This window comes from Acetobacter fabarum, from assembly GCF_011516925.1.
In the GTDB taxonomy this organism is placed as follows: Bacteria; Pseudomonadota; Alphaproteobacteria; order Acetobacterales; family Acetobacteraceae; genus Acetobacter; species Acetobacter fabarum.
Genome location: NZ_WOTG01000001.1, coordinates 564,737 through 620,943, shown reverse-complemented (window position 1 = coordinate 620,943; position 56,207 = coordinate 564,737). Strand labels below are relative to the sequence as shown.

The window sequence follows — 56,207 nt, the reverse complement described above, 5'->3', positions numbered from 1 at the left end:
GGTAACAGGGGTTATGGGCACGTTACAGGCAACGCAGGCGCTCAAGCAGATACTGGGCTTAGGCAATACTGGTGCCGGGGAACTGCTGATGTGGGATGCCCTGCGCATGAAGTTTACAACCATGACCCTGAGCGCGGACCCGGCCTGCACCGTCTGTGGCGGAGGGCACGCCCATGGTTGAGGCGCATACTCCCCCCTGCGATCTGGCCTTGTTGGTTGTGGAGTCCCGGTACGAGCGTATTCATGCGGCTTACATGCTGGCGGCCACGGCTGCGGCCATGGGGCAGACTGTTCTGCTGTTTGGCATGGGGGCCGGGGTTTGCGCCTTTTGCCGGGAATGGAATGGGCTTGATGCTGCCGAAGGCGCGCGTATGCGCGAGCAGGCAGGTGTTGCCGGGTTGGATGACCTGCGTGATGCGGTCGTGGATATGGGGGCAACCCTTATGGTGTGCGACTCCGGCGTAAAAACACTGGGCTTAAATGCGCAGGACCTGCTGGCAGGGGTTGAAACCGTAGGGCTGCCGAGTTTTTTTGACCGCGCAGGCCGTGCCAGACAACTCGTGTTTTAAAGGGCGAGCGCGCATGCAAAGGCCGGTTTGAACAGGGTTGTGGCGCAAGTCTGTTCTGCTGTGAAACGTAAAGTCATGCGCGAAGTGTGTGCGGCCTCTTGCCCCCGCGTCACTCTCTTGGCAGGGATGCAGCCATGATGTGCACTCGTTCCTCTTTCCGGTTTCGTCTGCTTGCCTGCGTGGCGGGCTGCATGGCAGCTTTTTCTGGCATCACGGCGTCTGCCGGTGTTGCGGCCGATGGTGTGGCACCCCCGCTCCACAAGCACCACAAACATGCCCTGACGGCCCCACAGGCCACAGCCGCGCACAAGGCCGGGAGCGGTAAGGCCAAAACCAAAGGCAAGCATGAGGCCGCTGCTACGCGGAGCAGCAAAAAAGGCGCGCATCACAAAAAACATGAGATCGCTACCGCGCAGGCCAAGCCCGCACACCATGCTCCTGCGCACCATCATGTTGCCGCTGCTGCCGCGGGTGCGGCGGTTGCAACGGCTGCGGCAGGTGCCGCTGTGGCCGCGCCTGCTCCCGGCACGCCCGACATGGGTGCACCCGATGCAGGTGTGCAGAACGACCCTGCAAAGGGGAGTGTAACCGGCCTGCCGCTGCCACGTTATGCTGCCCTGCGTTCGGATGAAGTGAACATGCGGGCAGGGCCGGGGCAGCGTTTTCCCATTCTGTGGGTCTATCACCGCCGGGGTATGCCGGTGCGGGTGGAACGGGAATTTGATGTCTGGCGTCTGGTGGAAGACCCCAGCGGGCAAAAAGGCTGGATGCAGCAGGCCACATTGGCTGGCGGACGCGATTTTCTGATCCCCGGTGAACCTCCGGGGGATGAAACACCCTTGCCCGCGCAGGCCAGCAAGGAAGGCGAGAAGGCCTTGCCACCGGGGCATATGGATGCTCGGGTTATTGCCAGTGTTGGCACGGCGCAGGATGCGGCAAAAATGCCCGGTGTGGTGTTCATGCGCGCCGGTGCCAGCGAAGATGCCGCCATAGTGGCCGTGTTGCGGCCGGGTACGGTTGGCTCGGTCCGGGAGTGTGCAGCAGGCTCGGCCTGGTGCAAGGTCTCGGTCAAGCAATATAACGGATGGGTGCCCCGCCGGGCCATCTGGGGTGTGGATGCTGAGGACGTGATCAGCCCCTCCTGAATTTTTCCGGCGGATTGTTAAGGAGAAGCTGCTTTATGTCTCTTGTCACAACGCCGGATAGCAAAAAAACAGAGGCAGTGGCCTGTCGCACCAAAATTGTTGCAACACTTGGCCCTGCTTCATCCGATTATGCAACCATCCGTGACCTTGCTCTGGCAGGGGCGGATGTGTTCCGCTTCAACTTCTCCCATGGTACACATGCCGACCATGCCAGCCGCCACGCGTTTGTAAGGCAGGTTGAGGCCGAACTGGGCCGCCCGATTGGTATTCTGGCTGACATGCAGGGGCCAAAGCTGCGGGTCGGGCGTTTTAAGGATGGTAAGGTCGAACTGGTGCCGGGTGCGCCTTTCAGGTTTGACCTGTCCGACACACTGGGGGACGCCACGCGCGTGCAGCTCCCCCACCCCGAAATTATCAAGGTGGCCACACCGGGCAGCCGTCTGTTGATGGATGATGGCAAACTGGCTGTAGTGGTGGAGCAGGCCGGGCCGGACTGGCTGGCAACGCGGGTGGAAATTGGCGGCCCGCTCTCCGACCATAAAGGGGTGAATGTGCCCGATGTGGCGCTGCCCATTCCGGCCCTGACGGAAAAGGACAAGGTGGATCTGGCCTACGCGCTGGAGCTGGGGGTGGATTATGTGGCCCTCTCCTTTGTGCAGCGGCCTGAAGATCTGGAGCAGGCCCGCAGTCTTGTGGGTGAGCGGGCTGCATTGCTGGCCAAGCTGGAAAAACCTCAGGCAGTAGAAAACCTGTCTGCCATTCTGGCCCTGAGCGATGCGGTTATGGTGGCACGTGGGGATCTGGGGGTGGAACTGCCGCCAGAGAGTGTGCCCCTTATTCAAAAACGGATTATCCGCGAGGCCCGCAGGCTGGGCAAACCGGTGGTGGTGGCCACCCAGATGCTGGAAAGCATGATAACCGCGCCAACCCCCACACGGGCCGAGGCATCGGACGTGGCCGCTGCGGTGTTTGATGGGGCCGATGCAGTCATGCTCTCGGCAGAATCGGCCGCAGGGCAATACCCGCGTGAGGCGGTGCGGATCATGAACCGTATTTTGTGGCGGGTGGAGCAGGATGCCGGTTGGCAGGCCCACATGGCCGCAGCCCGCCTTGCCCCGGAAGACTATGTGGCCGACGCCATAGCCAGTGCTACCCAGCAGGTTGCGGCTACTCTGCGCTCTCCCGCCATTGTGGCGTACACGCACAGGGGGGCTACGGCCCTGCGTATTGCGCGTGAACGCCCGACCTGCCCGGTGCTGGGGGTTACGCCCACGGCGCAGGCCGCACGGCGGCTGGCGCTTGTGTGGGGCGTGCGGGCGTTTGTCAGCCCACCGCATACGGCATCCACCACGGTAGAACGCATGGTGGAAGAGGCTCTGGCTGTTGTGGCCCGTGCACAGGTTGGCGCTCCGGGGGATTCGGTCGTGATCGCTGCGGGTGTGCCCTTTGGCGTGAGTGGTTCCACCAACCTGCTCAGGGTTGCCAGAATCCCCTGAGCGCTATGCGCTATGCTGGAACCTGCTGGTGGTGACAGCCCCCCCGTTGCAGGGTATGTGCGGGAAAGCGGGGCCAGGCGTGGGCCGTATGGGCGGCCTGCTGGCAGGGTAAGGCGCAGGGGACTTGGATGGTAACCTCAGTACGGAACAGGCTGGTCAGGCGCAATGTGCTCAGGGGGTTGTCCGGCCTGTCTGCCGGTCTGCTGCTGCCACGCCTGAGCATGCCCCAGAAAGCTCTGGCCGCCAGTGCAGGTGCCGCTGCGACTGCTTTCCCGCCAGATGTAACCACCCAGCCACCCCGGCAATGGGGGCCGGAAGCGCCTCCTTCCTACGCGCCAGACCCTGATGTGGTGGTTATTGACCGTTCTTTCCGCGATCTGGTCAGCGGTAATGCGACCATCCACCGTGTGTGGAATGGCGGGACGTGGATAGAAGGGCCGGCATGGTCCTCCGAAGGGCGATACCTGCTGTTTAGCGATACGGTAACAAGCCGACAGTACCGCTATTTGTGGGAGACAGGCGAGGTTACGGTTTTTCGCCCGGAATCCTACCATTCCAACGGCAATACGTTTGATTATCAGGGCCGCCAGATTTCCTGCGAGCATTTTTTACGCCGCGTTGTGCGCTGGGAGCATGATGGGTCGGTGCATGTGGTGGCTGACCATTTTGAGGGCAAGCCCCTGAGTTCCCCCAATGATGTGATTGCCCACCCCGATGGCAGTATCTGGTTTACGGACCCGGGGTACGGAGACAGCGTTGCAGAAGGCCACGCTGATGCTGCCGGGGGGGAGGCCAACCCCGATGGGCGTATTCGCTGGCGGGTGGGGGAAGAACTGATCGGCGCTGTGGGCGGCATGCACAAACAGCCCGACCACACGTTCCGGGTTGATCCTTCGGGGCGGATTGATGTCGTGTTAACGCAGGATCAGTTGCCCAACCCCAACGGGTTGTGTTTTTCGCCCGATTTTTCGCACCTGTACGTTATTTCCACAGGGCGGCAGAGTGGGGCCGGCGGGCATGATGGGGACCTGGCCGTGCATGAGTTTGACCTGCACAGGCAGGAACTCCCCCTTTCCAATCCAAGGCTGTTTACCAATATGCGCTTTGAAGGGGTCCAGATGATTCCCGACGGGCTCAAGGCCGATATTTATGGCAATCTCTGGTGTGGCGTAAGCGGGCTACTTGGCCTGTGCGGGGTGTTCATCTTCAACCCCGAAGGGCATTTGATCGGGCGCATCCGCCTGCCACATGGTGTGTCCAACCTGACCTTTGGCGGCCCCAAGCGGGACTGGCTGTTCATGTGCGCAGGGGGGGCTCTTTACAGCCTTCAGGTGAATACCCAAGGCGCTGGCCCGGCCTGAGCACTCCTCTGTTTTTTAAAGCCAGTAAATAGGGCTTTGCGGCAGGATAAGCTGCGGCACGGCGGGTTGGGAGCGTATTACACGCTCTTTTTCAAAATCAGGGGCAGCAGGGCAAACAGCCCGCACAAAGTGGCGGCAAAAAGGGCAAGCCCGTGGGGGCTGGCCTGCATGGCTGCCGCACTTATGGCCGGGCCGGTAAAGCTGCCCAGCCCCCATGCCAGCGAGCACAGGGCGTATATGGCAATCAGGTCTCCATCGCGGTAGCGGTTGCCTGCGGCGGCCATGGCAACGGAATACAGGCTGGCAAATGCTCCATCCCACACAAACATAAGCGGGTAGGCAAAAGCAGGCTGGTGCATGGCCAAAGGCCAGAGCAACGCGCCACCACAGGCCAGCAATGCCAGAATGATCTGTAGGGACCGCCGGTTGGTTCTGTCTCCAATCCAGCCAATGGGCACCTGCATGACCGTTGCCCCCAGCAGCATCACGCTCAGCAGCAGGGTGGCTGCCCGCTCGCTCCAGCCGGACTGGATGGCATAAAGTGCCAGAAAGGAGGTGGCTGCGGCATCCAGCATGGCAATCAGCAATGTTGCGGTAATGGCAATGGGGGCCAGCCACAGGTAACGCCAGAGCCGGTGCCGCGTCGGCGCCGCAGGAGGTGGGGCCACCATCCATGGGGCCTGTGTTACGGCAGCTCCCAGCAGCAGGAGGGCCGCAGTGGCAAAAAATGGCAGGTTCCCCTGTCGGCCGGTCAGGCTGAGCAGGGCCGGGCCTATGGCAATGCCAATAAAAAGCAGTGTGTTGTAAAGCCCCATCACCCGGCCGCGTGCATGGTTGTCTGTTATCTGGTTCAGCCAGCTTTCAGAGAGAACCAGAATGACCTCGCAAAAGGCCCCGAGCAGCACACGCAGCGGAAACCACGGCCAGATGGAATGGCTTAGCGGAAAAAGCAGAAGTGTAATCCCAGCCCCCATAAGGGCCAGAAAAATGGCACGCCGCGGCCCAAGGCGTCTGGCCAGACGGGGCATGAAGGGCGCAATGCCCAGCGCGCCCAATGCATGCATCATGCTGTTGGCCGCCACCATGCCCGTGCTGTACCCCAGATCTGTCAGGTCGAGCGTAAAAAGGGGAGCGCCCAACCCCATGACCAGCCCAAAAACAAGGCCCATAAACGTCAGTGTGGCCGTAGGCCAGAACTGGATGCGCGGATTTAAAGGGGGGGTGTGGCCCGGCATGCGGTCCTTCCGGGTTGTTGGCGGGTGCGGCGTAAAACAAAAAAGACCAGCGGAGTCGCACAGGGGGGAACCCGTTGGAGCGGGCTATCGGGCCTGTGCCGTGGCGCTCTGGTTCTGACGCACACAGGGCTCAGGTCAACCCCCATGTGGGGCAGACATAAGAATTTTACGTGCATTCTGGTGCGGGGAGGGCTATCTGTGCGCCACGCAAACACCACAGCGATCGCTGACCGCCCTTTCAAGCACGGAGGAGGCGGTAAGGCGCGCAGGAGCAATCAGGCCGACTTCATGGATATCCGCAATATCGCCATCATTGCACACGTCGATCATGGCAAGACCACTCTCGTTGACGAACTGCTGAAACAGTCTGGCTCTTTCCACGAGCATCAGCACGTTGCTGAACGCGCCATGGACAGCAATGATCTGGAACGTGAGCGTGGTATTACCATTCTGGCGAAATGCACGTCTGTTGTGTGGAAAGATACCCGCATCAACATTATTGACACCCCCGGACACGCCGACTTTGGCGGGGAAGTGGAACGTATTCTGAGCATGGTGGACGGCGCGGTTGTGCTGGTCGACTCTGCAGAAGGCGCTCTGCCCCAGACCAAGTTCGTTGTGGGCAAGGCTCTGGCCCGTGGGCTCAAGCCGATCGTGGTCGTGAACAAGATCGACCGTGGCGATGCCCGCCCCGACGAAGTTCATAACGAAGTGTTTGACCTGTTCGCAGCCCTTGGCGCGAATGACGAACAGCTCGACTTCCCCATGCTGTACGCCTCTGGCCGTCAGGGCTGGGCCGATCTGGAACTGGAAGGGGCCCGCAAGGACCTCAGCCCCATGTTCGACCTGATCCTCAAGCATGTGCCCGCCCCCGTGCTGGACAAGGAAAAGCCGTTCGCCATGACGGCCACAATCCTTGAAAACGACAACTTCCTCGGGCGCGTGCTCACCGGTCGTGTCGAACAGGGCCGTGCCCGTGTGAACATGCCCGTCAAGGTGCTGCGCGCAGATGGCTCCGTGGTTGAAACGGGCCGCCTGACCAAGCTGCTCTCCTTCCGTGGCCTTGAACGCGTTGCGGTTGAAGAAGTGGAAGCAGGGGACATCGTGGCCGTGGCCGGTCTGTCCGAAGCCACCATTCCGGATACGATTGCAGCACCTGAAATTGTGGAACCGCTGCACGCCATTCCGGTTGACCCGCCGACCCTGTCCATGACCTTCCGCCTGAACGATGGCCCTCTGGGTGGCCGTGAAGGCAAAAAGGTAACGTCCCGCCAGATTCGTGACCGTCTGTTCAAGGAAACCGAAAGCAATATTGCTATTCGCGTGACCGACAGCCCCGAAAGCGAAGCGTTTGAAGTGGCTGGCCGTGGTGAACTTCAGCTTGGTGTGCTGATCGAAACCATGCGCCGTGAAGGGTTTGAACTGACCATCGGCCGTCCGCGCGTGCTGTTCCGTACGAACGAAGAAACCGGTGAACGCGAAGAACCGTACGAAGAAGTCACCATTGACGTGGACGAGCCCTATTCCGGCGTGGTCGTGGAGAAGATGTCTCTGCGTAAAGGCCAGATGCAGGACATGCGCCCCTCCGGTGGGGACAAGGTACGCCTGACCTTCATCATCCCTTCACGCGGGCTGATCGGCTACCACGGCGAATTCCTGACCGACACGCGCGGCACAGGTATCATGAACCGTCTGTTCCATGGCTATCAGTCTTATGCTGGCAGCATTGAAGGACGCCGCAATGGTTCGCTGATCTCGGCTGAAGATGGCAACACCACAACGTACTCCCTGTTCTCCCTGCAAGAACGTGGCACGCTGTTTGTGGATGCTGGCGAAAAAGTTTACGTCGGCATGATCATTGGCGAGCATTCGCGTGAAAACGATCTGGAAGTTAACCCGGTTCGTGAAAAGAAGCTGACCAACATGCGCGCATCCGGCAAGGACGACGCTCTGATGCTGACCCCGCCGCGCCGCATGTCTCTGGAACAGGCGATTGCTTACATTGAAGACGATGAACTGGTGGAGGTGACCCCTTCGGCCATTCGTCTGCGTAAGCGTTACCTGGACCCGAACGAGCGTAAAAAGCGGTCCAAAAGCCGCGAAGGCTGATTGACCCAAGGGCCACGCGTAAGCGTGGCCCTTGTTTTTTGTGGGCACGGGCGAACTAAGGTTACTCTGTGGCAAGAATCACTTTTTTCGGGTGCATTACAGACCTGAAAACTGGGTGCTTCTTCATCAAACCAAGGAAAACCGCCATTTTTGTGCGGTTTTTTTGTTGGGGACTCCCACAATAAGGCAAAAATGTGGCGCGAGTGCGTTAAACTCATAATAAGTGAAAATGTTGCGCAAATTTTAAACGCAGACGGCCTGTTTATGCCGTGTTATGCATGTAGTCAGAAACCGGCTGATGTTTTTTGCACGGGATGGTGCAGTAAAACTCAAGGAATTCTGGCCGGTTGTATTGGAGATTTAAGAAATGATTTCTCGTCGTCTGCTCGCAGCTCTTTCCACAGTCGCTCTGATGGGCGCTGCCGCTCCTTCCTTCGCACAGGAAGTCGCAGCACCTGCAGCGCCTGCTGCTCCCTCCGCACCGGCTGTTGCAGCTCCTGCCGCTCCTGAAGCCGCAGCTCCCGCAGCAGCAGCTGAAGAAGGCAAGAAGGCTGAAAAGCACGCAAAGCATGCCAAGCATGGCAGCAAGCACCACGCCAAAAAAGGCGCCAAGAAGGCTGCTGAAGGTGAAGCTGCTCCGGCTGCTGAATCCGCTCAGTAAGTCTGCCATATCCAGCGGTGGGGTGGCATAAGCCAGCCCACTGGTGATGTGGAGGCATAAGAGCCTTAAAGTAAAAGGGCCGGGGAAGAAATTCTCCGGCCCTTTTCTTGTGTCTGCTGGCTGGTGGCTGCCGTTTAACCGTAGCGGGTTAAAGCCAGATCCAACGCAGGAATATCGGTTTTGCGGCCATCAATCATGTCTGCAATCAGGCGGCCGGAGCCGCAGGCCATGGTCCAGCCTAATGTGCCGTGGCCTGTGTTGAGCCACAGGTTCCCAAAGGGCGTGGCCGGGCCAATAATGGGTGTGCCATCGGGTGTGCAGGGGCGCAGGCCGGTCCAGTATGTGGCCGCACTCAGGTCGCCCCCGCCATAGAGTTCGGAAAAAGAGAGTTCCAGTGTTTCCCGCCGGTCGGGGCTGAGCTTGAGGTTATACCCGGTCAGTTCCGCCGTGCCGCCCACCCGTATCCGGTTGCCCAGCCGTGTGATGGATACTTTGTAGAACGCATCATTCACCGTAGAAACCGGGGCATGGCTCTCATCTGTTAAGGGGAGAGTCAGGGAATAGCCTTTAACGGGGTATATCGGCAGATGTAGCCCAAGTGGGCGTAGCAGGCGGGCGCTGTAGCTGCCCAGCGCCATAACATAGGCATCTGCGCTCAGGTGCCCGGCACTGGTCCTGACGGAAACAACCGTGCCTGCCGTGGCATCCAGCCCCTTGATGGTGGTGTTGTAAAGAAAGCGCACCCCTTTGGCTTCGGCCATGCGGGCCAGCCTTTGGGTAAAGATATGCGCATCCCCCGACTGGTCATTGGGGAGGAACAGCCCCCCTTTGAGCAGATGGGCTGAATGGCGTAGCCCCGGTTCTTGGTCCAGAATGTCGTCCACGCCAAGTAACTGGTGGGGTATGCCGCTTTCGGCCAGCAGGCGCATGTCGCGCTGGCTTTTGCTGATTTGTTGGTCCGTCCGGAAAAGCTGGATCAGCCCTTGCTGCCGGTCATCATAGGTCATGCCGGTTTCCTCGCGCAGGGCGTCAAGGCAATCGCGGCTATATTCGGCCACGCGGAGCATGCGGGCCTTGTTGAGTGCGTAAGACTGCGCGTTGCAGTTTTTCAACAGTTGCCGCAACCAGCGCAGCATGGCCAGATCCAGCCGTTTGCGAATGACCAGCGGGCTGTGGCGGGGGTGCAGCATCCATGTCATGGCCTGCCAGGGCAGGCCGGGTGCTGCCCAGGGGGAGGAATAGCCGGGTGAAACCTGACCCGCATTGGCAAAAGATGTTTCCAGGGCAGGGGCGGGCTGGCGGTCTATAACAGTTACGTCATGCCCCAAAGCGTTGAGGTACCAAGCCGAGGTTACGCCAACCACGCCTGCGCCAAGGATAATGATTTTCACGGCTTCATCCTTATAAGAGGATGGGAGAGAACTCTCCCGCCAGTATGGAAGCGGGGCCTGCGGGACACCCTGCCTTTACCCCCTACCCGGCAAAGGCGGTGGCATTATGGCAGGCTGCCCGGCAGGTCGAATGGCGCAGATTACGCGGCAGGAACGCCCTTGCTGGTCGAATATTCAAAATGCAGGGCCTGCTCGGGGTAAATAATGGGATGAATGGCGTGGGCGGCCATGGCAGCCTCGCTAAAGCCTTGCAGGATCAGCTTGAGCTTGCCGGGGTAGGTTGCCACATCCCCAATGGCAAAAATGCCAGCAAGGCTTGTTTCGCAATTGGAGGGGGTAACGGGAATGGTGGAGCGCTGGGTATCCATTCCCCAGCGGGCAACGGGGCCAAGGTCGGTTGCCAGACCGAAGAAGGGCAGCAGCACATCGGCTTCCAGCGTGCGGGTGGCGCCGTCCATGTCAATCACATCCACGCCGTTCAGCGCGCCATTGGTGCCTTGCAGGCCGTGGAGCTGGTAGGGCACCACTTTTTCAATCTGCCCGGCGGTTACGGCTTCATCCAGCTGGCGCAGGCTTTCCGGTGCACCACGGAAGCGGTCGCGCCGGTGTACCAGATAAAGCTTTGCAGCCGTATCCTTGAGGGAGAGCGCCCAGTCCAGTGCGGAATCCCCGCCGCCAGCAATCACGATGCGCTTGTTCTGGAAGTCTGCCTTGCGGCGCACGTAGTATTGTACCGCGCCACTTTCCTCATACGCACCAAGGCCATCCAGCGGGGGGCGGTTGGGGCCAAAAGCACCCGCACCGGCGGCAATAATCACGGCTTTGGCGTGCAGTTGAGCGCCTTTGTCCGTGGTGAGCGAGAAGTCCCCGCGCTGGCCGCTCAGCCCCTCGACCCGGTGCTTGAGCAGGCGGGGAATATCAAACGGGGCAATCTGGCGTTCCAGACTGGCAATCAGTTCGGCACCTTCCACGGCGGGGCAGGCGGGAATGTCGTAAATCGGTTTTTCGGGGTAAAGGGCTGCGCACTGGCCGCCCACTTCGGGCAGAACATCAATGAGCACGCAGCGCAGGCGCAGCATGGCGCATTGGAAAGCGGCAAACAGCCCGGCTGGGCCTGCCCCTATAATGGCTACGTCTGTTTCTGCGGGGATGACTGACATGCGCAGGGTCCTGCTCTTAAGGTTATGCTAAGATTCAAAGCCCTGTTTTGCGTCAGCGCCGGTTTGGACGCAATGGCAAATGGCATGACCTCTGGCATATTTGGCAGGCTCTGCGGTGCTTGCTGGTGGGGGGAGTAAAAAGCAGGCCCGCACACTGCGGGCCTGCCGGTATGGGGTTCAGGCTTTGGCCAGTTCTTTTTTCAGCCGTGCGTCCAGCACATCCAGGAAGTCCTGAGTGTTGAGCCACTGGGCGTTTTTGCCAACAAGCTGGGCAAGGTCCTTGGTCATCTGTCCGGCTTCCACCGTATCAATGCACACTTTTTCCAGTGTGTTGGCAAAGTGCACTACGTCCGGAGTGTTATCAAACCGGCCGCGATAAGCCAGCCCGCGAGTCCATGCAAAAATGGAAGCAATGGGGTTGGTGCTGGTGGGGTTGCCCTTCTGGTGTTCGCGGTAATGGCGGGTTACCGTGCCGTGGGCGGCTTCGGCCTCCACCACATCGCCAGAGGGGCTGAGCAGGACGGATGTCATCAGGCCAAGGCTGCCAAAGCCTTGTGCTACAATGTCGCTTTCCACATCGCCATCGTAGTTCTTGCAGGCCCACACATAGCCACCGGGCCATTTGAGGGCACAGGCCACCATGTCATCAATCAGGCGGTGTTCGTAGGTCAGGCCCAGTTTTTCAAATTCGGCCTTGAACTCGTTTTCATACACCTCGGCGAACACGTCCTTGAACATGCCGTCATAGGCTTTGAGAATGGTGTTTTTGGTGGACAGGTAAACCGGCAGACCGCGGTCGCGCCCGTAGGAGAGGGAAGCCCGGGCAAACCCTTCAATGGATGCACGGGTGTTGTGCATGCCCAGCGTTACACCGGGGCCCTTGAAGTCGTGCACGTCCAGCGTAATGGGCTCTCCCCCGTCATCTGGCACATAGTTCAGCGTGACCTTGCCGGGGCCGGGAATTTTTGTTTCCGCTGCGCGGTAGATGTCTCCGTAGGCATGGCGGCCAATCACGATCGGCTTTGTCCAGTGGGGCACCAGACGGGGCACGTTGGAGCAGATGATGGGCTCACGGAAAATGGTGCCGTCCAGAATGTTCCGGATGGTGCCATTGGGGGAGCGATACATTTTTTTCAGGCCGAATTCCTTCACCCGGGCTTCGTCCGGTGTGATGGTGGCGCACTTGACTGCAACGCCGTAGCGCTTTGTGGCTTCGGCGGCATCAACGGTGACCTGATCATTCGTGGCGTCGCGGTGTTCAATGCCCAGATCGTAGTATTTGAGGTCAATATCCAGATAAGGCAGGATCAGCCGCTCGCGGATGAAGTGCCAGATAATGCGGGTCATTTCATCCCCGTCCATTTCCACAACCGGGTTTTTGACCTTGATTTTAGCCATGATTACCAATCCATTTCCGACATGGTTTTCTTGTTCGTTCTCACAAATGCTGCGCAATATGTATGAGCGTCATGCACTGTATGGATTGAACAGCTTGCCGCAGCCGTAAACAGCTCCGCACTTCACATTCGGGACAGGGGTATTGGCTTTATGCGGTTATCTGGCGGGAACAGGCCGTTTTTATGCCCGGTTGGCCCGGTTCATCACATTCCGGTCAGGTCCGCAGGGAGTGGTGGTTCCGTAAGGCTCCGGTCTTGTGGCCGGGTGCGGGTTAACGGTTTGGGGCGGCAGGGACTGGCTGCAAAATAGGGTCCATCGGGGTGTTCATCTGTGCTTTTTGTTGCACAAGGGCCGAATTTTCCTGCTCCTGAATAAGCCCGATCTCACTCCCGAACTGGTCGGGGGTATAAATGCCTTCGCGCAGGTGCCGGGCGGCTTCCACCCCTTTTGAGGCACCATCCATATAAATGGGGGCATAGGGACCATAAGCCTGTCGCCCGTATTTTTGGGTGGCTCTGGCAAGGCAGGTCATCAGCTTGCTCATGTTATCCTTGGCAACCTGTCCGGGGCGGGTCTGGTAGGTATCCAGACAGGTCTGCTTGGCCCGATACAATGCGGCTTCAGCCGGTGGCGTGTTGGGTGGGGCCACAGGGGCAGTGCAGGCCGGAAGCATGATCAGGGCGAGCAGGCTTATGGGGGGCAACGTGCTTTGCATTGTGTGGTTTTATGCCATTGCCACGGTGTTGGAAAATACACCAAACCGGGATTCTGGCCTGAACCAGCCTGTTGCCTGCATTTTTTTGTGTGCAGGGCGCGTTCTGGTAGCGCCTGTGCCGCCGTTATGGCAGCCTAGGGGCTGGTGGTTTTGGAAAACCTGATTTTAAAAGGAAATATGCTGGGGCGAACGACGGGACTTGAACCCGCGACCACCGGTACCACAAACCGGCGCTCTACCAGCTGAGCTACGTCCGCCGCACAGCAAGCGGACGTTTAGAGAAAAGAGTGTGGTCCGTCAATTGGATAATTGCGGAATTGGTGGAAAAAACCGTTTTACCGGTTTTTCCATGCCTCCAGACGGTTCAGTGCTTCCATGAGCACCTCGGGGCGTTTGCAAAAGGCAAAGCGGATCAGGTTGCGGGGCGGCTCGGCTGCATAAAATGCGGAGGCGGGAATGGCAGTAACACGAGCCTGCTCCGTAAGCATGCGGGTAAAGGCCACATCGTCCTGCCCGTTGGCCAGCGGGGTAATGTCGGCCATGATAAAGTAGCTCCCCTGATAAGGCAGCACACCAAAGCCCAGGCGTTGCAGGCCGGAGGCAAGGATTGCCCCCTGCGTGGCCATGTCCTGCGCAAGGGTGGTAAAATAGGCTGTATCCTTGTTCAGCCCAAATGCTACGGCGCGTTGCAGGTTGGGTGGGGTGGCAAACACAAGGTTCTGGTGCGCCTTGGCAATAACGGCAGCCAGTGGGGCAGGGGCCGTGGCGTAGCCCACCTTCCAGCCGGTCAGGGAAAAACTCTTGCCTGCACTTCCAATACGCACGCAGCGCTCACGCATGCCGGGCAGGGACATGAGCGAGATATGCGGGGTGTTGAACACCAGATGTTCGTAAACCTCATCGCAGATGGCGAACGTATCGTGCTGCTGTACCAGCGTGGCAATAAAGGCCAGCTCGTCTGCCGTGAACACCTTGCCGGTCGGGTTCATGGGGGAGTTGAGGATAATTGCCTTGGTGCGGTCGGAAAAAGCATCGGCCAGTGCTTGCCGGGGCAATGCCCAGTCTGGTGCCTGTAGCCGCACAATGCGCGGCACGCCGCCCAGCTGGCGGATAACGGGCAGGTAGGTGTCGTATAACGGTTCCATCAGCACCACCTCATCCCCCGGCTCGATCAGGGCCATAAGGGATGCGGCCAGTGCTTCCGTTGCGCCGGACGTGACCACGACTTCCGAATCGGCATCGACCGCAATGCCCTGAAAGCGCAGGTTGGCCTGCGCCACGGCCGTGCGCAGTTCGGGTAGTCCTGTCAGGGGTGCATACTGGTTCTGTCCGTCAAGCAGGGCATCGGCTGCAAGGCGAATCATGTCCTGCGGGCCTTCCTGGTCAGGAAAACCCTGCCCGAGGTTAATGGCGCCATGCTGGCGGGCCAGAGCGGACATGACCGTAAAAATTGTAACAGGAAGATCGGCAAACTGCCTGTTAAAAGCTTTTGTCATTACAAATTCCCTTGCCCGGCAGGCGGAAAAGAAGAAAGAAGGAGACGGAACCGAAACGGTCGGGATGAAACTTCTGTTTAATGCTTTACCGATACAAATCCGCATCTACCCGATTGCCCGACGGGTCAAGCCGTGCAAGTGTGTTCGGGTCTGGTGCCTGAGGTTTGTAACGGGTCAGGCAAAACAACAAGAGAGTACAGGCCCCCATGCGGGTCCAGCAACGGTGTGTTGACGACGCGAGATGAAAAAGATCGAGGCCATTATAAAGCCCTTCAAGCTTGATGAAGTGAAGGAAGCCCTTCACGAGCTCGGGTTGCAGGGTATTACCGTGATCGAAGCCAAGGGTTTCGGACGCCAGAAAGGCCATACAGAGCTTTATCGCGGCGCTGAATACATTGTTGACTTTCTTCCAAAGATGAAAATCGAGGTTGTCTGTCCCGCTTCCATGGTGGAACGGGCTGTGGAGGCTATCTCCACGGCTGCGCGCACCGGACGGATCGGTGATGGCAAAATTTTCGTGATCCCGGTGGATGATGTAGTTCGAATCCGCACGGGTGAGCGAGGAGAAGACGCGATCTGATCCCTGCTGCATGTCAGCAGGCTCGGGCAAGGCGGGCTCCACAATTCCACAGCATGTTTCCGCAGGGTGCGGAACATAAACAGGCTTTTTAGGTGAAGAGAGCATGGTGAAGAAAACAGCTTCGGCGGGCGACAGCAAGGCTGCTGCAATTGCCAAGGTTTTTGACCTGATTCAGGAACATTCGGTCGAACTGGTTGACCTGCGGTTTACGGACACGCACGGCAAATGGCAGCACACGTGCCAGCACGTCAGCACCATTGAGGAAGACAGCTTTACCGACGGCTTTATGTTCGACGGGTCTTCCATCGCAGGCTGGAAAGCCATTAACGAAAGCGACATGGTTCTGCTGCCCGATCCCACATCGGCTGTTATGGACCCCTTTTCCGCCCGTCCCCAGCTTATCCTGTTCTGCGATATTATCGAGCCGTCCACCGGGCAGCCCTATAACCGCGACCCCCGCTCCACCGCCAAGCTGGCCGAGCAGTACCTGAAGTCCTCCGGTCTGGGTGACACGGCCTTCTTTGGCCCCGAAGCCGAGTTCTTCATTTTCGATAACGTCCAGTTCGGCACGGGCCCCAACTACGGCACCTACCAGCTCGACAGCATCGAAGGGCCTGATGCGTCCCTCAAGGACTACCCCGAAGGCAACATGGGCCATCGCCCCGGTGTAAAGGGTGGTTACTTCCCCGTTGCTCCCGTTGACAGCGAAAGCGACCTGCGCGCTGAAATGCTGGCAACCATGGGCGAAATGGGCCTGGCCATTGAAAAGCACCACCATGAGGTTGCGCAGTCCCAGCACGAACTTGGCACCAAGTTTGAAACGCTGGTCCGCTCCGCCGACTTCATGCAGATTTACAAATACTGTGTGCACAACGTGGCGCACTCCTATGGCAAGACCGCCACGTTCATGCCGAAGCCGATCTTTGGCGATAACGGCTCGGGCATGCATGTCCACCAGTCCATCTGGAAAGACGGCAAGTCCACCTTTGCTGGCAATGGCTATGCGGACCTGTCCGATACGGCGCTGTACTACATCGGCGGTATCATCAAGCATGCCAAGGCGCTGAACGCCTTTACCAACCCGTCCACCAACTCCTACAAGCGTCTGATTCCGGGCTTTGAAGCCCCCGTGCTGCTGGCATACTCTGCCCGCAACCGCTCCGCTTCTTGCCGTATTCCGTACGCAACCAGCCCGAAGGCCAAGCGCGTTGAAGTGCGCTTCCCCGACCCCACGGCTAACCCTTACCTGGCATTCTCCGCAATGCTGATGGCGGGTCTGGACGGTATCAAGAACAAGATCCACCCTGGCGATGCCATGGACAAGGATCTGTACGACCTGCCGCCCGAAGAACTGAAGCAGATCCCGACAGTTGCCGGCTCCCTGCGTGAAGCGCTGGAAGCTCTGACCGCTGATCACGAGTTCCTGCTGGCTGGTGGCGTGTTCACCAAAGACCAGATTGAAAGCTACATCACCCTGAAATGGAATGATGTGTACCGCTTTGAACACACGCCGCACCCGGTTGAGTTCGAAATGTACTACTCCGTCTAATCCCTGGCCCTCAGGGGCTAAGGAATGGATGAATAAAAGGCGCGGTTCCCACACGGGGGCCGCGTTTTTTTTATGATTTATCCTGAAATGAAAACTTATTCATTTTTCGATTATAATATGATAGATTTTTTCGGAAATAACATTGATCAACTCTGAATAACCGTTTCCATCCCACAAAATGGTTTTCTGTAACGCAAGGAGAATGCCGGTCATGCAAGGCGGCCGTTCCCATAGTCTGTCAAAAATCACGGCGCTGCTCTGCGTTGTGCTTGGTTTTGTTCTGGCGGGGGGAGGCGGCTGGCTGGCCGTGCTGGGTGGCTCTGCTTTTTATGCAGTATGCGGCTTGGCCCTTATGGCCACAGGTGGGCTGCTCTGGGCGCAGCGGCGCGAGGCATTGTGGCTTTATGGGGCCGTTGCCGCGGGCACACTGGTCTGGTCCGTGGCCGAGGCGGGGTTTGACTTCTGGGCACTCGCCCCCAGAGGGGATGTTATTTTACCGCTAGGGGTATGGCTGCTGCTGCCTTTTGTTGCAGGCGCGTTGCAGCCGGCATCCATCTGGAACCGTGTTCCCCTGCTGGCGGTTATTGTGGCCGGTTTGGGTGTGTATGGTTACGCACTCACGCAGGACCCGCAGGATATGGCGGGCGTGCTCCCCCGTGCGCAGGCTGTTTACGCAGGTATGCAGCTTCCGGGGGATGCGGCGGCTGTGCCAGCGCAGGACTGGCCATCCTATGGGCGCACGCAGGCGGGGGACCGTTATTCCCCCCTTAATCAGATTACCACGGGTAATGTAGACAAGCTCAAGGTTGCCTGGACCTTTAGAACCCACGACCTGCGCGGGCCGGATGATCCGGTGGAAGTCACGGATGAGACAACCCCGATCAAGGTTGGCAACACGCTCTATCTGTGTTCCCCGCATCAGGTTGTGTTTGCGCTGGATGCAGCGACCGGCAAGCAGGTCTGGCGGTTTGACCCCAAGCTGGTGGTTAACCCGACATTCCAGCATCTGACCTGCCGTGGCGTGTCCTATGCGGTAACACCCCCCCGTGCCGCAGATGGTGCAGAGGTGCAGGACGGTGCGGCAACGCCTGTGTCCTGTGCAGAGCGTATTTTCCTGCCGACCAATGACGGGCGACTGATGGCGCTGGACGCAAAAACGGGTCAGGTGTGCCCGGCGTTTGGCAATAAGGGTATTGTGGACCTGACCGAGGGCATGCCCATGCGCGTCCTTGGGTTTTATGAACCGACATCCCCCCCTGTGGTGACGGACAAGTTTGTCATTATCTCTGGCGCGGTTACGGATAACTACTCCACGCACGAACCCTCGGGTGTGACGCGGGCGTATGACCTGTATAGCGGCAAGCTGGTCTGGGCGTTTGACCCGGGGAATGAGGACCCGAACCAGCTCCCCTCCGACAGCCACGAATACACACCCAATTCCCCCAATTCGTGGATTGTTTCAGCTTATGATGCCAAGCTGGGCCTGCTTTACATTCCTACCGGTGTGGCAACGCCCGACATATGGGGTGGCAAACGGACAGATGTGCAGGAACGGTACGCATCAGGCATTCTGGCGCTGGATGCCCAGACAGGGCACAAGGTCTGGTTCTACCAGACGGTCCACCACGACCTGTGGGACATGGATGTACCGGCCCAGCCCAGCCTGATCGACTTCAGGCAGGAAGATGGCACGGTTATTCCCGCGCTGTATGCTCCGGCCAAAACAGGCAATATTTTTGTGCTCGACCGCCGTAACGGGCAACTGCTGGTGCCTGCCCCCGAGCAGCCTGTGCCGCAGGGTGCCGCACAGGGCGACCATGTCTGGGCAACCCAGCCGTTTTCTCAGCTGACCTTCCGTCCCAAAAACAAGCTGACGGATGGGGATATGTGGGGTGCCACCATGCTGGACCAGCTGGTGTGCCGGATCATGTTCAAGAAGTTGCGTTACGAAGGGCCGTTTACGCCGCCCTCCGTGCAGGGCACGCTGGTTTTCCCCGGTAATCTGGGCATGTTTGAATGGGGCGGTCTGGCCGTGGACCCCGTGCGGCAGGTGGCGTTTGCCAACCCCATTGCCATTCCCTTTGTCTCCCGCCTTGTGCCGCGCCCGACTGATAATCAGGTTGTGCCGCCAACCACGCATGACCCTGCCGCAAGCGGGGGAGAGAACGGGTTGCAGCCTCAGTACGGCACACCGTTCGGGGTGGAGCTGCATCCGTTCCTGTCCCCCCTTGGTATTCCGTGCAAGCAGCCCGGCTGGGGCTATGTGGCTGGGGTGGACCTGAAGACTAACAGCATTATCTGGCAGCACCGGAACGGCACAACGCGGGACAGCTCCCCCCTGCCATTGGGCTTTAAGGTGGGTATTCCCTCCCTTGGCGGGCCGATCATCACAGCGGGTGGGGTCGCGTTCCTGACCTCCACTGCCGATTATTACATCCGTGCCTATGATGTTACGACCGGCAAGGTCCTGTGGGCGGACCGCCTGCCCGCAGGTGGCCAGTCCACCCCCATGACGTACGAGGCCAATGGCCGCCAGTATGTTGTGACGGTTGATGGCGGGCATGGCTCCTTTGGCACAAAAGAAGGGGATTACATCGTGGCTTATGCCCTGCCCGAAGCACCCCGCTGATAACGGGTAGAGCTACGGAGTAAGCCTTGCAGTTCCATGCGGGATCGGTGATCCTGCATGGAATGTGGAATGACCCTTACCTGGAAACATGTTGCCGCTCCGCCCTGCACAGGCTCTACCTTGCCGGTGCATATGGCCGCCCCTGTGGCCTGATGGATGGTCCATGCCTTGAGCGGCTTGAGCGCATGGGGCTGGCAGAGCGCACCGCGCAGTCACGCTTTGTGGCAACCGATGCAGGGCTGGCCCGCCATGCGCAGGAAGTGCTCAGGCATCAGGGCAAACCTGCTCCCAATTCATCCTCCCGGTCATGATCGTGCAGTCGCAGGTCTTCTGGCATACGCTGGACGTGCTTGCGCGTGAGCGCGGGTTTACACCTTCCGCCCTTGCGCGGGCGGCGGGGCTGGATGCCACGGCGCTCAATCCTTCGCGCAGGGTGGGGGCAAATGGTGCCATGCGCTGGCCATCGCTCCCCACGCTTTTGCGGGTGCTGGAGGTTTTGCAGGTGCCGCTGGCAGTTTTTGCCCGCTCCGTTGCGGGCGAGAGGCTGAACCCGGCCGCGCCGGCCGAAGGGGCCGGGCTGTTACGCACCCTTGCATATTCCATGCTCCAGCAGACCGGTGTTTTCGACCAGAATGGCCTGCCCTGCGGGCCGGTGTGGGTGCAGGAGGCATCCCCCGGCCAATGGTGGGGCGAGCCCGATGCCTATGTTGTGCGGGTGGACACCGATGGCATGGAGCCGGTCGTGCGCGATGGTGGGGCAGTTGTTGTGGTGCCTTCTCTCCCGCTGCGGGAGGGGGACCGGGTTCTGATGCACGGCCCAGGCCGTGAGCCTGTTATGGGGTTGATGCTGGATATGCAGGACGGGCCAGCCGTCTGCTCTTTTCGCGGGGGGGAGGTGCACGTGCCCCCTGCGCGGGAAGGGGAGGCATGGCTGCACAGGATTGTCATGATGACAGTTTGAGAAAAACTATTTTTAAAAGGACAGAGAGTGTTTGATTTTTAAAAAAACTGTGCCGAATAATGTTGCATAAGGCGGCGGTTTTGGTCGCGGGTTTGGTCAGTTTTGAGTTTATTGCAGTAGATTTTTTAAAATTTATTGTTTTATCAATATGTTAAAAAGTGGGGCGTGCGTCTGATGATGGTTGTAAGGTGCATTATTGGCCAGCATAACCTCGGGCTGGTCTGTGTAGCTGCCTTGCTATGCATCTCTGGCTCCGCAGTTACCGCCTCTTTGTTCCGGCATGCTTTACGGGCCAAAAACAACCAGTGGTACGCGTGGCTTTTTTTGACCGCCCTTTCCAGTGGTGTTGCAATCTGGTGCACACATTTTGTGGCCATGCTGGGTTATGCGGGGGATACGCCCGCACGGTTTGACCCCTTGCTGACCAGCATATCTCTGCTGATTGCCGTTTTTGGCAGCACAGTTGGCTTTATGCTGGCGACCTGCCGGTTTGCCCGCTTTCTGCCGGAAATGGGCGGGGGTATTGTCGGGCTGGCTATTGTTGCCATGCATTATACCGGCATGCTGGCCTACCGGGTGCAGGGGCAGACAACATGGAACATGCCCTGCCTTGTGCTTTCGGTGTTGGCCGCCATTGTGCTGAGTGTGCTGGCTGTGCGTGCGGGGGTCAGGCCCGGGCGGCGGGCCATTGCCTGTATGGCCGGTGTGCTGGCACTGGCTGTTCTTTCCGTCCATTTTATTGGTATGGCGGCCTACCATGTGCAGGCGGGGCCGCATGCTTTGGAAAGCATGGGCCACTCCGAGGATTCGCTGGTGCTGGCCGCAGCCATTGCCATCATGTCCTTCCTTATTCTTGGGGGCGGGCTTGTCAGCGGCATGATCGACGATAGTTCACGGGCAGAGTCGGTGGAAAAGCTCCGGCGTATGGCCCTGAACGACACGTTGACCGGCCTGCCCAACCGGCTGAACTTTCATCAACGCCTCGACCTTGAGCTGGACTGGGCGCGGGAGAACAACGGCAGGCTGGCGCTGATCGGGATCGACCTGAACAGGTTTAAGGAAATTAACGACCTGCGTGGCCACAGGGCAGGGGATGAAGTTCTGCGTATTCTGGGGCGGCGGTTGCGCGGTTTGCTGCATGATCATAGCGGCGAGTTTATTGCCCGCACTGGAGGGGATGAGTTTCTGGCCCTGTGCCGTGTTGTCTCGGCCGAGCAGATCAAGGGGTTTTTGCGCAGGCTGGAGGAGGTGCTGTTCAAGCCCATCCGGTTTGAGGAATCGGAAGTGCTGCCGGGTGCCAGTCTGGGGGTGGCCATATGGCCCGACCATGCAGCGGATAAGGAAACCCTGATCAACAATGCCGATCTGGCCATGTATCGCGCCAAGGCTGACCCGGGGCGGCATCCGTGTTTTTATGAACCCTCGATGGACGAAAAAGTGCGCACCCGGCGCAAGCTCTCTGCAGACCTGCGGCAGGCGGTCAAGGCGGGGCAGCTAACCATCTGCTATCAGGTGCAAAGGGTGATCGCTACGGGAGAAATCCGTGGGTACGAGGCACTGGTGCGGTGGCAGCACCCCACGCGGGGCACCATTATGCCCGATGACTTTATTCCGCTGGCTGAAGAGAGCGATCTGATCCTGCAGATCGGGGAATGGGTGCTCCGTTCCGTTTGTGCCGAGGCCGTGCGGTGGCATCAGCCCTATACGGTTGCGGTCAACCTGTCAGGCATGCAGTTTGTCCATTCCAACATAGCCCGCATTGTTGCCAATGTTCTGGAAGAAACCGGGTTGCCCCCCCCAGAGGCTTGAACTCGAACTGACAGAATCGACCATTATTGCCGATCAGGCCCGTGCCCTGCAGGTGCTGCACCAGATCAAGGATATGGGGGTCAGTCTGGCGCTGGATGATTTTGGTACGGGGTATTCCTCGCTCGATACGCTGCGCAGGTTCCCGTTTGACCGCATAAAAATTGACCGTTCGTTTTTTGGGGCCGCGCAAACCAGCGACCATACGCAGGCAGTCGTGCGGGCTGTGCTGGCTCTGGGCAAGGCGTTTGATATTCCGGTTATGGCAGAGGGGATTGAAACCGCAGCCCAGTTGAGCATGCTCAACGCCGCCGGGTGTGATGAGGCACAGGGTTTTTTGCTCGGGCGGCCTGCGGCACTGGCGGATATTGTTAAAAATGGCCAGATCACCATGAATCACGCCCTCTAGCCTGCATGCGGGGGAGGGGTGCTGGCAGGGCAAAGCACCCGTGCGTTAAAAAATTGCGCGAAAGTGGTGCCCAAGGCAGAGGAACAGGCTGACTTTTCTCTTTATTTACCGTAAAGGGGCAGCATGACCGATGTACCCCTTTCGCTCATCCGCAATTTTTCCATCATCGCCCATATCGATCATGGAAAGTCCACTCTGGCCGACCGCCTGATTCAGGCGTGTGGAGCCCTGACTGCCCGCGAGATGACCAATCAGGTTCTTGATAACATGGATCTGGAGCGGGAGCGTGGCATTACCATTAAAGCGCAGACCGTCCGGCTGACCTATCCTGCCAAGGATGGCAAGACCTATGTGCTGAACCTGATGGACACGCCCGGACATGTTGACTTCGCCTACGAGGTCAGCCGCTCTCTGGCTGCGTGTGAAGGCTCGCTTCTGGTGGTGGATGCCTCCCAGGGGGTGGAAGCCCAGACCCTTGCCAACGTGTATCAGGCCATAGACGCCAACCACGAAATTGTGCCCGTGCTCAACAAGGTGGACCTGCCTGCGGCAGAACCTGAGCGCGTGAAGGCACAGATCGAGGAAGTGATCGGCATTCCCGCCGATGATGCGGTTGAAATCTCGGCCAAGACCGGCCTGAACATTGAAGGTGTTCTGGAAGCGGTGGTCACCCGCCTGCCGCCCCCCACCGGGGATGCGGAAAAACCGTTGCAGGCCATGCTGGTCGATAGCTGGTACGACCCCTATCTGGGCGTGATCGTGCTTGTGCGGATCAAGGAAGGCCGGCTGAAGCGGGGCATGAAGGTGCGCATGATGTCCTCTGGTGCTGTGCATCAGGTGGATCAGGTGGGTGTGTTCGCCCCGCGCATGACATCGGTGGAAAGCCTTGGTCCGGGCGAGATGGGGTTCATAAACGCCGCCATCAAAACCGTGGCCGACTGCAATGTGGGTGACACGATCACCGATGACCGTCGCCCCGCTGCCACACCACTACCGGGCTTTAAGCCCTCCATTCCGGTTGTGTGGTGCGGCCTTTACCCCATTGTCTCGGATGATTTTGAAAAACTGCGTGACAGCCTTGCCAAGCTACGCCTGAATGATGCGTCTTTCCACTACGAGGCAGAAACATCGGCGGCCCTTGGCTTCGGTTTCCGCTGCGGCTTCCTTGGCCTGCTGCATCTGGAAATTATTCAGGAACGTCTGTCCCGCGAGTTCGATCTTGACCTGATCGCCACAGCGCCGTCCGTTGTGTACAAGGTCTACCGCACTAACGGAGAGATGGAAGAACTCCACAACCCGGCCGATATGCCCGATGGCTCCCTGATTGAAAAAATCGAGGAACCGTGGATCAAGGCCAACATCATGGTGCCGGACGAGTATCTGGGTGCGGTGCTGACCCTGTGCACGGAGCGACGTGGTATTCAGGTGGACCTGACCTATGTTGGCAACCGGGCCATGGCCGTTTACCGTCTGCCCCTGAACGAAGTGGTGTTTGACTTCTACGACCGGCTCAAGTCGCTCACACGTGGTTATGCCAGCTTCGATTACCAGATGGATGGGTACGAAGAGAGTGATCTCGTGCGTATTTCCATTCTGGTTAATCAGGAACCGGTTGATGCGCTGTGCTTCATTGCCCATCGCTCGGCGGCGGAAACACGGGGCCGCTCCATTTGCGCGCGCCTGAAAGACCTTATCCCCCGGCAGTTGTTCAAAATTGCCATTCAGGCAGCCATTGGCAGCCGCGTTATTGCGCGTGAAACCATTGGGGCCCTGTCCAAGGATGTGACCGCCAAATGTTATGGTGGGGACATCTCGCGTAAGCGCAAGCTGCTGGAAAAGCAGAAAGAAGGTAAAAAGCGCATGCGCCAGTTTGGTAAGGTGGAAATCCCACAGAGCGCCTTCCTTGCCGCCCTCAAAATGGAACACTAGCTATTCAACACCGGCTGCTGCCATATATGTGGCCGGTAAACCCCGGTCTGGCAGTGCTGGTGTAATCGGGGCTCACACGGTTTTTTGCCCGGCTTGTCCGGGTTGGAGAATGCAGCGGGTTTATGAACAGCACAACGCCCCTTACCGTTGGTGACCACCCGCATGCCAGTTTCCCCGAAGGGGTGGAACTGGACTGTGGTGTAACACTGGCACCGGTTGATATTGCGTATTGTACGTATGGCCAGCTTTCGGCCAACAAAGACAATGCCATTCTCATCTGCCACGCCTTTACCGGTGACCAGTATGTGGCAGAAGCTCACCCCCTTACGGGTAAGCCCGGCTGGTGGGAGCGCATGGTCGGGCCGGGCAAGCCGATTGATACAAACCGCTTTTTTGTAATCTGCTCCAATGTTCTGGGTGGCTGCATGGGCAGCACGGGTCCTCGCTCGCCCAGAACCGACGGGCAGGAAGCGCCGGGCGAGTTATGGGGCACCGCATTCCCCCCCATTACCATCCGCGATATGGTGCGCGCCCAGCACAAGTTGGTGCACAGTCTGGGCATAGAACGCCTGTTTGCCGTGGTGGGCGGTTCCATGGGGGGCATGCAGGTGCTCGAATGGGCCGTAACCTACCCGCAGATGATGCTGGCTGTTATGCCCATAGCCACAGCGCCTTTCCATTCAGCCCAGAACATTGCGTTTAACGAGGTCGGGCGGCAGGCCATTATAGCCGACCCGGACTGGCGGGGCGGGCGCTACTGGGAGGCGGGTGTTGTGCCCGCGCGCGGGTTGGCCGTGGCCCGTATGATGGCGCATATTACCTACCTGTCGGAAGAAGCGCTGACCCGCAAGTTCGGGCGGCGCATGCGGCGTGGGCCAGCGGGCGGGCAGGGGCCGGAAGGCCCGGTTTCTACATTCGGTGATATTTTTGAGGTGGAATCCTACCTGCGTTATCAAGGCTCCAGCTTTGTCCGCCGGTTTGATGCCAATTCCTACCTGAGCATTACGCGGGCCATGGACTGGTTCGATATTGCGGCTGACCATGATGGGGACCTGACCCCGGCCTTTGCTGGTACGGCAGTCCGGTTTTGTGTTGTCTCTTTTTCCTCGGACTGGCTGTTCCCCACCTCGGCCGCGCGTACGCTGGCCCGCGCCCTGAACAGGGCTGCTGCCAATGTGTCATTCGTCGAGATTGAAACAGATAAAGGCCATGACGCCTTTTTGCTCGAAGAGCCGGATTTTGACCGCACGGTGCGCGGCTTCCTGTGCGGTGTGGCCGAACATGCGGGGTTGTCCTGATGCGTCTTGACCAACGCCTGATTGCGGACATGATCGAACCCAAAACCCGCGTGCTCGACATCGGGAGCGGGGATGGCACACTCATCGGTCATTTATACCGCGAACGTGGGTGCGATGCCCGTGGCATTGAACTGAACATGGAACTGGTGACCCGCTCCGTAGCCCACGGCCTGCCCGTTGTGCACGGGGATGCGGACCACGATCTGGCCTATTACCCCGACCATTCGTTTGATTATGTTGTGCTCCAGCGCACATTGCAGGCTGTGGAGCGCCCAAGGGAAGTGCTGCGGCAGATGCTGCGCATAGGGCGGTACGCCATTGTGTCCTTTCCCAATTTTGGGCACTGGCAACTGCGGCTGCGCCTGCTGCTGGGCGGGCGTATGCCCATGACGGCCGTATGGCATACCCCGTGGTATGAGACACCCAATATCCACCCCTGTACGATTCGGGATTTTCTCGAACTCTGTCGTCAGGACGGATATATCGTGGAAAAATGGCTGGCGGTGGATGAAGATGGCGAGCGCGCACCTTGGCGGCGGTCCATACGGCTTGCCAACCTGTTTGGTGAACAGGCCCTGTTTCTGCTGCGCAGGCGCTAGCGCGGGTCAGTGCCGGAGTTGCGCAAATAGCTGGATTGATGGGCGGTTATTAACAGTAGCCTAAAAAATATGTTAGATTTGAGAACGCCAATCACTTCCCCAAGCGTGGGTGGCGCATGGGGCGTATGTGCAAAAATATATTAAAAATACTAGTTATATGATAAAAATCCTGTATATATCGGGCGTCTGATAATCGTGATTTGCAGATGTTGTAACGGTTCTGCGGGCTGCTTATTTTCGGACCAATATGGTACGGAACCCTTGCGGGGCGCTCACACTGCTTTTATATAATTCTTCCAAGACAGTCTGCGCGGGATGCATGATTCCGAAAATTTCTTATTCTGTCTGTAATGTAATAAAATTCATGCTGACCTGTCCGTAAGGTCTGGCTTAGAGACGGTTCTGCTCTGTTCTCAATTCTGGTTTGGCAGTGCGTTACTGAAAATAAGGTGGATGTGACTCGTTTTCAGGTGCATGGAGAGGTTGCCCCTAAATGACTACTTTTTCGGATCTGAAACTAGCTGCACCCCTGTTGCAGGCGCTGACGGACCAAGGGTACGAAATACCGACACCCATTCAGGCGGGTTCCATTCCCCATCTGCTCGAAGGGCGTGATCTGTTAGGCCTTGCGCAAACTGGCACAGGCAAGACCGCGTCTTTTGCACTGCCGATCCTGCAGCATCTGCACAATAACCCCAAGGCTGCAGCGCCCAAGCAGCCGCGTGTTCTGGTGCTGGCGCCCACGCGTGAACTGGTTGCCCAGATCAGCGACAGCTTTAAAGCTTATGCACGTTACATGAAGTTTTCTCAGGCCGTTGTGTTTGGCGGTGTGGGGCAGGGGCGGCAGGTTGAAGCCATGCGCCGTGGCGTGGATGTGCTTGTGGCTGCTCCGGGCCGTCTGCTGGACCTGATCGGTCAGGGGTATATCGACCTTTCCGGCCTGGAAGTTCTGGTGCTGGACGAAGCCGACCGCATGCTGGATATGGGCTTTGTGCGCGATATTCGCCGGATCATGAGCTATGTGCCTGCCCAGCGGCAGACCCTGCTGTTCTCAGCCACCATGCCCAAGAGCATTGAGGACCTTGCCGCCTCCCTGCTAAGCAACCCTGCCCGCGTGGAAGTGGCCCCGCCGTCCAGCACGGTGGACCGTATCCAGCAGGCCATCATGTTTGTGAACGGCACCAGCGACAAGCGCGATGCACTGCTGACCATGGTGGAATCTGACAAGGTTGCCCGTGCCGTGGTGTTCACGCTCATGAAGCATGAAGCCAACAAGGTTGCCGAGTTCCTGAACAAGAACAGCGTTACGGCCGAAGCTATTCACGGCAACAAGTCTCAGGGTGCGCGTGAGCGGGCCATGAAGGGATTCCGTGCCGGTTCGGTCAAGGTTCTGGTGGCAACGGATATTGCTGCCCGTGGGATTGACGTGGATGAAGTCAGCCACGTGTTCAACTACGATCTGCCTAATGTGCCGGAAAGCTATGTGCACCGTATTGGCCGTACGGCCCGTGCCGGGCGCGATGGCTGGGCTGTTTCCTTCTGCGATGCGGAACAGCGCGCATGGCTGAAGGATATTGAAAAAACAATCGGCAAGTCCATCCCCGTAGTCCGCGACCATCCGTGGCATTCGGAAGAAGCGGAGTTTTCCACGCAGCGTCCGCCTGTGCTGGGTGGCGGTGGTGGTCGGGGCCGTGGTGGTCCGCCGCGTAATGGTGGCGGTGGTGGCCGTGGTGGCCCGCCGCGCCGTTCCGGTGGTGGGCGTTCGGGGGCCTCGCACAGGTCTGGTGCTCACGCCTGATTGTGTTACGTTGTAAAAAAGCCGCTACGCAAACCGTAGCGGCTTTTTTTTATGGCGAGGTTTAACGCGGTATTTTTAACGTTACGGAAACGGGGCAGTGATCGCTCAGTATCCGTGCGCTGTTCTGTGGCAGAACCATAACGCGCAGGGACTCTGGCTGTGCCCATTGGGTGGCGCCTCCACCAAGAAGAATGTGATCAATAAAGCTGCTGCCGTTCTGGCAGGGGCTGGCATGCCCGGCAGTGACAAGCTCCAGCGGTGTGATCTGATTTAACGCGATAAACAAAGGGTCCGTGCGCGTGAGGCGTCGGTTAAAATCCCCTATGATGGCAAAGGATTCCCGATTTTTTGCCCGTTGAGCCAGCCAGTCCTGCAGGGCATGAAATTGCTGGAATAAAATGGGGCAGGCGTGGTGTGTTTCAGATAACGGGTTGTCCCAGCAGCCGGTTTTAAGATGAATAACCAGCACCCGTAAATCTGCGCTGTCAGTGCTTATGGTTACGTCTAACCCGCTGCGCAGGTGGTGCCGTGTTGCGATGGGGCTGAGTGCCAGAGCACTTACGTCCGGGTTGCGCTTTACGTGCAGGCCTTGGCGCACGGCAAGCGCGGTATGTTGGGGAATATCATCCCCCGAAAGAAAAAGCTGATACTCCTGCGTGCCAAACAGGCGGGCAAGAGTTGCTGTATCTCCCACCTCCTGCAAGCCAATCAGGTCGGGGTGCAGGCGTTTGGCGTAGGTTGCCAAGGCGGCAAGGTCATCCGCTGTTCTGTGGGGAATATCGGGGGGTATTTGCGGGGCGTGCTGCATCTGGCTGTCCAGCAGCCAGTCCACGTTCCATGTGCTGATTTTCAGGGTTTGCGCAGGGGTTGCAAGGCAGGCTCCGGGCAAAAAAAAGCCGGCACCCGCAAGGGCTATCAAGCCCAGACGGCGTGCCGACGTGCGTAAGCCTGAAAGGTCAGGCAGTTTCCTGTTCGGTCTGTTCTTGCAGTTTTTCAATAACACCACTGATCGGAACACTCGTGCGGGTCTGTTCATCCAGCACCGAGATTTCCCCCGTGCCAATATCGTAGAACCACCCTTGCAGGAAGAGCGTGTTACGCGCCAGCCCTGCGGCAACGGCAGGGTGGGTGCGCAGGTGCGCAAGCTGGAGCAGAACGTTCTGCTCGGCAAGGCAGCGCACGGTAGCAGGCCCGGCATCTTCGGAATGCAGGGTGTTCACCGTGGCAGCCCGTGCGGCTTCCGCATTACGGAGCCAGCTGCGCACTGTGGGCATTTTGTCCAACCCGTTCTTTTCGGGTTCGAGCAGTGCTTTCATGGCGCCACAGTCGGAGTGACCGCACACGATAATGGAGGACACGCCAAGCCCAAGAACTGCGTATTCAATGGCGGAGGAAACACCCCCCAGCATTTCCCCGTATGCGGGAACCAGGTTGCCAATGTTGCGCAGAATAAACAGATCACCCGGTTCGGTCTGGGTGATCAGGTTGGGGTTGATGCGGCTATCGGCGCAGGCAATGAACAGCGCACCGGGAGCCTGCCCTTTGGCCAGACTGGCAAACAGGGCTTCCTTCGCGGGGAAAATTTCGGTGTTGAAGTGTTCAACACCACGCAGGAGAGAAAGCAGCTTGCTTCTGGCTTCGGAACAAGTGGGCATCAGTTAACTCCAGAAAACCTTGACGTTTGGCCTGTGGCAGGCACACGGCCCGCAATGGGGTGGTGTTTAGGCCAAACGTGCGAGGGGCAGATACGTTCTAGAACATAGAGCAAAATTCTGTTTTGTAATATTGCGCTTAGCTTAGCGGATCATCCTCGGGTTCGCTCATCTGGTCAGCCGGGTGGCGGATCGGTGCGGGGTTGGTGCGGGGGCGGTTGGGTTCGGTCTGGCGGCGTGTAAAGTTGGCTCCCAGAGACGCCAGCTCAAGGAACTGGTCGGCCTGCCTGCGCAGGTCATCCCCGATCAGAGGGGGGGAGGAGCGCATGGAGGACACAACGGAAACGCGCGTACCCTGCCGCTGCACGGCCTCGACAACCCGGCGGAAGTCTGAATCTCCGCTGAACAGAATGGCATGGTCTATGTGCGGGGCCATTTCCATCATGTCCACCGCAATTTCGATGTCCATATTGCCTTTGACGCGGCGCTTGCCGGTCGAATCCGTAAATTCGCGCGCGGGCTTGGTTACAAGAAAATAACCGTTATAGGAGAGCCAGTCAGTCAGCGGTTTGAGCGGAGAGTAATCCTCCGTGTCCAGAATGGCGGCGTAATAATAGGCGCGGATCACATGCGTTTTGGCTGCAAAAAATTCGAGCAGTTTTTTGTAGTCAACATCAAACCCAAGGCTGCGCGATGTTGAGTAAAGGCTTGATCCGTCAATGAAAAGACAGGTTTTTTCGTCTTTTTTCAGGTTCATGAGCGTGGTCCTCTAAATAAATTCAAAGTTGTTTCTTTTGGGTTTCGATTATGTGGAAATGAAATTTTTATCATGCGGTTCGGAATGAAAGCCCCTCTGGCTGTTTGTTTGCAGGGCGCCCTTATAAAAGAGGCCCCAATTGTGTCCAAAACAAGATATTCCACTCAGGCGTGAGGCGTTACATGGCGGAAGAAAAAATTCATACCAGATCGGTCCTGATAGCAATAGGTGCAAATCTGCCCCTGGGGGAGCAGCCTGCGCTGGAAAGCTGCGAGCAGGCCGTGCAGGCTTTGCGCCGTGTGCCGGGGTTGAGCGTGCAGGCTGTTTCCCGCTGGTATGAGACGGCCCCCATGCCGCCCTCAGGGCAGCCACCTTACGTGAATGGGGTTGTGCTGGGTGTGACGAGTCTGCCTCCTCTGGCCTTGCTGGATCATCTTCAGAGCATAGAAACGCAGCAGGGCCGCGTGCGTTCCGTGCCCAATGCCGCACGCACGCTTGACCTGGACATTATAGATATGGATGCTCTGTGCCAGAATACGGAGCGGCTGGTTCTGCCCCACCCGCGGGCGCATGAGCGTGCCTTTGTGCTCTGCCCCCTGCATGATGTGCTGCCTGGCTGGGTGCATCCGCGCACCGGCCAGCCACTGGAGCAGATGCTTCAGGCCGTAAAAGGGCAGGAAATCCGGGTGATCGGGTAATAAGCCTTTCCTGTCGGGGGTGGATGCGGTAATATGCCCTTTCTGTCTTTTTTATCTTATTTCTGTGCTGAACTGTCTGGAGGCTCTTCGTAATGGCCCGCGTCACCGTCGAAGACTGCGTTGAAAAGGTTCCAAACCGCTTTGAACTGGTGGTGTACGCCGCGCAGCGCGCCCGCAACATCTCCCGTGGCGAGGAGCTGACCATTGACCGCGACAACGACAAAAACCCTGTCGTTGCCCTGCGTGAAATTGCGGATGAAACCGTGCAACTGCCCGCTCTGCGGAACGATCTGATCCGTTCGCAGGCCCGCGAGCCCGAACCCGAGCCCGTGGAAGAAGAAGTGCAGGATCTGGTGCCGACCGAACAGAACATTTTCGGTCTGCAGGAAGTTTCCGCCGAGGAAGAAGCCGCCGATGACGTGCGCGCTATTGAAGCGGCACTGACCGGTCGCGCACGGCGGTAAAGGGCGCGTGGACCAACCGGGCGGCGATATTCCCGTTCACACCTCCTCCCCCGAGCGGGAGGGGGGTGCCCCGGTTGAGGCGTCCGTAGCGCCAGCATCTCCCACCAGTCGTGTGGGGGAAATCGGCTGCGAGCGGCTGGTTGCCAAGGTGCTGAGTTATGCACCGCAGGCCGATGTACAATCCATTCGTCGTGCATTTGATGTGGCCAACAGGGCACATCAGAGCCAGATGCGCGATAATGGCGACCCCTACATAACCCACCCTTTGGCCGTCGCCATGATTCTGGCGCGCTTCAGGCTGGATGTGCAGTCCATCTGCACCGCTCTGCTCCACGATACCATTGAAGATACCGGCGTTACGTATGAGACGCTAAAGGCCGATTTTGGGCCGGTTGTGGCCGATCTGGTCGATGGCGTGACCAAGCTGACCCGGCTGGAACTCCAGTCTGACCGCACCAAGCAGGCCGAGAACTTCCGCAAGCTTGTGCTGGCCATGTCCAAGGATATTCGTGTCCTTCTGGTCAAGTTGGCGGACCGTCTGCACAATATGCGCACCCTCCATTTTGTGGAGCGGCAGGACCGCAGGCAGCGCATCGCACGTGAAACGCTCGATATTTATGCGCCGCTGGCCGAGCGTATTGGTATGGACCGGGTCAAGACCGAGCTCCAGAACCTCTCCTTTGCGCAGCTTGAGCCAGAGGCCGATACAACCATCCGCACACGCCTGAACTATCTGCGCGGGCAGGGGGCGGATGTTATTGAGGACGTGCGGCGCGAACTGCTGCGCCTGTGCCACGAAGCGGGGCTGAAGGACGCTCAGGTTTCGGGGCGTGAAAAATCGCCTTATTCCATCTGGGAAAAAATGCAGCGCCGGAATGTGGCGTTCGAGCAGTTGTCCGACATCATGGCTTTCCGCATGATCGTGGACACGCGTGAGGACTGCTATATGGCGCTGGGCGCGGTGCATGCCGCCTACCCCATGATCGCCGGGCGGTTCAAGGACTATATCTCCACCCCCAAGGCCAACGGGTATCAGAGCCTGCATACGGGGGTTACGCTGCGTTCCCCCCGTAACCAGAAAATAGAAGTGCAGATCCGCACGCAGGCCATGCACGACGTGGCCGAAAACGGTGTTGCAGCCCACTGGGTGTACAAGGAAGGCGGTACCAGCAGCCCTGATGAGGGCGGGTATGGTGGCGTGCGCCGCCCACGCTGGGTGCAGGACCTGCTGGAAATTCTGGAGGCCTCATCCGCCCCTGATGAGTTTTTGGAAAACACCAAGCTTGAGCTTTATCAGGATCAGGTTTTCTGCTTTTCGCCCAAGGGGCAGCTTATCTCGCTCCCGCGTGGGGCAACCCCGGTTGATTTTGCCTATGCGGTGCATAGCCAGATCGGGGATACCTGCGTAGGGGCCAAGGTTAACGGTCGCCTTATGCCGCTGCGGCATGAGCTGGAAAACGGCGATCAGGTCGAAATCATGACCGCCCGTGGTGGCGCGCCCTCTCCCTCGTGGGAGCGGTTTGTCGTTACGGGTAAGGCACGCGCGCGCATCCGCCGTTATGTGGCGCAGCAGCAGCGCCAGGTTTCGCTGGATAACGGACGTGCCGCATTGGCCAAGGCCTTCCGTCAGGAAGGTGTGGATGGCTCCGAAAAAATCATGGAGACCACGCTCAAGGCGCTCAAGCAGAGTTCCTTGCAGGATCTGTATGTTGCGGTTGGTACCAGCAACCTGAACGCGCGGGATGTGGTGCATGCGGCCTACCCCGAGCTGCGGCGTGTGCAACGTGTGCCGCGCATGCTGGCGGGCCTGCCCGGTGTGCTGGGTACGGCAGGGCCACGGCCGCGCGGCGCGCCCACCATGCGCCGTCCATCGGGTGGGGCGGTGCCGCTGGTTGGGCTTGGGGCCGGTGTTGCCGTGCATTACGCAGCCTGCTGCCACCCCTTGCCGGGAGACCGGATTGTGGGCGTGGTGGCAACAGGCAAGGGCGTGACCGTGCATACGCGCAACTGCCAGACGCTGGAAAGTTTTGCCGCAACGCCCGAGCGCTTTTTGGATGTGGACTGGGATTACGACGCCATGGCCCGCGCGGGTGGAACCGGGCAGATGCGTGTTGGCCGTATCAGCATTGTAGCCGAAAACGAGGGCTCTGTGCTGGCATCCATTACCAATACGATTTCCAAGTGCGATGCGGCTATGGTCAACCTCAAGATCGTGCATCGCCAGCTCGACTTTACCGAAATTCTGCTGGATGTGGAGGTGCGTGACCTGCGCCACCTGTCCTCTGTTATTGCCGGGTTGCGGGCTGTATCGGGCATTGCGCAGGCGGATCGGGCCAAGTCATGACCCTGCTGGCAACTGGTGTGGATCTGTGCGACATGCGGCGGATCGAGCAGGTCATGGAGCGGTTTGGGGAGCGTTTTCTGGACCGTGTTTTTACGCCGTATGAGCGTGCCAAGGCTGAACGGCGTGTGGGGGCTGCCAGAATAGGCACCTACGCCAAACGCTGGGCGGCCAAGGAGGCATGCGCCAAGGCGCTGGGTACGGGTTTTGCCCACGGGGTTGCGCAAAGCCAGATCGGGGTGGAAAACCTTGCATCGGGCCAACCGGTGCTGGTGTTAACGGGGGCCGCGGCCCGGAGGCTGGCAGAACTGGTGCCCGCAGGCCATGAGCCTGAACTGATGCTGAGCATGACCGATGAGCCCCCTTATGCGTTTGCACAGGTGTTTATCTCGGTCCGCGCGGGTTGACATCACACCAAGCGCACGGCTTGATCCAGCGGATTTTATTTTTCTGGCATGATTATGGGAGCAGATGGGCAGCGCATGAGTAAACCGGAGACTTCTCCAACTGGAGCGCAGCACGCTGTTACCGTCAGACATGCTGTGGTGGAATATGTGCGGACAATTTTAACGGTCGTGATCGTTGTTGTTTTTGTCCGTACGTTTTTGTTTGAATCCTTTGTCATCCCGTCCGGGTCCATGATCCCCACCCTGCAGGTGGGGGACTACATCTGGGTGTCCAAATACAGCTATGGCTATTCACGGTTTTCGCTGCCGTTTTCGCCAGACCTGTTTAACGGGCGGGTCTGGGCGGGGCAGCCGCACCGGGGCGATGTGGCCGTGTTCCGGTTTACCAAAGATACGTCCATTGATTACATCAAGCGGGTTATTGGCCTGCCGGGGGACCGTATTCAGGTAACCGGGGGGCAGCTCTTCCTCAATGGTGTGCGGGTTCCCTGCGTGCAGCCGCATGCTTACGTGGCGCAGGATGAAACGCGCATGCCCATGGAAGGCGAAGCCTGCACGGAAGAACTCCCCCTGCGCGACGGGCAGGGAGTAGTCCGGCACGATATTCTGAAATTGACCAATGATGGCCCGCAGAACGACACCCCCGAATACGTAGTCCCCCCCGGTTACTTTTTTGCCATGGGTGACAACCGTGATGACAGCGCAGATAGTCGTTTTGTGGGGGATGGCCCCAAAGACCTTGGCTTTGTGCCCATGGAAAACCTTGTTGGTAAGGCCCAGCGTATTTTCTTCTCGGTTGAGGCGGCACATCCCATCTGGCAGGTCTGGTACTGGCCGACTGAAATCCGCTGGGCTCGTCTGTTAAAAGGCGTGATGTAATGAATGCGGGCCACTCCACGCCGCAATATCTGGCGTCCATGGCGTTGCAGGAGCGTCTGGGCTACCAGTTTGCCAATCCTTCCCTGTTGCAGGAAGCGCTGACCCACCGTTCGGCCGCACATCAGAAGGCGGGTGGGCGCAGGCGGAACAAAACCAAAGGGGCAGGCTCCAACGAGCGTCTGGAGTTTATTGGCGACCGTGTTCTGGGCCTGCTTATGGCGGAACTGTTGCTGGAGCGGTTTCCGGGCGAGCAGGAAGGGGCCTTGGGCTCGCGGCTTGCGCATCTGGTTTCACGTGCAACGCTTGCGGATATTGCCGAGCAGCTTGGTCTTGCTGAAGCCCTGTCCGTAGCGGAGCATGAGGCCCGCGCCGGTGTGCAGACTGCCGCCAATGTTGTGGCCGATGGACTGGAAGCCGTGCTTGGTGCGGTTTTTCTCGATGGTGGGCTGGCTCCGGCACGCAAGATTGTGCGTGCTTGCTGGAAGCGGATACTCGATGCGCAGGCCCTCCCCCCCAAAGACCCCAAAACCGCATTGCAGGAATGGGTTCTGGGGCGTGGGCAGGGCTTGCCGTTTTACGAAACAATAGGGGCCGACGGTCCATCGCATGCTCCCGTGTTTGTGGTGCGGGTCAGTGCTGGTGGGTATTCGGCAGAAGGATGTGCAGGGAGCAAGCGGGCAGCAGAAAGTTCTGCCGCGGCAACCCTGCTGGAAAAACTTGGAGGCAGCCATCAGGGCTGAAGCAACAGGCATGACACAAACAACACGTTGTGGCTTTGCTGCGCTGGTGGGTGCACCAAACGCAGGCAAATCAACACTGCTCAACCGTATGGCGGGCGCCAAGCTCTCCATCGTTTCGCCCAAGGCACAGACCACGCGCTTTAGGGTGCTGGGTATTCTCATGCGCGGGGCCAGCCAGATTCTGCTGGTGGACACGCCCGGTATCTTCAAGCCACGCCGCAAGCTTGACCGCGCCATGGTGGCCGCCGCCTGGACTGGCTCGGATGATGCGGACATAACCTTGCTGCTGGTGGATGCCCGCACAGGCCTGACCGAAGCCGTGCAGGACATTATTACCCGTCTGGCGCAGGCTGGGCGCACTACGTGGCTGGTGCTGAACAAAACGGACCTTGTGCCTGCATCTGCCCTGCTGCCCCTTACGGCGGCCATTACCGAAAAACTGCCCGTTGAGCATGTGTTCATGGTCAGTGCGCGCACCGGTGGTGGTGTGGACGACCTGCTGGACAAGCTGGCTGCCAGCCTGCCCGAAGGCCCATACCTGTATCCCGAAGATGACCTGACCGATCTGCCCGACCGCCTGCTTGCAGCCGAGTTGGTGCGTGAGCAGATTTTTATGCAGACGCATGAGGAAGTGCCCTATGGCACTACGGCCGAGACCGAGAGTTTTCAGGAACGGCCAGATGGTTCGGTGCGGATTGAAGTTACAATTTACGTTGGCCGCACCGGGCATAAAGCCATTCTTATTGGGAATGGCGGGCAGAAGATCAAAATGATAGGCGAGCGGGCGCGCAAGCAGCTTGCCGGCCTGCTGGAACGCCCGTGCCACCTGTTTTTGAATGTCAAGGAACGTTCTGGCTGGGATGAAGAGCGGGCCCGCCTGCGTGCCATCGGGCTGGATGACGTGCCATAAAGCACGGCTTGGCGCTTGTGGCCGTGCGCCTTGGAGGATAAGAGAGAGCGATCTTACACGCTGCGCGCCTGCGCGTGGCGGAGGTCTGTTTTTTGTCGGACTTTGCATGATTGAGGGCCTATGACTGCTTCTGTCTCTGAAACGCCAAGGCGTAAACGTGTATTGCTCAAGGTGTCTGGTGAAGCCCTGATGGGTGAGGGCGCCTTTGGGGTAGAACAGAAGACGGTCGAGCGGATTGCCAAGGATGTAGCCGAGGTCGTTCGCAGCGGTACGGAAGTGTGCCTTGTTGTGGGTGGTGGCAACATTTTTCGTGGAGTGGCTGCCGCAGCCAAAGGCATGGACCGCGCGCAGGGTGACTATGCGGGTATGCTGGCAACGGTCATTAACGCGCTGCTGCTCCAGAATGCGCTTGAACGTGAACTGATAACAACGCGGGTTATGTCCGCCATTCACATGTCTTCCGTGGCTGAGCCGTATATCCGGCGCAGGGCGGTCCGGCATATGGAAAAAGGCCGGGTGGTTATTTTTGCCGCCGGTACGGGCAACCCCTTCTTTACCACTGATACGGCAGCGGCCCTGCGTGCGGCGGAAATGGAATGCGATATTCTGCTTAAAGGGACGCAGGTCGATGGCGTGTATTCGGCCGACCCCAAGCACGACCCCAGCGCCACGCGGTATGATGAGCTGACATACATGACCGTGCTCTCCAACCAGTTGAGTGTCATGGATGCAGCGGCCATCAGTCTGGCACGTGAGAATAAACTGCCGATTATTGTCTTCAATATTGGCGAGGAAGGTTCGTTCGGTCGCGTTATGCGCGGCGAAGGTGCGTTTACGCGCATTATTGAAGCAACCTGACACCATGCAACCGCTGCCCGTTAAGGCAGCACGCGGAATGAACTAGGCGAGGGCAGGACAGTGCCTTCGCGACAAAACGGGAGAAACCGCCGTGTCTGACTTGAATGACCTGCTTGATGACATCAAGCGCCGTATGGATGGCGCGCTGGAAAGCCTGCGTCGTGATTTTTCGGGCCTGCGCTCCGGCCGGGCCAGCCCGGCTCTGCTCGAACCCGTTCGGGTGGAAGCCTATGGGGGGGAAGTGCCGCTTACGCAGGTTGCCTCCATTGCCGTGCCTGAAGCGCGCATGATTACCGTACAGGTCTGGGACCGTGTTCTGGCCGGGGCCGTGGAACGCGCTATCCGCGATGCCGGGCTGGGCCTTAACCCCGCCGGTGAAGGCCAGACCATCCGGGTGCCTATTCCGCAGTTGACCGAAGAACGCCGTAACGAACTGGCAAAAGCTGCCGCACGTTATGCGGAAGGGGCCAAGATTGCCGTACGTGGCGTGCGCCGCGATGGTATGGACAAGGCCAAGGGTTTTGAAAAGAAGGGCGACATCAGTCAGGATGACGTCAAGACATGGTCTGACGCTATTCAGAAAACGACTGATCAGTATGTCAAAAAAGTAGATGACATGCTTGCCGAAAAAGAGAAGGAAATCAAGCAGGTCTGAAGACCTGCCTGAACGGGGCCGGTTTATGCCCGCTGAACTGAAACGGTGGATTTTTTCCTGTTATGTCTTCCTTGCCAGCCGACAGAAAAGCGGTCGTTCCTTCGCATGTCGCCATTATCATGGATGGCAACGGGCGCTGGGCGTGTGAGCGGGGGTTGCCGCGCCTAGCGGGGCATCGTGCCGGGGCAGATGCCGTGGCGCGGTGCATCAAGGCGGCTATTCAGCGTGGTGTGCCCTACCTGACCCTTTATGCGTTTTCATCCGAAAACTGGTCACGCGGCCCCAAGGAAGTCTCAGACCTGACCGGCCTTTTGCGCTACTACCTGCGCCACAAGGTCAAGGAACTGCATAGCGAGGGCGTCTGTCTCCGCTTTATTGGTGATCTGAGCCGGTTTGATACGAGCCTGCGCGAAGAACTGGCCCGTGCCGAAGCCATGACCCGCAATAACGGACGGCTGGTGCTGCTGCTTGCCCTGTCCTACGGGGGGCGGGGGGATATTATGCAGGCGGTCCGTCGTGTTGCGCAGGAAGTGCGCGATGGCTGGCTAACCCCCGAACAGATTGATGAAAGCCTGTTTGCCAACCATTTGTGGACCGCTGGCGTGCCTGACCCCGATGTGGTCGTGCGCACGAGCGGGGAATACCGGCTTTCCAACTTTCTGCTCTGGCAGAGCGCATATGCGGAACTTGTTTTTCTGGATGTGTTCTGGCCAGACTTCAATGAAGGGCATTTTGCAACGGTGCTGGATCTTTACGCCCGCCGTGAGCGGCGCTTTGGTGCGCGGCCGGTGGCTTCCGCATGACAACGACCGGACAATCCTCCGCATGGCGGGACCTGCGGCCGCGCGTGCTGTCTGCCATGGTCATGATCGCGGTTGCGGGTGGATGCATCGGGGTAGGCGGGGTTGCCTATATCCTGATGGTGCTTGTGGCCATGGGCGGTATGGCGTTTGAGGCTGCGGGCCTTCTCAAGTTACCTGCCCAGAGCTGGCAGGGCAGGCTGTATGTGCTGTGGGCGGTTTGTGGTGGGTTTTCTGCCGCAACCGAGCACTGGCGTTATTTTATCATGTTCAGTGTCGGCTCGTGCGTATTCGGTGCGGAGTTGTGCGCCATGATGTGCGTGATCATCATGGCGGGTACGGCTCTGCTCTGGCTACGGGTGGAAAGTATCTGGCCTGTTCTGTTTGTTGTCGCCGTTGTGGTGGCGAGTGATACATCAGCCTATATGGCAGGCCGCCTGATTGGCGGGCCCAAACTGGCCCCGCGCATTTCCCCCGGCAAAACCCGCTCAGGTGCTCTGGGCGGGTTTGTGGGGGCTGTGCTTATGGGGGGTGGCATAGCGCTTCTCTCTGGTTTGGGAAGCACGCATATGGCGCTGGTCTGGGGAGGCATTCTGGGCGTGTCCGCCCAGCTTGGAGATCTGGCCGAAAGCGCCATGAAGAGGGCACTCGGCGTTAAGGATTCCGGCACGCTGCTGCCCGGCCATGGCGGTCTGCTCGACCGGTTTGATGGTCTGGTGGTGGCCGCACCTGTTGCTGCCGCCGTTTCCGTTACCGTGCCTGATGCACCCTTCTGGAGCGCTGGCCTGCACGATCTTGTTTATAGCCTTGTTTCTGGCATGCCTGGTTAGTCCAGTTTTTGGCTTTTGCCCTGCGTGATCGGGGCTTGTGTTATTTTTCGGGTTTGGAAAGACAAGACATGAGAACCGTAACCGTTCTGGGAACTACCGGCAGCATTGGCTGCTCTACCGTGGATCTGCTGGAGCAGGCGCGTGACCAGTATCGGGTGCGTGCGCTTGTGGGTGGTAAAAATGCTGCCAAGCTGGCCGAGCAGGCCCGCAGCCTGAAGGCCGAACTGGCCGTGCTGGCTGATGAGAGTGCCTATGCTGAACTCAAGGCGCTTCTGGCCGGGAGTGGTGTTGAGGTCGCCTGTGGCCGCAAGGCGGTCATAGAGGCAGCGGGGCTGCCAGCGGACTGGACCATGGCAGCCATTACTGGCGCTGCGGGGCTGGAACCTACACTGGCCGCTGTGAAGAACGGCAACAGCATTGCGCTGGCCAACAAGGAAGCACTGGTCTGCGCGGGGGATGTCATGCTCCGTGCGGTGCAGGATGCCGGGGCAACGCTGCTGCCGGTCGATTCCGAGCATAATGCGGTTTTCCAGTCCATGGCGGACCGGCAGGCTGATCAGGTTGAAAAAATAATTCTTACCGCATCTGGCGGTCCTTTCCGCAATGCTTCGGTTGATGTCATGCGTGCGGCCACACCGGCTCAGGCACTCAAGCACCCGACATGGAGCATGGGGGCCAAGATCAGCATCGATTCCGCCACCATGTTCAACAAGGGGCTGGAGGTTATTGAAGCGGCACGTATTTTTGGCCTGACCGAAGACCGGATTGATGTGCTGGTGCACCCCCAGTCCGTGGTACACGGTATGGTGCAGTACACCGATGGCAGCCTGATCGCGCAGATGGGTTCGGCTGACATGCGTATTCCCATCGCCCATACACTGGCATGGCCACGGCGTATGGCCACGACCTCCAGTCGTCTGGACCTTGCCGCCTTTGGCACGCTAGAGTTTATTGCACCAGATGAAGTGCGTTTTCCCGCACTGCGTCTGGCGCGGCAGGCCCTGCGGGCAGGCAAGGCTGTTCCGGCCATTCTGTCTGCGGCAAATGAGATTGCAGTTGAAGCGTTCCTGAAAGAACAGATCGGTTTTCTGGACATTGCGCGCGTGGTTGAAGATACCATGAACGCTCTCGGCGCTCCCCCGGCCGATACGCTCGATGCCGTGCTCCATTGGGATGCAGAAGCCCGGCGCGTTGCGACCCAGCAGATTTCTACCGTGGTTGCTTGAGAAAACCGCCTTCAGCCCCGATATCGGAGGAATGATGATACACGAATATCTGCGCACCCTGATTTCCTTCGTTTTCGTGCTGGGCGTTCTGGTTACCTTTCACGAGCTGGGGCATTACCTTGCAGCCCGCTGGCGCGGTGTGCATGTGGAGGTCTTTTCGCTCGGCTTTGGTCCCGCCCTGTTCAAATGGCGTGACAAGAGCGGGACAGAATGGCGCATCTGCCCGATTCCCTTGGGCGGTTATGTGCGCCCGCACGGGTTTGATGACCCCGAAGATGCGACCGAAGAACAGAAAGCCGCGTGGATTCCGGGCCGGACTTTCCACGATAAATCCGTATGGTCACGCGCCATTGTTATTCTGGCCGGCCCGGTTTTTAACTTCATTCTGGCGTTTGTGCTGTTTGTGCTGCTGTTTGCAACGGCGGGCCAGCCGCATGTGCGGAACGAGGTTGCATCCGTCCTGCCCGGCAGTGCCGCGCAAAATGCTGCCCTGCAGAAGGGTGACGTTATCCTGCGTATAGGCACGCACGATATTGCGGGGGTTGAGGACGCACAGGCCACAGTGGCCCAGACACCGGGGCAGAAAACAACACTGCTGGTGCAGCGTAATGGCCAGTCGCTGGAAGTTCCCCTGACCATTGGCTCTACGCAGGATTCGCGTGGTGGGCCCGCGCGCGGGCTGCTGGGTGTGGTCTTTGCGGTTGAGCCGGGCAAGGCCCTGCCGCTTCCGCAGGCTGTCTCTGCCGGGGCCAAGGCAACATGGAACACCGTTGTGCAGACGCTCAATGGCGTGTGGCAGATTTTTAGCGGGCAGCATACCGCGCGGGATTTGGGCGGTCCGCTCAAGATTGCGCAGCTCTCCGGGCAGGTCGCTCAATACGGGTTTGCCAGCCTGCTTTCTTTCATGGCGCTGCTGTCTGTTAATCTGGGTCTGATCAATCTCTTTCCCGTTCCGCTTCTTGATGGTGGACGTCTGGTTTTTTATGCCATAGAGGCAATAAGAGGGCGCCCGGTTTCCAAGCGGGTGCAAGAGGTTAGTTTCCAGACCGGGTTTGCATTGCTGGCGGGTCTGTTCTTGTTTTCGACGTTCAATGATCTGTCCAGCTTCGGGTTGTTCAGGTGGGTTGCAACGCTCGCAGGGTGATAGTGAACTGGGCGTGAAGGGAAGGCTTGCGTGACAAGGGTAATTTCGGATACGTCCCTTGCGGGCGAGACAAGAACGGGAGATAGGCTTCCGTGCTGAACCGACCCGGATGGAGGGAGGCAGATCTTGGCGGGTAAACGTTCGGCCCTGTTCGTTTCTGTCTGCATGTTGCCTTTTTTCCTGCTCGAGGGACGGGGGGCTATGGCCGCCCAGACCCAGGACACACAGGCACCAGCAGCTGTTGTTGCATCGCCCGAGGGTGATGCCGAAAGTCCTCCAGCACCTCTGCCGGATGCTCAGCCAGCACCCGTGGGGGTGATTGATGAGATCCGCGTCTCAGGCAATACCCGCATCGAGACCAACACGGTCCTGTCCTACATGGTTGTCCGCCCGGGTGATCCGTTTACGCAGGATGACCTCGATCGTTCCCTGAAGACCCTGTATGCGACCGGTCTGTTCAAGGATGTAACCTTGCGGCGTGAGGGGAATACCCTCCTCGTCAAGCTCAAGGAAAACCCGATCGTCAACCGGATCGTGTTCGAGGGCAATCATGCCGCCAAGGATGAGGACCTGCGCAAGGTGCTCTCCCTGCGTCCGCGTGCGGTTTTCTCGGCAGAAACAACGGCGGATGACCGGCAGCGTATTCTGGAAGTCTATGCCCAGAAGTCCCGCTTTGCAGCGGTGGTGACGCCTCAGATCGTGCGCCTTGCGCATAATCGTGTGGATGTGATCTTTCAGATCAATGAAGGCCCGAACACCAAAATCCGCAAAATCGCGTTTGTTGGCAACAAGGCTTACAACGAGGCCGAACTGGCTGGCGCGATTTCCTCCAAGGAAACGGCCTGGTACCATTTTCTGGGTTCGTCTGATGAATATAACCCCGAACGTGTGAAGTACGACGGGGAACTCCTGCGTCGGTTTTACCTGCACAACGGGTATGTTGATTTCCAGATCAAGGATATCAAGGGCGAACTTTCGCCTGACCGCAAATCCTTCTACATCACCATCACAATGGACGAAGGCATCCGTTACCGTCTGGGCAAGGTGGACATCCGCTCCAGCCTGCGGCACGTGCCGGCCAAGTCGCTGCGTAAGTATGTCGAGTTGTTCCCGCACCAGTGGTACGATGGCAAGGCCGTGCAGGATAACGCGACCGACATGGAAGAACTGCTCCAGTCGGAAGGGCATCCTTTTGCCGTGGTGCGTCCGGTTATTGCCCGCAACCCCGAAAAGCATATTGTCAATCTGCTGTTTGACGTAAGCGAAGGCCCGCGCCGGTATATTGAGCGGATCGATATTAACGGCAACACCATTACGCAGGATAACGTTATCCGCCGGCAGCTTCCGTTTGCCGAGGGTGACCCCTACACAAGCAGCTACAAGAAATACGCCAAGGAAGGGGTCCAGGATCTGGGCTACTTCAAATCGGTGGATGTAAAGGACGCTCCGGGTTCCTCCCCCGACCGTGCCAACGTGTCCGTTAACGTTGTGGAAAAACCAACGGGCGAGTTCTCGCTTGGTGGTGGTTACTCCACCGACGTAGGTATTATTGGTAACGTAGGGCTCAAGCAGCACAACCTGCTGGGTACAGGGGTGGATGCCGGGTTCTCGGGTACGGTTTCGTACTACCAGAAGCAGGCCGACCTTTCTGTTACGGACCCGGTCTTCCTCGGGCGCAATCTGGTTGTCGGTGCGGATATCTTCTTCATCGAAAACAATTACCAGACGTATCAGAACTACTCGGAAGGGCGGTACGGTATTACCCTGCGTATGGGGTATTCGTATAACCGCTACCTTTCGCAGTCGTGGAACTACAGCCTGATCCGCCGTTGGGTGGGGGATATGTGGAGTGAATCTTCTCCCTATGTTCAGGAGCAGAAGGGCAAGTCGCTTCTTTCCCAGCTGAGCACCACGGTTATGTATGACCGGCGTGATAACCGCATGCAGCCGCATAGCGGGTATTTTGTCTCTGTCGGAGGTGATTTTGCCGGTATTGGCGGGGATGAAAACTACGTTCGCGGCAAGATTAACGGTGGTTACTACATCCCGCTTGATGACCTGACCAACAGCCACAACTGGACAATCATCTTCCGTGGCGGCACCGGGTACCTTGCGGACTGGGGCAGTAACGGCCGCCACGATATTATCGATAACTTCTATCTGGGTGGTAACAACCTGCGCGGCTTCCTTGATGGTGGTGCCGGCCCACGAAGCGTGGGTAACGCAGCCCATCACTCCGAAGATCTGATCGGTGGGCGGTTCATGTACAACGCGACGGCGCAGGTGAACTTCCCGATCCCCTTCCTGACGGAAATGGGCGTGGGTGGTCGTGCCTTTGTGGATATGGGGTCCGTGGCAGGTTTGCGCGTGAAGCACCTTTACACCAACCGCGCTACCGCCGGGGCGAACTATACGGCAGTATCGGGTGATATGGTGAGCCCGCGTATCAGTGCGGGTGCAGGTTTTTCATGGAAAAGCCCGTTTGGCCTGCTGAATATTGACCTTGGTGTGCCGGTCAGGCGCAGTTATAATGACCGTACACAGCTCCTTCGCTTCGGCTTCGGCCAGCAATTCTGAGGTAATGATGCGTTTCAGTTCAAAAGCTGCCCTTCTGGGGGCTGTTTGCCTTTCTTTTTCCGCAGCCCTCATGCCCGCTGCTCAGGCAGAAGGTGGGAATGGCTGGTTCGTTCCCAAAACCCAGCCTGCTGCACAGGCTCCGCATCCTGCTGCTCGTAATGCCGCCCCTGCACCCGTAGCACTGCCTGCTCCCGCAGCTGATAGTCAGGAAGCAGCAGATCAGGCTCCTCCGGTTCTGCCTTTGCCGCCCATTCCCAGCGCACCTGAAGTTGCCAAGGAGGCACCCCCGCCCACCACCATTATTGGTGTGATCAGCGTATCTGGCGTTATGCGTCAGACCTCTGCTGCCATGCAGGTGGAGCGTGTTCTGGGTGCCCGCCGCGATGCGCTGGCGCAGGACCTCCAGCGTGAACAGGCTGGCTGGCGTGACGAGCAGCAGACGCTGCAGGCTCAGGCCAAGTCCCTGACATCTGACCAGATCCAGACTCGTGAACGCAGCCTTCAGGCCAAGGTCATGAAGGCACAGCGCGACTTCCGTAACCGCAACCGGATTATTCAGGAAGCGGCTCAGGTTTCTCTGGGGCAGATCGAGCGTGAGCTGGTGCAGGTTATCCAGAAGGTTGCTGCCGCACATGGCATGAACCTTGTGCTGCATAGCGAGCAGGTTGCCCTGCATGTGGATGGTCAGGACATTACGAACGAAGTGGCAGCAAACCTGAACAAGGTTCTGCCCAACGTTTTCATTCCTGAAGCCAACGTAGACCCCGAAGAGCTGGCAAAATCCGGCAAGATGCCCACAACGGCTGATGGGGACCCGCAGATGGCAGCATCCGGCCCAGCTCCGGCGGCACCTGCGGCTCCTGCCGGGAAAAAATAAGCATGGTGGATTGCAGGGCGTCTTCCGGCCCGGCTGATCCGCGTTTTTTTACGCGTGTCGGACCATTTGATGCATCGGTACTGGCAGAAACAGCCGGTGCCGAGCTGCTGCCTCCCCGGCAGGGGAGTTTTCCGCAGGATGGTTATACCGGCATAGCGCCTTTGCAGGTGGCCCGTGCGCGTGATGTGAGTTTTCTGGATAACCGTCGCTATGCTCCCCTGCTGGAGCATACGCAGGCTGGTCTGGTTATTGTTGCCCCTGCTTTTGCAGATAAGGTGCCAGAACATTCCGCAGCCCTTGTGACCACCACGCCGTATCTGGCGTGGTCGCGCATTGCGCGGCTGTTCCACCCGCGCCAGATTGGCAAGGGTGGTGTTCACCCTTCTGCAGTGGTAGATCCTTCTGCTGTTGTGGACCCTACGGCAGAGGTGGGGCCTTTTGTGGTTGTCGGGCCTGATGTGCAGGTTGGGGCCGGCTGCATTATTGGCTCTCATTCCGTTTTGGACCACGGCGTGCAGCTTGGTGCGGACTGCCGTATTGGCTCCATGGTTACGCTGTCTCATGCTCTGGTGGGGGACCGTGTTACCATTCTGCCCGGTGCGCGCATTGGGCAGGAAGGTTTTGGGTTTGCGGTCGGGCCTGAGGGGTTTGAGAGCGTTCCCCAGCTTGGTCGTGTTATCATCGAGCATGATGTGGAGATTGGTGCCAACAGCACCATTGACCGCGGCTCGGTTAATGACACGGTTATTGGTGCGGGGTCTCGGCTCGATAATCTGGTCCAGATCGGGCATAATGCCCAGCTTGGGCGTTGCTGTATTGTGGTATCCCAGGCGGGTATTTCTGGCTCCACAGTACTCGAGGACTATGTAACGGTTGCTGCTCAGGCTGGCCTTATTGGCCATATCCGTATTGGTGCCAAGGCGCGCATTGGTGCGCAGTGTGGTGTTATGTCGGATGTTGAGAGCGGTGCAGATGTCATAGGTAGCCCTGCCATGCCGTTCCGGGAGTTTTTCCGTAACGTGGCGGTGCTGCGCAAGTTGGCAAAAAAAGCGTCTGGGTCGGCCAAGGGCGATTCAGACAAGGTATGAACTTATCCCGGATTGCGGTCCGGTACAGAGGGTGGTTTAGGGGACGTGGAGACACAACAAGAATCCCAGCAGGACGGCAAGACAATCGCACGGATTGATGTCAACCGTATCATGCAGGCGATTCCTCACAGGTATCCTTTCCTTCTGATCGACAGGATGGAAGATATTGTCCTGGGGGAAGAAGCGACCGGTATCAAGAATGTCTCGGTTAACGAACCGTTTTTTCCGGGGCATTTTCCCGGACGGCCCGTTATGCCTGGCGTCCTTATTGTGGAAGCCATGGCCCAGACCGCGGCAACGCTTGTTGTTCTGTCGCTCGGGGAAGCCTTTGAGGGCAAGCTCGTCTATTTCATGACGATCGAAGGGGCAAAGTTCCGCCGTCCGGTAGAGCCGGGTGACCAGCTGCGTATTCATGTGGTCAAGGAACGGCACCGCTCCAATGTATGGAAGTTCCGTGGGGAAGCACGCGTTGATGGTGTTGTGGTTGCAGAAGCAACCTTTAGCGCCATGATCATGGGCTGATTTTTTACGCTTGGTGTGCCGGTTGGCTCAAGATATGCTCCAGTTCTGTTCGCTTTTACCGGCCGACATTCTGGGGCAGGGCCCAGTGACTCTGTGTTGCAAGTCAGGCGGAATATAAGGAACTGAAGTGGTGCACGCTGTAGAGGAAGCCAGGCAGACGCTTGTTCATCCAACGGCTCTGGTTGCCCCGGGGGCAAAGCTTGGGCAAGGCGTGGTTATTGGTCCGTGGTGCTCTGTTGGGCCAAATGCAGTTCTTGATGACGGGGTGGAGCTGATCTCCCACGTTGTTGTGGATGGGCATACCCATCTGGGTGCGCATTCGCGCTACTTTCCGTTCTGCACGGTGGGTATGGCGCCGCAGGATCTCAAATACAAAGGCGAACCCACCCGGTGCGAGGTCGGTGCCCGTACGGTTGTGCGTGAGCATGTGACCATTCACCGGGGAACGGCTACAGGCGCTGGGGTCACGCGTGTGGGTCAGGATGTGCTCATCATGGCCAATGCGCATGTCGCCCATGACTGTGTGCTGGGTGACCGTGTGATCATTGTCAACAACGTGGTCATGGGTGGCCATGTGACAATTGGCAACGATGCTCGCGTTATGGGCTCTGCCGCCATCCACCAGTTTGTCAGGATCGGGCACGCTGCTCTTGTGGGTGGGGTGGCTGGTGTTGAAGCCGATGTTATTCCTTATGGGAGCGTGCTGGGTAACCGTGCTCGGCTGATTGGCCTGCACTGGATATGGCTGCGCCGCAACGGCGTGCAGTCGGCCGAAATCCAGCTGATGCGCAAAGCCTTTTTTACTTTGTACCCCAAGGTCTGTGGCGATGTGTCTTTTCAGGCGCGGCTGGCACATGTGCGTGAGACTTTTGCGGGTAACGCCCGGATTAAGGAAATTCTGGACTTTATAGATGCTCCCAGCCACCGTGGGCTCGTGCGCCCCGCACGCGGTGGAGCTGCTGATCAGGCGGAAACCGAAGGCGCGTGAGTGCCGCGCCAACAGCGGTTGGCATTCTGGCGGGGGGAGGCCCTCTGCCAGCCAGAGTGGCAGAGGCAGCACACGCCGCAGGCCGACCTGTTTTTATTATTGGATTTGAAGGGTTTGCCGACCCTGCCACACTAGCCCCCTGGCCGCATGAATGTGTGCGTCTGGGGGCCGCGGGCCGCATGTTAAGCCTGTTACGTGCCCATGCCTGCTCCGATCTGGTGCTTATCGGCCCTATCCGCCGTCCTTCCCTGCGTAGCCTTTACCCCGATGCCGAAGGGGCGCGTATTCTGGCGCGCCTTGGCAAAGCCCTGTTTGCGGGGGATGATGGCCTGCTGGCAGCTTTAGTGCGTATTCTGGGGGAAGAGGGTTTTCAGGTGCGTGGCGCACATGAATTTTTATCCCACTCCGTGGCTGAGGCCGGTGTGTTAGGTCAGTTACGGCCAGATGAGCAGGCTCTGGCGGATATAAAGCACGGTGTTATCGTTGCTCAGGCGCTCGGCCGGCTGGATATAGGGCAGGGCTGTGTGGTGCAGAACGGCGTTGTGCTGGCCGTAGAGGCTATGGAAGGCACGGATGCCATGCTGGCGCGCTCGGGGGCATGCCGCCAGCCCGGGGATGGCGGTGTGCTGGTTAAGCTGCTCAAGCCGGGGCAGGAAAAAAGAGCCGATATGCCCACCATAGGGCCGACAACTCTGCGAAACGCGCATGCCGCAGGTTTGCGTGGAATTGCGTTTGAGGCGGGGAACACCCTGTTAACAGACCGCGCCGCCTGTGTGGCAGAGGCCGAAAAACTGGGTTTGTTCCTGATCGCCATAGACCCGGCAGAAATACAGTCCGTAGAATAACAGCGTAAATGAGTTCTTTGTTGAGCTGAGGGGAGAAACGCTATGTCCAGTTTTTTGCATACTATGGTGCGTGTTCGTAATCTGGAGCAGAGCCTGGCATTCTATGCGCTGCTTGGTATGCGCGAGTTGCGCCGCCGTGATGTGCCAGAAGGCAAATACACCCTTGTTTTTATTGGCTTTGCAGATAACGCTGCTGGGCAGGCGGAAATTGAACTGACCTATAACTGGGGTCAGGATGATGGGTACGAGGTTGGCACTGGGTTCGGGCATTTTGCCATAGGCGTGGCCGACGTTGCCGCTGTTGTGGAGCGTGTTCGCGTAGGCGGTGGCAAGGTTGTGCGGCCTGCCGGGCCAGTCAAGTTTGGAACCAGCATTATTGCGTTTGTGGAAGACCCGGACGGCTACAAGGTGGAACTGATCGAACGCCCGTAAAGCAGGGCTTAATCCGTTTTACGTTGTTTGAGGCGGGCAGTCAGCCGGTCTAGCGAATCATTAATGGTTTCGGCCGCTTTTTTGGTGGCAGGGTCGGGGCTGAGCGCTAATTGGTCCGCAACCAGCATAACGGGTGAAATAATACCACGTATGTCATGGCGCAGCTTGGGATCGTTTTCCCCCACTGGTGCCGTAGGGGGTGGTGGGGTGTCTGCCTGCGGTGCGGGAGCTGCTTTGGGCTGACGCACCGCTATCCATGCCGCACAGGCCCCTGCAAGCCCCACAAACGCTGGGGTGAGCATATGCGGCGCCCCCAAACCCACAGCCAGCAGGCAGGCCAGCGCAGGCAGGCCAATGATGGCCAGAATGGTCCAGAAGCGGGTGGGGGAGAGGGGCATGCGGCGTTCCATCATGCGGGTGATCGTGCGGGAATGGGCATGCGACTCTGCGCTGCACATTGACGTTCTTCTATCTGAACTTTATAAGCCGCGACTTCAAGAGAGAGTGGCTCGTACTGCGGCCACTGGCGAAGCATATTCAAACTGAAGGGAGTGCAGCCATGAAGCGCACTTATCAACCGTCCCGGCTGGTCCGCAAGCGTCGTCACGGGTTCCGCACCCGTTCGGCTACCGTTGGCGGCCGTCGTATTCTGGCAAACCGTCGTTCCAAGGGCCGCAAGCGTCTTTCCGCGTAAGCGTTGTCCGGCAGTCCGGTTTTGATGGACTGGTCTGAAGGTCAGGAGCAGCCAGCAGCAGGGACGCAAGCGTCCATGCGGCTAAAAAAGAGAAAAGAATTTCTCTTTATGGCGGCCAAGGGGCGAAAAGCCCCGGTGTCTGGTCTTGTCCTTCAGCTTTTCAGGCGGCCCGATTCGGACCCTGCGCGTGTTGGCTTCACGGTGACCAAAAAAGTCGGGAATGCCGTGGTGCGTAACCGGGTGCGCCGCAGGCTGCGTGAGGTTGTGCGCAGAGTGGAAGCCGATACACCGCTAAATGGGCTTGATCTGGTGCTGATAGGGCGGGGTGCCACGCGCGACCGCTCTTTTGACGCACTGGTGGCCGATTTTCGGAAAGCGTTGAAGCTCTGTATGCGGGAGTCGTGAATGTCCCGTCTTGCATTCCTGTCAATCCTGCGCTGGAACACGGTTGTGCCGTTCAAGACCGCCCTTTGGGGTGGGTGTTGAGTTTTCCATTTTTGTTATGTGCAGGGGGCCTGTAGGCCAGAGCTCATGGATTCAAAACGTCTCATACTGGCAACGCTGTTGTCAGCTCTGGTTCTTATCGGGTTTGATTACTTCTTTCCCCAGACTCCGGCACATCAGCCTGCTCCGCAGGTAACTCAGACTGTAGCCAGCCAGGCGGCTCCAGCCTCGGCAGCAGTCGCTGGCGCGGGTCAGGCAGCCACTGCACAGGCTGCTACTGCGGCGGTCGCGGATGTGCCCGATGGGCCGGATACCCGCATTGCCATTAATGCACCGTCCGTTCAGGGGAGCATCAACCTGCGTGGTGCCCGGCTGGATGATCTGGTGCTCAAGCAGTACCGCGAAACCGTAAAGCCCAACAGCCCGGACGTACGCGTTCTCAGCCCTGTGGATACCAAGCGGGCTGATTATGTGGATTTCGGCTGGCGCGCGGCATCGTCCGATGTGCCGGTCGCCCTGCCGAACGCCCACACATTGTGGAAAGCCTCCGGCACGTTGCTTGATGGCGAACACCCGCTGACCCTGAGTTGGGACAACGGTGCAGGGCTGACGTTTGAAGTCGCTCTTGGGGTGGACAAGGACTATATGTTCACGGTCACCCAGCGCGTGCACAATGCAACGGGGCAGAGCATTGCCCTGTACCCCTACTACCGTGTGAACCGTGGTTACACCCCGGAAGAAACCGGCGGTATGCTGGTGCACGAAGGCCCGATTTCGGTCATTGATGGCCGCCTGAACGAAGGGTCCTACAAGTCCGTCCGTAATGATGGTGTGCCGCCTGAAAACGTGGCCTGGAGCCATCAGGGTACAGGCGGCTGGGCCGGGATTACCGACAAATACTGGCTTATGGCCATTGTGCCCGATCAGGCTGCCAGCGTGGTGGGGACGTATGCGTGGCAGGCTGCGCAAACGCAGTATCAGGTCGGGTTTACGGCAACGGCTCCCATGCAGGTGGGGGCGGGGCAGACCATCTCCACTCAGGCGCATGTGTTTGCTGGTGCCAAGGAAGTGCGGCTGCTTGAGCAGTACGAACACGACCTGCATATCCCCATGTTCTGGAAGGCCGTGGACTTCGGGTGGCTTTCCTTCCTGACCCGTCCTGTGTTTTTTGTGCTGGACTGGCTGAACAGCCATCTGGGCAGCTTTGGTCTGGCACTGCTGACCTTTACGGTTATCGTGAAGGTGGCCTTCCTGCCGCTGACCATCAAGCAGATGCGCATGACCTGGAAGACCTCCCGCCTGAAGCCGCAGGTGGACCTGATCCGGGCACGCCACAAGGATGATCCGGTGGTGATGCAGCAGCAGATCATGATGCTGTACCGCAAGGAAAATGTCAGTCTGTTCGGCGGCTTTCTGCCCCTGTTTATTCAGGCTCCCGTGTTCTGGTGCCTTTACAAGGACCTGTATGTCACGATTGAAATGCGGCATGCGCCCTTTATTGGCTGGGTGAAGGACCTTTCTGCTCAGGACCCGACCAATATCTTCAATCTGTTCGGTCTGATCCCCTTTGATCCGGCGCAGATCCTGCCCATTCTCACGCTTGGGGCGTGGCCCATCATTTACGGTGCGACCATGTTTGTCATGCAGAAGGTCAGTGCCAGCTCCACCAGCATGGACCCCGCGCAGCAGAAGGTGATGATGTTCATTCCGCTGCTGTTCACCTTCTTCATGGCGCGGCAGCCCGTGGGTCTGGTCATTTACTACTGCTGGAGCAACGTGCTGACCGCCATACAGCAGATTATCATCATGGGTCGGCTTAAGGCGGCGGACGCCAAGCCCCAACTGGTTGCCAAAAAATGACGTATCAAGAGCCTTCTTTCCGCGAACTGAAGGACGAAGCAGACATCGCCGCCGCTCTGGAAGAAGGGCGGCGGCTTTTTGCCGGTTCATGCGATTTTGTGTTTGGTGCCCAGAAGCTGGGCCAACTGCCACCGCAGGCACTGCCTGAAATTGCATTTGCCGGACGCTCCAATGTGGGCAAGTCCAGCCTGATCAATGCCCTCACGGGGCGTAAGACACTGGCCCGTGCCTCCTCCGAGCCGGGGCGGACCAAGCAGCTCAACTTCTTCGATCTTGCACAGCGCCTGATGCTGGTGGACATGCCCGGCTACGGCTATGCCCGCGCTGCCAAATCCGTAAAGGAAGACTGGCAGGAGATGATGTTCGATTACCTGCGTGGCCGCCCCAGCCTGCGCAGGGTCGTGCTGCTGCTGGATGCACGTGTGGAAATGAAAACGCATGATCAGGAAGTTATGAAGCTTCTGGACCGTGCCGCTGTCAGCTTTCAGGTTGTGCTGACCAAGTGTGATGATGTTAAGCCCACCGCACTGGCCCGCAAGCAGGCTGATGTAGAGGCTGAAATTGCACGCCATGCAGCCGCTTTTCCGCATCTTTCTCTTACCAGCAGCCAGACCGGGCTGGGTATTGAGGCATTGCGGGCGGAACTGGCAGAGTTTGCCCTGGCGTGATCAGGGATTATGGACAGACGACGGCAGGATTTTCACAGCATGACTGAACCGAGACTTCCTTCTACCGGCGACAAGCATGATGCTTTGCATGAAGCTGCCGTGCTGGCCAATGCCCTGCCGTACCTGCGGCGCTACGCGGGGGATACCATTGTGGTCAAGTACGGTGGCCACGCAATGGGGGATGTAGGGCTGGCCAAAACCTTTGGGCGGGATATTGCCCTGCTCAAGCAGGTGGGCATTAACCCGGTTGTGGTGCATGGGGGTGGTCCGCAGATCAACCAGATGCTCAAACGGCTGGATATTCCCTCCCACTTCATTGACGGGCTGCGGGTTACGGACGCCAATGTGGTGGATGTGATCGAGATGGTTCTGGCCGGTTCGGTCAACAAGCAGGTGGCGGAGCTGATCTGCGAGGCCGGAGCCCTTGCCGTCGGGATTTCGGGCAAAGATGGTAAAATGATCACCGCCCGCAAGATGCGGCGCACCGTGCGTGACATGGACAGCCAGATCGAGCGCGTGCTGGATCTGGGGTTTGTGGGGGAGCCAGTCAAGGTTGACCCGCGTGTGATCTACGCCCTCTCCGGTTCGGGGCTTATTCCGGTTATTGCGCCGGTAGGCCTTGGTGAAGATGGCGAGACCTATAACATCAATGCCGACACCGCAGCCGGTGCAGTGGCCGGGGCCGTACATGCGACCCGCCTGCTGATGCTGACTGATGTTCCCGGTGTGCTGGACAAGCAGGGTAACCTTATTCCCGAACTGACCGCCGCACAGGCGCGTCAGGCCATTGAGGAAGGGGTGATTACCGGCGGCATGATCCCCAAGGTGGAAACCTGTATCGAGGCTGTGCAGGGTGGTGCACGCGGGGCTGTTATTATTGATGGTCGCATGCCCCATGCCTGCCTGCTGGAACTGTTTACGGCTTCCGGCTCGGGCACGCTTATCCGTGCGGAATAAGGCTGCGCGGGCAGGGGTAACAGAACAAGACCTGCGTTGACAGGACAGGCCCCTGTCCGCATGGTCTTTTCCTCTTTTGTTGCCGGGCGGGCCTGTCGCCCGGGTTTATTTTTCATGTTTCTGATTGGTGTGCCATGACAGACGAAACCCTCCGCGCTCACATTGAAACCCTGTGGGAAGAGCGCGATCGCATTTCTTCCGCAACCGTGGGCAAAGACCGTGACGCCATTGAAACAGCGCTTGAAGCGCTGGATTCTGGTCGCCTGCGCGTGGCTGCCCCGCAGGAAGATGGTTGGGTTGTGCATGAATGGCTGAAAAAAGCCGTGCTGCTCTCCTTCCGCCTGAATGACAGCATTGTTCAGCCCGGTGGTGCAGCTGGCGCTCCGGCTTACGATAAGGTGCCCCTCAAGTTTGCTGGCTGGGATCAGGCCCGTTTTGACAAGGCCGGGTTCCGCGTAGTGCCGGGTGCAGTTGTGCGTCGCTCTGCCTTTATTGCCCCTGGGGCCGTGCTGATGCCGAGCTTTGTCAACGTTGGTGCTCGCGTGGACAGCGGGACCATGGTGGACACGTGGGCAACTGTTGGCAGCTGTGCGCAGATTGGCAAGAACTGCCATATCAGCGGTGGCGCAGGCATTGGTGGCGTGCTGGAGCCGTTGCAGGCTGCCCCGGTTATTATCGAGGACAACTGCTTTATCGGTGCCCGCTCCGAAGTGGCCGAAGGCGTTATTGTTGAACGGGGTTCCGTTCTGTCCATGGGTGTGTTCCTTGGGGCCTCCACCAAGATTGTGGACCGCGCAACAGGCGAAATCTACATGGGTCGCGTACCGGCCTATTCCGTTGTGGTGCCGGGCACCATGCCGTCTTCCAACCCGGTTGGTCCGGATGGTCGCCCTAACCCGGCACTGGCCTGTGCGGTTATTGTCAAGCGTGTTGATGAGCGTACCCGCTCCAAAACCTCCATCAACGAACTGCTGCGCGACTAAGCACGCCAGACGTAAAGGACGAGACTGACGTATGACAAAGGCCACATCCGGCTCCCTTCCCGCTGATCTGGCGTTGACAGACCCGCTGGGTGTGGCCCGTTTGCTCATCCGTCAACCGTCTGTTTCTCCCGATCCCGGTGAATCCCAGCACCTGCTGGGGGCCATGCTCGAGCGCCTTGGTTTTACCGTAACCCACCTGCCTTTTGGCGAAGGGGCGGAGCGTACCCCCAACCTGTTTGCCCGTCTGGGCGAAGGTGCCCCCCATATCTGCTACGCAGGCCATACGGATGTGGTGCCCGCCGGGAACGAAGCAGACTGGACGCACCCTCCCTTTGCCGCAGATGTTGTGGATGGTGTACTCTACGGCCGCGGTGCGTGCGACATGAAAGGCGGCATTGCCGCCTGCGTGGCTGCCATTGCCCGCCGGGTACAGAGCGGGGTTGGCAAAGGCTCCATCAGCCTGCTGATTACAGGGGATGAGGAAGGCCCAGCCACCTACGGCACCCAGAAGGTGCTGGAATGGATGGCCGTACAGGGCCAGATTCCCGATTACTGCTTGGTGGGGGAGCCCACAAACCCCCAGACATTGGGTGAGATGGTCAAGGTCGGCCGCCGTG

General features: G+C 58.7%; 55 protein-coding genes and 1 tRNA gene (2 of these 56 running past the window's edge). 45 read left to right on the top strand and 11 right to left on the bottom strand.

The features are described 5' to 3' along the window. The 5 genes from GOB83_RS02920 to GOB83_RS02900 all read left to right on the top strand — a co-directional run. Positions 1-181, top strand: the final stretch of a protein-coding gene (locus GOB83_RS02920) for a HesA/MoeB/ThiF family protein (RefSeq protein WP_165925162.1). 593 nt of this gene lie to the left of the window's left edge; 181 of the gene's 774 nt are visible here — the last part of the coding sequence; the start codon falls outside the window, past its left edge; it ends in the stop codon at positions 179-181. Next, on the top strand, positions 174-569 hold the full coding sequence (locus GOB83_RS02915; RefSeq protein ID WP_165925161.1) for a DsrE family protein: 396 nt from the start codon (positions 174-176) through the stop codon (positions 567-569). The genes GOB83_RS02920 and GOB83_RS02915 overlap by 8 nt, the downstream gene beginning before the upstream one ends. Positions 570-703: 134 nt before the next feature. Continuing rightward, positions 704-1,714 (top strand): SH3 domain-containing protein, encoded by a 1,011-nt coding sequence (locus GOB83_RS02910; protein WP_165925160.1) that lies wholly within the window; start codon positions 704-706, stop codon positions 1,712-1,714. A 35-nt stretch (positions 1,715-1,749) separates the two neighbouring features. Then, the gene (pyk, locus tag GOB83_RS02905) at positions 1,750-3,210 is read left to right on the top strand and encodes a pyruvate kinase (RefSeq protein ID WP_086645176.1); all 1,461 of its coding nucleotides are present in this window, start codon (positions 1,750-1,752) and stop codon (positions 3,208-3,210) included. Positions 3,211-3,338: 128 nt separating this feature from the next. Beyond that, a complete protein-coding gene (locus GOB83_RS02900) occupies positions 3,339-4,571 on the top strand; it encodes an SMP-30/gluconolactonase/LRE family protein (RefSeq protein ID WP_165925159.1) in 1,233 nt (410 codons plus the stop codon). A gap of 77 nt (positions 4,572-4,648) precedes the next feature. Here GOB83_RS02900 and GOB83_RS02895 read toward each other — a convergent pair whose 3' ends face one another. Beyond that, positions 4,649-5,806 carry an MFS transporter gene (locus GOB83_RS02895; RefSeq protein WP_165925158.1) on the bottom strand — a complete coding sequence of 386 codons (1,158 nt, stop codon included), beginning with the start codon at positions 5,804-5,806 and terminating at the stop codon, positions 4,649-4,651. A 288-nt stretch (positions 5,807-6,094) separates the two neighbouring features. Here GOB83_RS02895 and typA point away from each other — a divergent pair, with 288 nt between their 5' ends. Both typA and GOB83_RS02885 read left to right on the top strand, forming a co-directional pair. Further along, the gene (typA, locus tag GOB83_RS02890; protein WP_165925212.1) at positions 6,095-7,915 is read left to right on the top strand and encodes a translational GTPase TypA; all 1,821 of its coding nucleotides are present in this window, start codon (positions 6,095-6,097) and stop codon (positions 7,913-7,915) included. A 367-nt stretch (positions 7,916-8,282) separates the two neighbouring features. Then, positions 8,283-8,576 carry a hypothetical protein gene (locus tag GOB83_RS02885; protein ID WP_086645179.1) on the top strand — a complete coding sequence of 98 codons (294 nt, stop codon included), beginning with the start codon at positions 8,283-8,285 and terminating at the stop codon, positions 8,574-8,576. Positions 8,577-8,710: 134 nt separating this feature from the next. On the opposite strand, the gene GOB83_RS02880 is transcribed toward GOB83_RS02885, so the two are convergent. From GOB83_RS02880 to GOB83_RS02855, 6 genes are all read right to left on the bottom strand, one after another. Then, positions 8,711-9,967, bottom strand: coding sequence for a D-amino acid dehydrogenase (locus GOB83_RS02880; protein ID WP_165925157.1), 1,257 nt, complete (start codon positions 9,965-9,967; stop codon positions 8,711-8,713). A gap of 140 nt (positions 9,968-10,107) precedes the next feature. Further along, positions 10,108-11,127, bottom strand: a complete 1,020-nt coding sequence (locus tag GOB83_RS02875) for an NAD(P)/FAD-dependent oxidoreductase (protein ID WP_165925156.1) — start codon at positions 11,125-11,127, stop codon at positions 10,108-10,110. Between the two features lie 177 nt (positions 11,128-11,304). Beyond that, entirely contained in the window at positions 11,305-12,525 is a 1,221-nt protein-coding gene (locus tag GOB83_RS02870) for an NADP-dependent isocitrate dehydrogenase (RefSeq protein WP_086645182.1), read from the bottom strand. Positions 12,526-12,796: 271 nt separating this feature from the next. Continuing rightward, positions 12,797-13,240 (bottom strand): hypothetical protein, encoded by a 444-nt coding sequence (locus tag GOB83_RS02865; protein WP_143221878.1) that lies wholly within the window; start codon positions 13,238-13,240, stop codon positions 12,797-12,799. 181 nt (positions 13,241-13,421) lie between these two features. Further along, positions 13,422-13,497, bottom strand: a tRNA-His gene (locus GOB83_RS02860). 78 nt (positions 13,498-13,575) lie between these two features. After that, positions 13,576-14,736 carry an aminotransferase gene (locus GOB83_RS02855; RefSeq protein ID WP_165925155.1) on the bottom strand — a complete coding sequence of 387 codons (1,161 nt, stop codon included), beginning with the start codon at positions 14,734-14,736 and terminating at the stop codon, positions 13,576-13,578. Between the two features lie 241 nt (positions 14,737-14,977). On the opposite strand from GOB83_RS02855, the gene GOB83_RS02850 reads away from it, so the two are divergent. From GOB83_RS02850 to GOB83_RS02805, 11 genes are all read left to right on the top strand, one after another. After that, complete coding sequence (locus GOB83_RS02850; RefSeq protein ID WP_025826259.1) at positions 14,978-15,316, top strand: P-II family nitrogen regulator; 339 nt, start codon at positions 14,978-14,980, stop codon at positions 15,314-15,316. Between the two features lie 103 nt (positions 15,317-15,419). Next, positions 15,420-16,865, top strand: coding sequence for a type I glutamate--ammonia ligase (glnA, locus tag GOB83_RS02845; protein ID WP_086645185.1), 1,446 nt, complete (start codon positions 15,420-15,422; stop codon positions 16,863-16,865). A gap of 211 nt (positions 16,866-17,076) precedes the next feature. Next, positions 17,077-19,494 carry a glucose/quinate/shikimate family membrane-bound PQQ-dependent dehydrogenase gene (locus tag GOB83_RS02840; protein WP_373321583.1) on the top strand — a complete coding sequence of 806 codons (2,418 nt, stop codon included), beginning with the start codon at positions 17,077-17,079 and terminating at the stop codon, positions 19,492-19,494. A 26-nt stretch (positions 19,495-19,520) separates the two neighbouring features. Further along, on the top strand, positions 19,521-19,805 hold the full coding sequence (locus GOB83_RS02835; RefSeq protein WP_373321584.1) for a hypothetical protein: 285 nt from the start codon (positions 19,521-19,523) through the stop codon (positions 19,803-19,805). Continuing rightward, the gene (locus tag GOB83_RS02830) at positions 19,802-20,455 is read left to right on the top strand and encodes a helix-turn-helix transcriptional regulator (RefSeq protein ID WP_165925153.1); all 654 of its coding nucleotides are present in this window, start codon (positions 19,802-19,804) and stop codon (positions 20,453-20,455) included. Before GOB83_RS02835 ends, GOB83_RS02830 begins: the two co-directional genes overlap by 4 nt. A gap of 174 nt (positions 20,456-20,629) precedes the next feature. Continuing rightward, positions 20,630-22,264, top strand: coding sequence for a putative bifunctional diguanylate cyclase/phosphodiesterase (locus GOB83_RS02825; protein ID WP_242005712.1), 1,635 nt, complete (start codon positions 20,630-20,632; stop codon positions 22,262-22,264). Continuing rightward, the gene (locus tag GOB83_RS14870; protein WP_242005690.1) at positions 22,224-22,670 is read left to right on the top strand and encodes an EAL domain-containing protein; all 447 of its coding nucleotides are present in this window, start codon (positions 22,224-22,226) and stop codon (positions 22,668-22,670) included. The genes GOB83_RS02825 and GOB83_RS14870 overlap by 41 nt, the downstream gene beginning before the upstream one ends. Before the next feature lie 123 nt (positions 22,671-22,793). After that, on the top strand, positions 22,794-24,599 hold the full coding sequence (gene lepA, locus GOB83_RS02820) for a translation elongation factor 4 (protein WP_086645190.1): 1,806 nt from the start codon (positions 22,794-22,796) through the stop codon (positions 24,597-24,599). Between the two features lie 122 nt (positions 24,600-24,721). Then, positions 24,722-25,897 carry a homoserine O-acetyltransferase MetX gene (gene metX, locus GOB83_RS02815; RefSeq protein WP_086645191.1) on the top strand — a complete coding sequence of 392 codons (1,176 nt, stop codon included), beginning with the start codon at positions 24,722-24,724 and terminating at the stop codon, positions 25,895-25,897. Next, the gene (gene metW, locus GOB83_RS02810; RefSeq protein ID WP_086645192.1) at positions 25,897-26,496 is read left to right on the top strand and encodes a methionine biosynthesis protein MetW; all 600 of its coding nucleotides are present in this window, start codon (positions 25,897-25,899) and stop codon (positions 26,494-26,496) included. The genes metX and metW overlap by 1 nt, the downstream gene beginning before the upstream one ends. 493 nt (positions 26,497-26,989) lie before the next feature. Next, positions 26,990-28,294: a DEAD/DEAH box helicase gene (locus tag GOB83_RS02805; protein ID WP_086645193.1), complete on the top strand. Its 1,305-nt coding sequence runs from the start codon at positions 26,990-26,992 to the stop codon at positions 28,292-28,294. A gap of 61 nt (positions 28,295-28,355) precedes the next feature. Here GOB83_RS02805 and GOB83_RS02800 read toward each other — a convergent pair whose 3' ends face one another. From GOB83_RS02800 to GOB83_RS02790, 3 genes are all read right to left on the bottom strand, one after another. Beyond that, positions 28,356-29,213 carry an endonuclease/exonuclease/phosphatase family protein gene (locus GOB83_RS02800; RefSeq protein ID WP_242005689.1) on the bottom strand — a complete coding sequence of 286 codons (858 nt, stop codon included), beginning with the start codon at positions 29,211-29,213 and terminating at the stop codon, positions 28,356-28,358. A 37-nt stretch (positions 29,214-29,250) separates the two neighbouring features. Continuing rightward, entirely contained in the window at positions 29,251-29,949 is a 699-nt protein-coding gene (locus tag GOB83_RS02795) for a carbonic anhydrase (RefSeq protein ID WP_086645194.1), read from the bottom strand. A gap of 136 nt (positions 29,950-30,085) precedes the next feature. Beyond that, complete coding sequence (locus GOB83_RS02790) at positions 30,086-30,703, bottom strand: LabA-like NYN domain-containing protein (RefSeq protein WP_086645195.1); 618 nt, start codon at positions 30,701-30,703, stop codon at positions 30,086-30,088. Between the two features lie 182 nt (positions 30,704-30,885). Between GOB83_RS02790 and folK the strand changes: the two genes are divergently transcribed. The 20 genes from folK (at position 30,886) to gloA (ending at position 49,984) form a co-directional block, all read left to right on the top strand. Further along, positions 30,886-31,401, top strand: a complete 516-nt coding sequence (folK, locus tag GOB83_RS02785) for a 2-amino-4-hydroxy-6-hydroxymethyldihydropteridine diphosphokinase (RefSeq protein WP_165925151.1) — start codon at positions 30,886-30,888, stop codon at positions 31,399-31,401. 92 nt (positions 31,402-31,493) lie between these two features. After that, positions 31,494-31,865 carry a DNA-directed RNA polymerase subunit omega gene (gene rpoZ / locus GOB83_RS02780; protein ID WP_059023327.1) on the top strand — a complete coding sequence of 124 codons (372 nt, stop codon included), beginning with the start codon at positions 31,494-31,496 and terminating at the stop codon, positions 31,863-31,865. A 7-nt stretch (positions 31,866-31,872) separates the two neighbouring features. Beyond that, complete coding sequence (locus GOB83_RS02775; protein WP_257125301.1) at positions 31,873-34,209, top strand: RelA/SpoT family protein; 2,337 nt, start codon at positions 31,873-31,875, stop codon at positions 34,207-34,209. Continuing rightward, entirely contained in the window at positions 34,206-34,613 is a 408-nt protein-coding gene (gene acpS / locus GOB83_RS02770) for a holo-ACP synthase (RefSeq protein WP_086645198.1), read from the top strand. The genes GOB83_RS02775 and acpS overlap by 4 nt, the downstream gene beginning before the upstream one ends. Positions 34,614-34,688: 75 nt before the next feature. Further along, a complete protein-coding gene (gene lepB, locus GOB83_RS02765; protein WP_086645370.1) occupies positions 34,689-35,492 on the top strand; it encodes a signal peptidase I in 804 nt (267 codons plus the stop codon). After that, complete coding sequence (gene rnc / locus GOB83_RS02760) at positions 35,492-36,232, top strand: ribonuclease III (protein WP_233129021.1); 741 nt, start codon at positions 35,492-35,494, stop codon at positions 36,230-36,232. The genes lepB and rnc overlap by 1 nt, the downstream gene beginning before the upstream one ends. A 10-nt stretch (positions 36,233-36,242) precedes the next feature. Continuing rightward, positions 36,243-37,142 (top strand): GTPase Era, encoded by a 900-nt coding sequence (gene era / locus GOB83_RS02755; protein ID WP_086645372.1) that lies wholly within the window; start codon positions 36,243-36,245, stop codon positions 37,140-37,142. A gap of 120 nt (positions 37,143-37,262) precedes the next feature. Further along, positions 37,263-38,000, top strand: coding sequence for a UMP kinase (pyrH, locus tag GOB83_RS02750; protein WP_086645199.1), 738 nt, complete (start codon positions 37,263-37,265; stop codon positions 37,998-38,000). 133 nt (positions 38,001-38,133) lie between these two features. Further along, positions 38,134-38,655, top strand: coding sequence for a ribosome recycling factor (frr, locus tag GOB83_RS02745; RefSeq protein WP_051544026.1), 522 nt, complete (start codon positions 38,134-38,136; stop codon positions 38,653-38,655). 62 nt (positions 38,656-38,717) lie between these two features. After that, positions 38,718-39,458 (top strand): polyprenyl diphosphate synthase, encoded by a 741-nt coding sequence (gene uppS / locus GOB83_RS02740; RefSeq protein WP_086645201.1) that lies wholly within the window; start codon positions 38,718-38,720, stop codon positions 39,456-39,458. Next, entirely contained in the window at positions 39,455-40,285 is an 831-nt protein-coding gene (locus GOB83_RS02735) for a phosphatidate cytidylyltransferase (RefSeq protein ID WP_086645202.1), read from the top strand. The genes uppS and GOB83_RS02735 overlap by 4 nt, the downstream gene beginning before the upstream one ends. 68 nt (positions 40,286-40,353) lie before the next feature. Next, positions 40,354-41,511: a 1-deoxy-D-xylulose-5-phosphate reductoisomerase gene (gene dxr / locus GOB83_RS02730; RefSeq protein ID WP_165925150.1), complete on the top strand. Its 1,158-nt coding sequence runs from the start codon at positions 40,354-40,356 to the stop codon at positions 41,509-41,511. A 31-nt stretch (positions 41,512-41,542) separates the two neighbouring features. Then, positions 41,543-42,655 (top strand): RIP metalloprotease RseP, encoded by a 1,113-nt coding sequence (rseP, locus tag GOB83_RS02725; RefSeq protein WP_086645204.1) that lies wholly within the window; start codon positions 41,543-41,545, stop codon positions 42,653-42,655. Between the two features lie 165 nt (positions 42,656-42,820). Next, entirely contained in the window at positions 42,821-45,232 is a 2,412-nt protein-coding gene (bamA, locus tag GOB83_RS02720; RefSeq protein WP_165925209.1) for an outer membrane protein assembly factor BamA, read from the top strand. Between the two features lie 4 nt (positions 45,233-45,236). Next, positions 45,237-46,109: an OmpH family outer membrane protein gene (locus GOB83_RS02715; RefSeq protein ID WP_165925149.1), complete on the top strand. Its 873-nt coding sequence runs from the start codon at positions 45,237-45,239 to the stop codon at positions 46,107-46,109. Between the two features lie 2 nt (positions 46,110-46,111). Further along, on the top strand, positions 46,112-47,197 hold the full coding sequence (lpxD, locus tag GOB83_RS02710) for a UDP-3-O-(3-hydroxymyristoyl)glucosamine N-acyltransferase (RefSeq protein ID WP_165925148.1): 1,086 nt from the start codon (positions 46,112-46,114) through the stop codon (positions 47,195-47,197). Between the two features lie 84 nt (positions 47,198-47,281). After that, positions 47,282-47,719, top strand: coding sequence for a 3-hydroxyacyl-ACP dehydratase FabZ (gene fabZ / locus GOB83_RS02705; RefSeq protein ID WP_264813731.1), 438 nt, complete (start codon positions 47,282-47,284; stop codon positions 47,717-47,719). Between the two features lie 130 nt (positions 47,720-47,849). Further along, positions 47,850-48,707 carry an acyl-ACP--UDP-N-acetylglucosamine O-acyltransferase gene (gene lpxA / locus GOB83_RS02700; protein WP_086645373.1) on the top strand — a complete coding sequence of 286 codons (858 nt, stop codon included), beginning with the start codon at positions 47,850-47,852 and terminating at the stop codon, positions 48,705-48,707. Continuing rightward, entirely contained in the window at positions 48,704-49,552 is an 849-nt protein-coding gene (locus GOB83_RS02695; protein ID WP_165925147.1) for an LpxI family protein, read from the top strand. Before lpxA ends, GOB83_RS02695 begins: the two co-directional genes overlap by 4 nt. A 42-nt stretch (positions 49,553-49,594) precedes the next feature. Beyond that, on the top strand, positions 49,595-49,984 hold the full coding sequence (gene gloA, locus GOB83_RS02690; RefSeq protein WP_095349096.1) for a lactoylglutathione lyase: 390 nt from the start codon (positions 49,595-49,597) through the stop codon (positions 49,982-49,984). 8 nt (positions 49,985-49,992) lie between these two features. Here the strand turns inward: gloA and GOB83_RS02685 are convergent, their stop codons facing one another. Beyond that, positions 49,993-50,442, bottom strand: coding sequence for a hypothetical protein (locus tag GOB83_RS02685; RefSeq protein WP_242005688.1), 450 nt, complete (start codon positions 50,440-50,442; stop codon positions 49,993-49,995). Positions 50,443-50,543: 101 nt separating this feature from the next. Between GOB83_RS02685 and rpmH the strand changes: the two genes are divergently transcribed. The 7 genes from rpmH to dapE all read left to right on the top strand — a co-directional run. Beyond that, positions 50,544-50,678, top strand: coding sequence for a 50S ribosomal protein L34 (gene rpmH / locus GOB83_RS02680; RefSeq protein ID WP_081774758.1), 135 nt, complete (start codon positions 50,544-50,546; stop codon positions 50,676-50,678). Between the two features lie 24 nt (positions 50,679-50,702). Then, the gene (rnpA, locus tag GOB83_RS02675; protein WP_165925146.1) at positions 50,703-51,083 is read left to right on the top strand and encodes a ribonuclease P protein component; all 381 of its coding nucleotides are present in this window, start codon (positions 50,703-50,705) and stop codon (positions 51,081-51,083) included. 126 nt (positions 51,084-51,209) lie between these two features. Beyond that, complete coding sequence (gene yidC / locus GOB83_RS02670) at positions 51,210-52,982, top strand: membrane protein insertase YidC (protein ID WP_165925145.1); 1,773 nt, start codon at positions 51,210-51,212, stop codon at positions 52,980-52,982. Continuing rightward, positions 52,979-53,650, top strand: coding sequence for a ribosome biogenesis GTP-binding protein YihA/YsxC (gene yihA / locus GOB83_RS02665; protein WP_165925144.1), 672 nt, complete (start codon positions 52,979-52,981; stop codon positions 53,648-53,650). Before yidC ends, yihA begins: the two co-directional genes overlap by 4 nt. Positions 53,651-53,689: 39 nt before the next feature. Beyond that, positions 53,690-54,607 (top strand): acetylglutamate kinase, encoded by a 918-nt coding sequence (gene argB, locus GOB83_RS02660; RefSeq protein WP_086645214.1) that lies wholly within the window; start codon positions 53,690-53,692, stop codon positions 54,605-54,607. A gap of 134 nt (positions 54,608-54,741) precedes the next feature. Beyond that, a complete protein-coding gene (dapD, locus tag GOB83_RS02655) occupies positions 54,742-55,590 on the top strand; it encodes a 2,3,4,5-tetrahydropyridine-2,6-dicarboxylate N-succinyltransferase (protein ID WP_086645215.1) in 849 nt (282 codons plus the stop codon). Positions 55,591-55,621: 31 nt separating this feature from the next. Next, positions 55,622-56,207: the beginning of a succinyl-diaminopimelate desuccinylase gene (gene dapE / locus GOB83_RS02650; RefSeq protein ID WP_086645216.1), read on the top strand. 590 nt of this gene lie beyond the right edge of the window; 586 of the gene's 1,176 nt are visible here — the first part of the coding sequence; the start codon lies at positions 55,622-55,624; its stop codon lies beyond the right edge, outside the window.

Excerpts from the sequence above, each read along its gene's own strand:
- glnA (WP_086645185.1), top strand. The coding sequence starts at position 15,420 with ATGGTGAAGAAAACAGCTTCGGCGGGCGACAGCAAGGCTGCTGCAATT.
- GOB83_RS02855 (WP_165925155.1), bottom strand. The coding sequence starts at position 14,736 with ATGACAAAAGCTTTTAACAGGCAGTTTGCCGATCTTCCTGTTACAATT.
- metW (WP_086645192.1), top strand. The coding sequence starts at position 25,897 with ATGCGTCTTGACCAACGCCTGATTGCGGACATGATCGAACCCAAAACC.
- GOB83_RS02790 (WP_086645195.1), bottom strand. The coding sequence starts at position 30,703 with ATGAACCTGAAAAAAGACGAAAAAACCTGTCTTTTCATTGACGGATCA.
- rseP (WP_086645204.1), top strand. The coding sequence starts at position 41,543 with ATGATGATACACGAATATCTGCGCACCCTGATTTCCTTCGTTTTCGTG.
- GOB83_RS02870 (WP_086645182.1), bottom strand. The coding sequence starts at position 12,525 with ATGGCTAAAATCAAGGTCAAAAACCCGGTTGTGGAAATGGACGGGGAT.
- metX (WP_086645191.1), top strand. The coding sequence starts at position 24,722 with ATGAACAGCACAACGCCCCTTACCGTTGGTGACCACCCGCATGCCAGT.
- dapD (WP_086645215.1), top strand. The coding sequence starts at position 54,742 with ATGACAGACGAAACCCTCCGCGCTCACATTGAAACCCTGTGGGAAGAG.
- GOB83_RS02900 (WP_165925159.1), top strand. The coding sequence starts at position 3,339 with ATGGTAACCTCAGTACGGAACAGGCTGGTCAGGCGCAATGTGCTCAGG.
- GOB83_RS02795 (WP_086645194.1), bottom strand. The coding sequence starts at position 29,949 with ATGCCCACTTGTTCCGAAGCCAGAAGCAAGCTGCTTTCTCTCCTGCGT.
- frr (WP_051544026.1), top strand. The coding sequence starts at position 38,134 with ATGGATGGCGCGCTGGAAAGCCTGCGTCGTGATTTTTCGGGCCTGCGC.
- GOB83_RS02885 (WP_086645179.1), top strand. The coding sequence starts at position 8,283 with ATGATTTCTCGTCGTCTGCTCGCAGCTCTTTCCACAGTCGCTCTGATG.
- pyrH (WP_086645199.1), top strand. The coding sequence starts at position 37,263 with ATGACTGCTTCTGTCTCTGAAACGCCAAGGCGTAAACGTGTATTGCTC.
- GOB83_RS02825 (WP_242005712.1), top strand. The coding sequence starts at position 20,630 with ATGATGGTTGTAAGGTGCATTATTGGCCAGCATAACCTCGGGCTGGTC.
- gloA (WP_095349096.1), top strand. The coding sequence starts at position 49,595 with ATGTCCAGTTTTTTGCATACTATGGTGCGTGTTCGTAATCTGGAGCAG.
- lepB (WP_086645370.1), top strand. The coding sequence starts at position 34,689 with ATGAGTAAACCGGAGACTTCTCCAACTGGAGCGCAGCACGCTGTTACC.
- bamA (WP_165925209.1), top strand. The coding sequence starts at position 42,821 with ATGTTGCCTTTTTTCCTGCTCGAGGGACGGGGGGCTATGGCCGCCCAG.
- rnpA (WP_165925146.1), top strand. The coding sequence starts at position 50,703 with ATGGACTGGTCTGAAGGTCAGGAGCAGCCAGCAGCAGGGACGCAAGCG.
- GOB83_RS02910 (WP_165925160.1), top strand. The coding sequence starts at position 704 with ATGATGTGCACTCGTTCCTCTTTCCGGTTTCGTCTGCTTGCCTGCGTG.
- rpoZ (WP_059023327.1), top strand. The coding sequence starts at position 31,494 with ATGGCCCGCGTCACCGTCGAAGACTGCGTTGAAAAGGTTCCAAACCGC.
- GOB83_RS14870 (WP_242005690.1), top strand. The coding sequence starts at position 22,224 with ATGTTCTGGAAGAAACCGGGTTGCCCCCCCCAGAGGCTTGAACTCGAA.
- GOB83_RS02875 (WP_165925156.1), bottom strand. The coding sequence starts at position 11,127 with ATGTCAGTCATCCCCGCAGAAACAGACGTAGCCATTATAGGGGCAGGC.
- uppS (WP_086645201.1), top strand. The coding sequence starts at position 38,718 with ATGTCTTCCTTGCCAGCCGACAGAAAAGCGGTCGTTCCTTCGCATGTC.
- lpxD (WP_165925148.1), top strand. The coding sequence starts at position 46,112 with ATGGTGGATTGCAGGGCGTCTTCCGGCCCGGCTGATCCGCGTTTTTTT.
- rpmH (WP_081774758.1), top strand. The coding sequence starts at position 50,544 with ATGAAGCGCACTTATCAACCGTCCCGGCTGGTCCGCAAGCGTCGTCAC.
- GOB83_RS02895 (WP_165925158.1), bottom strand. The coding sequence starts at position 5,806 with ATGCCGGGCCACACCCCCCCTTTAAATCCGCGCATCCAGTTCTGGCCT.
- pyk (WP_086645176.1), top strand. The coding sequence starts at position 1,750 with ATGTCTCTTGTCACAACGCCGGATAGCAAAAAAACAGAGGCAGTGGCC.
- GOB83_RS02915 (WP_165925161.1), top strand. The coding sequence starts at position 174 with ATGGTTGAGGCGCATACTCCCCCCTGCGATCTGGCCTTGTTGGTTGTG.
- GOB83_RS02715 (WP_165925149.1), top strand. The coding sequence starts at position 45,237 with ATGATGCGTTTCAGTTCAAAAGCTGCCCTTCTGGGGGCTGTTTGCCTT.
- GOB83_RS02830 (WP_165925153.1), top strand. The coding sequence starts at position 19,802 with ATGATCGTGCAGTCGCAGGTCTTCTGGCATACGCTGGACGTGCTTGCG.
- argB (WP_086645214.1), top strand. The coding sequence starts at position 53,690 with ATGACTGAACCGAGACTTCCTTCTACCGGCGACAAGCATGATGCTTTG.
- dxr (WP_165925150.1), top strand. The coding sequence starts at position 40,354 with ATGAGAACCGTAACCGTTCTGGGAACTACCGGCAGCATTGGCTGCTCT.
- GOB83_RS02805 (WP_086645193.1), top strand. The coding sequence starts at position 26,990 with ATGACTACTTTTTCGGATCTGAAACTAGCTGCACCCCTGTTGCAGGCG.
- rnc (WP_233129021.1), top strand. The coding sequence starts at position 35,492 with ATGAATGCGGGCCACTCCACGCCGCAATATCTGGCGTCCATGGCGTTG.
- yihA (WP_165925144.1), top strand. The coding sequence starts at position 52,979 with ATGACGTATCAAGAGCCTTCTTTCCGCGAACTGAAGGACGAAGCAGAC.
- GOB83_RS02865 (WP_143221878.1), bottom strand. The coding sequence starts at position 13,240 with ATGCAAAGCACGTTGCCCCCCATAAGCCTGCTCGCCCTGATCATGCTT.
- yidC (WP_165925145.1), top strand. The coding sequence starts at position 51,210 with ATGGATTCAAAACGTCTCATACTGGCAACGCTGTTGTCAGCTCTGGTT.
- folK (WP_165925151.1), top strand. The coding sequence starts at position 30,886 with ATGGCGGAAGAAAAAATTCATACCAGATCGGTCCTGATAGCAATAGGT.
- GOB83_RS02850 (WP_025826259.1), top strand. The coding sequence starts at position 14,978 with ATGAAAAAGATCGAGGCCATTATAAAGCCCTTCAAGCTTGATGAAGTG.
- GOB83_RS02685 (WP_242005688.1), bottom strand. The coding sequence starts at position 50,442 with ATGTGCAGCGCAGAGTCGCATGCCCATTCCCGCACGATCACCCGCATG.
- lepA (WP_086645190.1), top strand. The coding sequence starts at position 22,794 with ATGACCGATGTACCCCTTTCGCTCATCCGCAATTTTTCCATCATCGCC.
- typA (WP_165925212.1), top strand. The coding sequence starts at position 6,095 with ATGGATATCCGCAATATCGCCATCATTGCACACGTCGATCATGGCAAG.
- GOB83_RS02840 (WP_373321583.1), top strand. The coding sequence starts at position 17,077 with ATGCAAGGCGGCCGTTCCCATAGTCTGTCAAAAATCACGGCGCTGCTC.
- GOB83_RS02735 (WP_086645202.1), top strand. The coding sequence starts at position 39,455 with ATGACAACGACCGGACAATCCTCCGCATGGCGGGACCTGCGGCCGCGC.
- acpS (WP_086645198.1), top strand. The coding sequence starts at position 34,206 with ATGACCCTGCTGGCAACTGGTGTGGATCTGTGCGACATGCGGCGGATC.
- era (WP_086645372.1), top strand. The coding sequence starts at position 36,243 with ATGACACAAACAACACGTTGTGGCTTTGCTGCGCTGGTGGGTGCACCA.